A 57,671-nucleotide genomic window follows, 5' to 3' on the forward strand; every position below is an offset into this window, starting at 1 on the left:
CATTCGAACCACCTGATCCCATCCCGACCTCAGTAGTGAAACTATGTATCGCAGCTGGTAGTGGGGGGTTTCCCCATGTGAGAGTAGGTCATCGTCAAGATTGAATTCCGAAACCCCTCATCGCTCTTGCGATGAGGGGTTTTGTCGTTATGGAGCCCGAAAAAAGCCCGCGCAGGCTTTCGCGCTGAGCGGGCTTCAGTGATGGTGCGTGAATCAGCCAAAAAGGCTGCGTACGTTACTCATCGCGCCGTCAGCAAACCCCTGAAGAAACGCCTCAAATGCATCCCCTTCAGGACCTCCCTGAACAGGGTCGGCAACAATCGTCCAACGGGCCACACACGCACCTTCCCCGGTAGCTTCAACAGTCATTGCCGCCCATAGGTTACTCACCGGTAAGCTGGTGTGGATCAGTGACCAGGTCATGTACAGCGCCTGATCATCCCGGGAGTTCAGTTGTTCGATGGCCACGTTACCGTCCTTGAACAATTTCCTTCGAACCGAGCCAGGCCCTTCCCCGGTGACTTCAATGCTGTCCAGCGCGGGTATGAAGGCTTGGAAACCGCCAAAATTCCCCACCACAGCCCATACGCTGGCTGCGTTACCGGGTACTTCCACGGCTGAAGCCACTCGGCACGACACCGGATTCTGGATAAGGGTGTCGGGCTTCAGATTACTGTGAAGTGTACTCATGTCTTTCTCCATTTACGTCAGTGGGGTATCAATTCAGATGAAGCCGATTTCTTTCAGGTAATCGCAGCCCTTGCGCAACAGCACAGGGGTTTTCTGCGGGTATTGCTCGCCCATACGGTGAATGCCGCTGAGGGTGTTGCGGTACTCGATCATCGAGATGTCGCCGATGTCTTCTTCAAACCCGTCGAGATAGAAACCCAGCACACCAAACAAAGCGTTCTGGCTGTCAACACGGCCGAGTTGGGCCTGCCATTGCTCGACGCTGACCAGCTCGAACTGACGGCCTGCCCCGCGGAAGGCGTCCACATAGTTATTCCAGCTCAAGGGCTCGGGGTTATGCAGGTTGAACACGGCGTGTTCCGGTTGATAACGACTGGCATGGAAGCCGATGAAGCGTGCCAGGAAGTCCACCGGCATCAGGTCGAAGTTGATGGCGAACGCCGGAACCTGACCCAGTTGCAGCGAGCCTTTGAGCATCAGCATCAGGCGGTTTTTTTGCGGCTGGCACACGCCGGTGACGCTGTTGAACGCGATGTTGCCGGGCCGATAGATGTTCACCCAGGCACCTTGCTCTCGCGCGCGCTGCAGAACACGCTCAGCTACCCATTTGGACAGGTTGTAACCGTTCTTGATGTAGATCGGCGGGGTAGCGGCAGCGGGCTGTTCAAGCACGTTACCGGCTGCATCGACTGCACTGCAGGCGGAAAGGGTCGAGACGAAGTTGAAGATCTTTTTGCTGCGCCCCTCACACAGCTTCAGGCATTCAAAGACCGGCGCAACATTGTCTTTGACGAGGGTTTCATAGTCCTGCACATGGTTCACATTGGCAGCGTTATGCACCAGCGCACCGAACTCGCTATCCAGTCGTTCATATACCGCTTCAGTGAGACCCAGCCTGGGCCTGGTCACGTCAGCGGCGTAGACCTTCACGCGACTCAGGTCCAGATGATCCAGACGGTTTTCCCGCAGTGAATGCTCGAAACGCTGTTGTGCGCTTTGCCCCGCAGTTTCACGAACCAGGCAGGCGATCTCTGTCGCCCCCCAGTTCAACAGCGCTTCAACGATATGCACACCGAGAAAACCGTTGGCACCGGTAACAATCACTTTATGAACATCACCCAGCTGGCTGATGGGCAAAGTCGTCAGCGGGGTATTCGCGTCGGCATCCAATAGAGCCTGCGCACTGATGGTGTAAGCCGAAGCACCATCGCTGTCGATCAGGCTGGCCAGTGTCAGGACGGTAGGTGCTTCGATAAAACGGTTGATCGGAATGCTGCGCCCAAACCGCTCACGAACCCCCAGCAACAGGCGTGACAGCAGAATCGAATGACCGCCCAGATTGAAAAAGCTTTCGTCCGTAGAGATATCTTCTGACGGCAGTTCCAGCAGCTCGGCCCATAACGCCAGCAGCGCTTGCTCCTGCTCGGTCTGTGGCAGACGCCCCGTACGTTGTCCGCTGAAGCTCAGCGGTATTTCCAGAAGTGCTTTGCGATCGACCTTGCCGTTGCTGGCAAACGGCAGACCGGGCAGCGTCGTGTACACAGCAGGATGCATGTAGTCAGGCAGCAGACGTTGCACATGCGCTCTCAACGCCTGTTCGTCATGCTCCCGATACGGTTGAGCGAGAAACGCCAGAATGCGTCGCTGCCCGTCGATCACCACAGCCACCTGTCGATACAGCCCGCTGTCGCGCAAACAATGCTCGATCTCTTCCGGCTCGACCCGAAAGCCGCGAATCTTTACCTGATTATCGCGGCGTCCGCTCAGTACGATGCCATCAGCCGTCCACTTGGCGATATCGCCGGTGCGATAGGCCCGCAGTTGCTGCCCGTCCAGCTTGGTCAGCCACACATAGCGCTCGGCGGTAAGCGGGGGATTGTTTACGTAGCCCAGGCAAACACCAGGACCGACGATATACAGCTCACCCGGCGTTTGCTCCGCTACGGGTTGCAATTGCTCGTCGAGAATCCAAGCCTGGCTGTTGGCAATCGGTCGTCCCAGATGCCGATTGCTGCTGGACGGCCCGAACTCAACGGCCGTGACCAATACGGTGGCTTCGGTAGGGCCATACAGGTTGTGGAAATGACACTGCCTGGTGAGTTGCGCAATCACATGCGGCTCACAGACGTCGCCCCCGGTCATGACATGCTCCAGCCCCAAAGGCTGATCCAGCGGCAGAATGCTCAACAGTGCCGGTGGCAGAAACGCGTGAGTGATGCCTTGTTGCAGCACGCTGACCAGTTGCAATGGATCGCGCCGCTGGTCTTCATCAGGCACCACCAGTTCGGCGCCACTGAGCCAGGTGGGAAAAATGTCGATGATCGACGAATCAAAGCTCAACGTAGAAAACTGCAGCACCCGGCTCTGCTCGCGCAGGCTCACATACTCGGCGTACCAGGCAGTGAAATGGCTGAGGTTGTGCTGGCTGAGCAATACGCCTTTCGGCTGCCCGGTGGTGCCTGACGTATACAGCGCCATGCAGGGCGCGTTCTGCGCGGCATGAACGCGCATATCGGCTGAAACGGCATCCCCCACAGGCACCGCAGCGATATCCAGTGCCGGAAACTCCGCAGCGGCCAGAGGGTGCGAGCCGTCGTGAAGCAACAGCATCGCTCCCGAGTTTTCCAGAATGTACTGCTGACGCTGCAAAGGCTGGCCAGGATCAAGCGGCAGATAAACCGCACCGCAGCCCAGAATCGCCAGAATGCCCGCATACAACTCGGGTGACTTGGGCAGGCAGATGCCGATCACCGGAGGCGTGTCAGCTTTCGCAGACGCCAGCAAAGGCAGCAACAGGCGCTGAATGGCGATGCTGTGCGCGTGCAGTTCTCGATAGCTGAGCGTCTGATTACGAACCGACAGTGCCGGGCGTTCGGCAAACATCAGCAGCGCCTGTTCTAGCCGCTCGGTGATCGAGGTTTCAGCCCGCTTCAGCAGGTGGGATTGTTCTGTCTGATTCAGACGATGCTCGAAGAGCAAATGATCAATCGCCTGCAAACCATCCTGCCGGTCACTCTGAGCGGGTGTTGCAGTAGGCAGACTGTTGAAATAATCATCGTCCCTGGACAGTCGGCTGACCTGCAATGCCACCATCCCCACCATGCCTGCTACAGCCGCATCACGCAGTACCCGGCCGTTGCCTGACTCCTCGGCCGGCAACCACTCATGAGCTATCAGGCGTCGCGCGTTGGCCGGCCCATGCCAGCAGAGCAGCTCCAGGCGAGGCAGACCGTGCGCGAGCGCCGCGCTGAAGCCGACCCGCAGGCCCAGATGAGTACCGTGGCCTCGTACCCCGCGAAGGTTCAGACTGCCGTCTTCGATCAGGACGCAACCATCAGGCACCGTCAACGCGTCCAGCGCCTGCTGATCAGACAAATGCCGCACCCCATGCCCGTGGTCCAGCAGCTCGGCATTCAGCTCGCTCAGGGTCAGGCTGTGACCGATGAGCACAATCTCCAGGCGCTTCATTGCAGCGTCCCCTGAACCGGCAGATAGTCCGCCAGCGCACGCTGCACACAGGGATCGTCCAGCATCGAGCTGCTCTTGAAGAAGCGCACAATATTGGCGACCAGCGGGTGGTGGCGGTTGACAGGAAAACTCACGGCTCTGGTCTCGTCCTTGAGCGCATGCTTGATGGTATCTGGCACCTGCAAGTGTTCGATAAGGGTGAAATCGAAGCCGTTCTGTATGTCATTGGTCAAATACTGTGCGATAAACACCGGCAGGATGCGCGCGATGGATTCCCGATCCTGCTCGTCTGCGGTGTGCCAGTAGATTCGTACCAGCCGCGCCCAGAATCCTGAATGACGTCCCTCGTCCAGCAGATGATCAGCCATCAGTCCCTTGACCGATTGCTTGACCGAGTCGTCCTTGGCGAACGCCGCCACGTCATTGGTAACGGTGTTTTCCGCGATAGCCACGCAGATCAGTTCAACTGCACTGCGCAGATGCTCCGGAGCCAGAGCCAGCGCGGCGGGTATGGCCCGGCTGAGTTCGATTTCGTCAGGCAGCTGGATCGGCTCGATGCCCGTCAGCGCGATGGTCTGTTGCATGAAGTCCATCGCCACCAGCGCGTGATAGTCCTCGTCGACCACCACCGTCATCGCGTCATAGCGGCAGGCAAACGGGAAGCGAATCGTGAAGTTGTCCTTGGCGATACTGCGTGCGGTCTTGTCGACGATCTCGGTTTCAAAGATCACCACATCGTTGATGAACTTATAGAGGCTCTGCACCAGTGCGTAGTCGCGCAAATGCGCGCACTCGCGGGTAAACGTGTCACTGAGCACCAGCGGCTGACGGCTGAGGGGGTAGATCAGTTTTTCATCGTTCTCGACCATTCTGCGCGGACGAGTACGAATGGTGGCGCGGCCTTCCCACGCATCGATAAACGACGTGTAGTCTTCTGCTTTCATGATGTCTTCCTTGTAAAGGCTTCAGAGTGTTGCGAGCGGGTGTTACGCACTGGCCTGCATCAATGGCGCGCGCATGCTCATGCGCAGCGTGTCCCATAGCCGGACCCTGCTTTCCACCGCTGCGATGGCCGCCTGATACACCTCTCGTTCACGCTGCGCGTCGCCGCCAATCAGACGGGCCAGCAACTGTTCCGCTGCCGGGCCGTGGTCCTCGGAGTCCACTTCGATGTGGCGCTCCAGGTAGTAACGGAAGGTGGGTGCCTGTTCGACGGTGATGCCCCAGTCGTCGAGGATGCTCTGGAACATCTGTGGGATGACGCTTTCGCGCCCGTGCAGAAACGCCGCAGCAACGCTGTGTGCGGGGGCATGAAGGGCGGTGTCGAGGGTGTGCGTCACGAATGCTGATGCGGCCTGGCCTGCGTTGACCCGTTGCAGGGCCGTTGTGTAATGCAGACCCTGCTGCTGCAGCTGTATGAAACGCTCGATCTGTAACGTGCTCGCGCCAATCTCGCGCATGGCGTCCAGGTACAGCTCGAAGTGGCTGTAATGACCTGAATCCAATCGGTCGTCGGACTCTTCCCCCAGCACGATCTCGTTGATCAGGCGGGCGGCGCAGGCATCGGTCGGGGGCAGCCACGGCAGTTGCGTGCAGGTCAGTTCCTGTTGCAGACGTTTGGTCAGAGACATGAAATCCCAGACGGCGAATACATGGGTTTCCATAAAGCGTCGCAATACGCCCAACGTCGTGATTTCGGCAAAGATCGGGTGACGGCTAAGTTCAACTTTCTTTTGGTCGAGCAGCGTTTTCTCACAATGCATGGTGATGTCCCTATGGTCATGGTAGCGGTAGGTGGCAGTACAGTTATTCGAAGTTTTAACGTGTCGTCCGTGCAGGATGAATGTGATGAAAGACCTGAATGCAAGGCGAACAAAGGCCTGAAGGCAGGGGCGATAATTAGCCGCAACTGCACGTCGGTTATAGCCATTCAAGAGCGTCCATAACTTCAACTTGCCGGTCTGTAGCCCTTATGGATTGCGGCTTTGCGTCCGGCTGCCGTCAATTACGCTGACGGCGAAGAAAACTTAAAACAAATTTAATGCAGTGCGCAATTCTTTTTTAATAATATTTAAGTTGTTGTTTTTGCGGCGTGTAAGTTGCCATATAAAACACGTGGAATATGTTTTATAGGGACGCAGGCAACCCTTCCGACTGATTGAGTCAGAATTATCAATAATGAGTGAATGCCTCACTCAGCGTTGCCGTTATGCTGAATAATCAGGTGCCTGGGTTTTTTAATGGGCAATGTTGGAAATGACTTCCAATGTCGGTTTGCCCCGTTCAACAACTCCTTGTTCATTGGGTTCAAATGAACACAGAACTGCTCCGGTGCTGCGTGGACAGTTCAGCCGTAGCCAGAGAACACCCTCAGGTTGAGTCCTCTGGGCCTCACCCGAGTTTGCCTGATTCCTGTGTCGGGCCACCCGGCAGATCAGGAAAATAGCTATAAAAACGCCATGCCAGGCGTCGGGCCTGACCGGTGTTGAAGGCAGGTTGGGAAAGCGCGGGGGAAATGCGAGCGGCTAATCTGCAGGCGTCATGCCATTGCCTGGTGGATTAGCCGTCTCAATGATTCAGGCGGGGGTTTTCTTTGCTGTACGGGCCGGTTTGGCGTTGATGGCCTTGTTGCTGCTCAGGTACTGGGTGACGGCCTGCACGCCGCGGTTGAGGTGGTGCTGCAGCGCTTCGACACATGGCTCGACCGCTTTCTGTTCGGCGAGCCGCAGCAGATGCCAATGGTCATCCTGAGAAAGCTTGCCCAGCCCCATGGCGGAAAGATTGAAACGCAAGAAGCGCTCTTCCTCGTTCAGACCTTCTTCAACCAGGCGCATCAGGCGCTTGTTGTGAGTCTTGGCATACAACGACAAGTGGAACATCCGGTTGAGCCTGCCGATCTGACCGAAGTCCGTCTCGACTTCAAGCTGCTCGATATAGCCTGCAGCCGCTGCCAGATCGTCCGCGTCCAGCAACGGAATGGACAAGCGCAACGCCTCGGACTCCAGAAGGATCCGCAAGGCATAAGCGTCCACTGCGTCTTCGGTAATCAACGGTGCGACTACTGCGCCCTTGTGCGTTTCGACCCGCAACAGCGACTGTGCCTCAAGCTGGCGCAGTGCTTCGCGCACAGGCATGCGGCTGACGCCAAACAGCGTGGCCAGCTCCTGTTGGCGCAGAGCCGTGCCACTGGGAAGACTGCCATCGATAATGGCATTTCGCAGCTTTTCTTCAATCACGGTTCTGGCAAGGTGCGCCGGAGGCTGCTCGTTGCCCAGTACGGAGCTTAGAAAGGCTTCTCTATCTGATTTGCGCATCGGTCTACTTCTTCATCAACCTTGGCTGGATAAAGTCCAATTAATCGCTGGATTGCCGACAGACTAGCCAAGACTTGCCAGTAAGTCGCGAAAATAGAAGCATCATCATGTTTTGCTGCAAGTGCCGGATTGCGGTTCAGCCCTGCGAGCCTGAATGAGTACGCGCCTATCTTAGCGCTCATTCGCTCCGTGTACCGAGTGGGCATTCGTAGGTAACAGGAGTTTCACGTTATGTTTTTATGAAATAACGCTCTGAAACGGGCGTTTCAGAGCGCAGTAGAGTGGCGTTCGCGGCATAAGGCCGCAGGCGGAATCGCTTCAGCGAGTCAGGCGGCCAGACACAAAGTGCTGAACATCATTGAAACCGGGCGTCGATGCATGCCCAGGTGTTACCAGCGAATCGATAAATGCCTCATCCTCGGCGGTAATATCAACCGTTAGTGCCTTGGTGTAACCGTCCCACTGCTGCTCGGTCCTCGGGCCAACGATTGCCGAGGTCACGGCGTGGTTGTTGAGCACCCAGGCAATGGCGAACTCGACAATACCTACACCCTTGTCCTGCACGTACTCTTGAATTCGCTGCGCAATACGCAGCGACTCCACGCGCCATTCGGTTTCCAGAAGCCGCTTGTCCTGACGCCCGGCCCGGCTTTCACTGTCGGGGGCGATGTCCGGGGCGTATTTACCGCTGAGCACCCCGCGTGCGAGCGGGCTGAAGGGCACCACACCCAAGCCGTGATACGCCGCTGCGGTGATCTGCTCGACTTCGGCCTGACGGTTGACGATGTTGTACAGCGGCTGGCTGATGACCGGCTTGTCTACGCCCAGGCGCTGCGCGACGTTGACGATTTCAGCGATTCGCCAGCCGCGAAAGTTCGACACACCCCAGTAGCGGATCTTGCCCTGACGGATCAGATCACCAATGGCCGAGACGGTCACTTCAAGTGGTGTGTCCTGATCTTCCTTGTGCAGGTAGTAGATATCCACATAGTCGGTGTCCAGACGCCGCAGGCTGTTCTCGATGGCATTGAAGAGGTGCTTGCGGTTCAGACCGGCGCGATTGGGTAGGCCGTCGGCTGGCCCGATGGCGACTTTGGTGGCCAGTACCCAGTCGCTGCGCTGGGCAGCGATGGCACGGCCCACGATTTCTTCCGAGCGCCCACCGTTGTAGACATCCGCCGTGTCGATGAAATTGATACCCTGATCCCTGGCCTTGTCGATGATGCGCAGGGACTCTTCGGCACCGGTCTGCTCGCCGAACATCATCGAGCCGAGTGTCAGGGTGGAAACCTTGAGGCCAGACTGGCCGAGGGTTCGATAATTCATGCTCACCTCTCCATGTTATTCAGACGAGTTCAGGCAGCCCCCACGCCTTGAGCGGGAAGTCGGCGAGCGAGGCAAGCAGCAGGTCTGCATGCTCGTATTGCTCGACCGGCATGTGCGAGTCCGGTACGGCAACAGCGTACATGCCCGCAGCCTTGGCGGCCGTCACGCCGAACGGCGAGTCTTCGAAGACCAGGCAATCACTCGGCGAGACGCCAAGGCGGCGGGCGGCGACCAGAAAGATGTCCGGGGCCGGTTTGGCAGCGCCGACTTCCGGGTCGTCTGCGGTCACGACGGTATCGAACAGCTCAAACCACGCGCGGTGCAGAGTTGTCTTGGCCTGGAAGTAATGCACCGACGAGCTGGTACCTACGGCGATGGGAATATTGTGCGCTGCCAGATGCCTGACCAGCGCCTCGGCTCCGGGCATTGCCGGCGCTTTGGGAAAACGCTCTTCGAGCATCGGTTCACGGGTTTCGAGAAACTCGTCGATCGACATCGGCAGTTCAAGCGTCTTGATCACGTAATCCGAGAAATCCCGGGCACCGCGGCCGATAGTGTGCTGTTTGATGGACCAGTCGAAAGTGCGCCCGTGGCGGCTGGCGATCAAGTGGGTGACTTCGGTATAAACCCCCTCGGTGTCCAGCAACAGGCCATCCATGTCGAAAATGACGGCCTTGATCGGGCCTCGTTCGGTGTGTTGCTCGCTCATGTGATCACATCCCGTTCTCAAATTCGTTTCAGCCTAACGTTTCCGTGAATACCGTGGCTACCCTGTGTTTCTGATAATCTTTCGCGGTTTTCAACTGTGCTGCCAGTCCTGGTACGACTTTCCCATCATCAGAACGGATATCTTCACGTCACTATGAATAAATCAGCAGGTATAGCGATTGGCGTCATCGTCGTAGCGGGCGCACTGGTTACGGCGGGTGCCTGGTACACGGGCAATCAACTGGAAGGCGCGCTGACCGACTCCATCAGCAAGGCCAACCAGGAACTCGCGAAGTCGTTCAAGGGCACCGACACCAGCGTCAAACTGGAAATGCTCTCGCTGGAAAAGCACTTCTTCAGCAGCACGGCGCACTATCGCGTGGACATCCAGAACCTGTCCGATAGCACCCAGGGCGGCCAGTTCCTGTTTGTCGACCAGATCGAGCACGGGCCCATTCCGTTGTCGCACCTCAAGACCCTGAACCTGCTGCCCGTCATGGCCCTGAGCAATTTCCAGATGGAGAAAAGCCCCAGCGCCGAAAAGTGGTTCGCCATGAGCAAGGACGTTCCACCGCTCAAGGGGCAGGCCAGCATCGGCTATGACCGCGCCACCAAAGGCACGCTGCAGATGGCCTCGCTGGAAATGACCGACGTAGACGGTACGTTCAGGTTTTCCGGGCTCGACCTGAATGCAGAGTCGTCCGCCGACGCCGAAAAATTCAGTCTGGCCGGTAACATGGAAAACCTGCAGCTCAACGTCGCGTCGCCTGACGGCCCGGTCAGCATCGACGTCAAAGGCATGACCTTTGACACGGGCGGCACCAAAGGCCAGTCCGGTTTCTATCTGGGCCACACCAACATGAAAATCCAGAGTGCGGGTTTTCAGGTGGTGGGCAAGCCGCCGGTGCAGATCAAGGACTTCACCAACACCAACCTGGCGCAGGAAGATGCCGGTAACCTGGCTGCCCAGATCAACTACGATGCCGGCATGATTTCCTACGCAGGCAAGGACGTTGGTTCAGCGCACATGGGCTTCAAAATAGCCAACTTCGATGTGGTGGCCACTCAGGCGCTGTATCAGTTGTATCAGGATAAAATCCTGCCTCAACAGCAGCAGGCCGCGCTGGAGAAACGTCCGTTCCGTCTTGAACTGAACGCGGCTGATCAAGAGCTGATGAACACCCAGATGAAAAAGCTGCTGATCGCCAAGCCGCATATCGAACTGGAAAAACTCTCGCTCAAGACCAGCAACGGCGAAAGCCACATGCGCATCGCGGTGGACCTGGCCGATCCAGGCCCGCTCGATCAGCCTTCCGATTCGCTGCTCTTGAAAAGCCTCGGCGAAGTCAACGCCAGGGTTGTCCTGTCCAAGCCGATGATCCGCGATCTCGCGACCCAGCAAGCCATTCGTGAAGGCCAGACCGACCTCAAGGTCATCGCCGAGCAGGCCAAGGCCGCTGGCGACATGGCCAGCGCCATGGCCGAGATGATGCAACTGGCCAAGGTCGATGGTGACAACATCGTTTCCGACCTGCGTTATGCCGACCAGATGGTCGACTTCAATGGCCAGAAAATGACCGTGCAGCAATTCATGAGCAACGTGATGGGCAAGGTCGGCGTGCTGGGCAACCAGTAAGCCGCCTGCAACACGGCCTGCTGTCAGGACGGGCAATCTACCGTCCTGACAGCAGAGGCTCTGCTACCGAGTCAACCCGCGCAGGGTATCCGCCAGTTGCCGGGTACGTTGCGAGGTGCCCGCGGTCATGTCGCTGGAGCCTTCCAGCTCCGACAGCAGGCTGGTGAGCGTGCCGACTTCCAGGGATTGCTCTTCGATATGCTGCGCAACCTTGCGAATCTCCTCGGCCAGACGCTCGATATCCGTGCCGATGTCATTCGCGTTTTGCGTGGTTTTCTGCGCCAACTGACGCACTTCATCGGCGACCACTGCAAAGCCACGGCCCATTTCGCCTGCCCGAGCTGCCTCGATGGCGGCGTTCAGCGCCAACAGATTGGTCTGCCCGGCGATCTGCTGAATCATCTGCACGACTGACTGGATGCGCAGGCTGGACTTGGCCAGCTCCCGAGAGCCAAGCACTACCTCGTCGGCCTGGCTGACCAGGCTCTTGACGGTATTACCCGCCTTGTCGATGACCGTTTCCTGCTGCGTGATGGTCTGGGACAGTTCATCCATCGAAACATGCAGCTCGCCTGAATAGTGGCGCAACTGATCGGCGATTTCTTCCTGATCCTGATGAGCCTTGACCAGTACATCGCCCAGATCGCTCAGGCCGCCGAACACCGGGCGGATCTGCTCGTCCAGACCACTCGGGTCAATGGTTTGCACAAAGTTACGCTGCTTGAACTGGTCGATCTGCTTGACCACCACATGGCTCAAACCGGCCAGCTTCTTGATCTGCCGACGCAGGAAGAACGCCTTGAATTCGCCGTAATAGGCAATGAAGTTATCGATGTAATCGTCGCGGAACGGCTGACCTTCCGGCACCTTGAAAAAGAACACTGCGGTGAGGGTCTGGTTGAGGTTCAAACCCAGAATCTCGCCGAAGGTCGAGAAGCCCACCACTGGCGTCTCGCCGAACACATCATTCATGCGGCCCAATTCACTGCCGTTGTTCAGACGGCGCAGAATGCAGTCGCTCAACAGACCGAGCAGCGGCTTGCCGGACTTGCCCTGTAGAAAGCGCGTGAAGTCCTTGCGCGTGGTGTCGATCATCGACGTCCGTTTGACCATCACCAGTTCTTCGCCGGGTGCCACGTCGCAGAACAGATGAACCCGCTCGCTTTCATAATCGATGCGCGCAATCGAGCGCACGAACAGCTCTTCGCCTACCCGGATGGCGAACGAGTACTGCGCCAGCTTGCCTTCCAGCTCATGCCGCTCGCACTTCAGCGCATCACACAGCGCTGCAACCATCGTGGCAATCTCGCCTCTGGAATTGACCACCTGGCTGATGTAGCGCTCTTCCAGCGAGGCGGTCAGGACACTCAGGCTCAGTGGCGTTGGCTCGAAGTTCTGGCTCTTGAAGACGCCAAAGCGCACATTCTTTGCGCTCTTGAGGAACACGACCTGAGCATGGTTCTCGTAGCTGCGTTTACCGTCGTGAATCAGCGTCTTTTTGAAGTCGCTTTTGCCGCCTGCAGAGCCACCCACGAACAGGCATGGGAAACGCCCTGACTCGTAGAGCGCTTCCATGAAAAACGACTCCGAGGCCGAAAGGCCGTCAAAGGTGACGTAGGCCAGCGTATCCCTGTGGTCGATAGGCGTGCTGACCTGAGTGCGCTTGATCGAGTCGGTTAGCCGCGCAATGCGCTCACGCATGGACAGTCGCTTGCCCGTGCCGCGAATGTCTTCGCTGTGCAGGGGAATATGCACCACCTCGGCACTCTGGATAACGCTTGAGTCGAACAGCGCCAGCACGATCCGGTCCCACTGATTACCCGCCGCGCAATACAGCGAATCATTGTTGGAGCACAGCTCGCCGGATGTTGTGCACAGGCTGATCTTGGCGTTGGGAAAGCGTGCCGCGACAGACTGGGCAACCTGACCGAAGTCGACGTGAGGTGAAACGAAGCCTGTCAGGTAGACCGGGTCAAAACTTAACGCCGACAGCGTGTCGTTCAATTCCCGCGCGGACGTAATGACACTGAGTACGCCTCCGGTCCGCGAAGTGCCGGCCCGAAAACGAGATAGAAAGCTCATGGTTGAATCCGTAAGAGTAAAAGGCAGGGGCCGTAAAAAAGGCCGAGGTCTTTTAATCGGCTGCTGACGGGTTCAGGTTAGCCGGTGGGCGATGAATTTTGCCTATGCGTGCCGCTCAGGACATGTTCAGCATCAACGCTCTGATCAGGGCAAGCGTCTGGCGATGCACCGAATCATAGTGATTATTGTGGCAATAGGGCCGTACTGACAGCGTGATGGAATCGGCTGTCGTAGAGGACAGATGCACATCGACCGCGGGGCTGCTCAGTACATTGGGGAGGCGGGCGATTTGATCCTTGAGGCGCGGAATGATCGCCTGCTCGTCGGCAGTGCCTGGCAATATTGCGGTCAGTTCGACGCTGCGGAAATCATTGCTGGAAAAATTGATGATCGTGTCAGAGAAGATCTTGTTGTTGCCCACCAGATTCAACACGTTTTCCGAGGTGTTGATCGACGTGACGAACAGTCCGATCTCGACCACTGTCCCGGTCACACCCGCAGCCGAAATCATATCGCCGACCTTGAAGGGCCGCAGCACGATGATGAAACCACCTGCCGCCAGATTGGCCAGCAAACCCGACCACGCCATGCCGATCGCCAGCGCCACGGCCGCCAGCAATGCCGCAAAGCTGGTGGTCTCGATGCCGCAATAGCTCAAGATGGCGATCACCAGAATGATATTCAGCGTCACCGTGATGAACGAGCCGACATAGCGCAGAACCGTCGGATCAAACCGCTGCCGCGTCAGCGAACGCTGCGCCATCCTCACCAGCACGCCGATCAGCCAGCGACCCACTATCCACAACAAGGCTGCGATCACCAGCCTCAAAACGACAGTTGTTCCGTACTGCAGAACGATATTGAACAACGAGTTGATTCCGTCAGTGCCGATATTGATGACATTCAGCGCATCCATCACCGCAACTCCCGACCGCAGGGCTCGCCCGGCAGATGGCCTGCGGGGCGGAGCCGTACATTGAAGGGCAAAGCAGGGCGGTGGCTACTGGTAGTTTTGACTGGAGGCAAAGAGCCTTCAAGTGGCGCTGGTCGCCGACTCGGTGATAGGCAGTAACCAGCGTACGTTGAGTTTATTTTTTGTTTTTTGATACGTAGTCAACGATGTCTTGTACAGTTTTCAGTTCGAGAAAGTCTTTGTCCAGAATCATGAACCCAAACTCGTCTTGTATAGCCATAACGGCTTCTGCGGAATCCAAGTCGTCCGAATTTAAGTCTTCGACTAACCTGTCTGTCGGTTTTATTCTTGATTCTGATAGGCCAAGTTTCTCGGACAAAATTGCTATCACTTTTGCTTCAGTGTCGCTCATGATCACGCGCTCCTTGCATGTAGATTTACAGCCATTTAAAAGAACGTTAGTCCACCTCAAAAACGCTGTCTACTGTCAGAAATAGCAGGTATTCGGGATTAATTCAGCATAGGCTTGAACCTCAATAGCCAAACGCCGAAAGAGGGTGACTCGTGACGTTTAAAGAACTCAAGGGGTATGTGAGCAGCGCTGACGCCGACCTGGTCCGTCTTGAGTCGGTCGACCAGAGCCATTACCAGACGCTGCTCAGGCTTGGATTTGTGGCCGCCGGTGAGCCGGGTATCCATGTGCTGGGTGTCATGGACGAGCAGCACAAGGCAAGAGTATTCGATGCATTGCGCCTGGAAGGTATCGCCTTTTCTGGCGGTCGAGAGTGGTGCCCTGCGCAGGTATTTGAATACATGAGGGACAAGGGACTGCTGAGCGGACCTTTCTTGACAGTCGTCTGGACAGCGCCGGGCCAATATCGGGTTGTCCATGGTTGAAAAGGGCATGACTATTTACGATGTTCTTACTGTTACGCCATTCCAGCTGACGATCAGCCCTTGTACTGCATAGGCATGCAACCCTTCAATCTAAAACGGGAAAAGCGGTAAGGCGGTCAGTATTAAGCCCCTCCCGAAATCGCTACACTCGCCACCTCACAAGGACGAACCAAGGACCTGCAATGCCGCTCCCTTCTACCACGCTGCGCCGCACGCTGGTGACCTGGTTGTATGCCGTCGCAGTCGCGCACGTACTGGGCAGTATCGTGTTCACCTGGGCGGGGTTTTCCGGCTTGCTCGACGGCTACCTGACTACGCTTGAGCAGGCTTTCTGGACCGACGCCGTTCCTGCCGCTGCGCGTGCGCAACAGGTCTGGTGGATGGCGCTGTTTGGCGCCACCTTGCAAACCTATTCCGTATACATGCTGGCGCTTGTGCATTTGGGCAATCGCCTGAAAAGCGCCATGCCTTGGGGCTGGCTGATCGCAGGCCTGCTGCTTTGGGCACCTCAGGACATAGCGATTTCTGTGCGCGGGGGTGTCTGGTCGCATGTGTGGCTCGATCTGGCGGCGCTGCTGGCGTTGCTGCCGCCGTTGTTCTGGCTGTATCGCCATGATCGCCGTACTTCTGCTGCCAACGCATTGAAGGAGCCCCGTGATGTCTGACTTGCCCCTTCTGTACCTGCTGGCGGGCAACGGCAGCAGTGCCGAATGGTGGGATGATGTGCTGCCGCATTTTCAGCAGCATCAGGTCGTGCCGCTGGAACTGCCAGGCTTCGGCAACAATCCTCAGCCTCCGTGCGAAGACCTCGCCGCCTACGCCGATGCGCTATTGGCAGCGACGGTCAGGGGCAGTGCCATCGTCGCCGTGGGCGTCAATGCATTGCTGGTCATGCATGCCTTGCAGCGCCAGCCCGGACACTTCTACAGAAGCGTGCTGCTGGCACCGGTGGGGGCTTTTCTGTGGCAGCGGCGTTTGCCTGCGCTGATGTCGCCGCTGCCCATTCGCAAGACCATTCACTGGCTGCTGGCCAACAAGCCCACGCTGTTTGCGCACAAGTTCTCCAGGCAAACCTGGCCCGCCGCGCACTACCAGCGCATGGGTTCCGGTTACGCCCGCTGCCGCGCCTTTGTGCCGTATTGGGACCTGGTGCGCGCCGACACTGCGCTGCCGTTGCTGGAGTGGGTGCAAGACCCGATAGAGCTGGTCTGGGGCGATCAGGACAACGTGCTGGGTATCGAGCAGGCGGCAGCGTGGTCTGCCATTCTGGCGCGTGCCGACCTGACCATCAGCCTGAAACCGGGTTGGGGTCACTACCCGTGGATTGACTCGCCGGCCGAGTTTGCGCAGTGGCTGGAGTCGGGCGAGCGTGGGTTCGTTGCGCACACCAAAGGCGGCCGTCTGCGTCTGGCGGCCATTGCCGGGCAACCGGTGCCCGCAGCACTGTCGTTGGTGCAGGGCGATGACTCGGCCTTGCCCGCGTTTCTGGCCAGCCAGCCGGAGGCTATCTGGGCGGTGCGCTCGTCCAGCTTCGGCGAGGATCAGGCCGATGCGGCCAACGCTGGCCTGAGCACCACTTTCCTTCGCGAGCCCACCCAAAACGTACCTGCACGTATCGCAGAACTGCACGGCGCTAGCGTCGAAGAAGTCGTGGTGCAGCGGTTCATCACGCCGGTGCTTTCCGGCATCGCGTTTGCGCGTCACCTGTCGGTCGAGCTGGAGTGGGTCGAAGGGCATCTGGAGTCGCTGGCCGACGGTCAGGCAAGCCCGGAGCGAGCGATCATTTCCCGCCTCGGCGCTGCCTGGAGCAGCGGCAGCTTCACACCATCCCACGGTTTGACACAAGAAATGCTCTGGGACTTCCTGCAAGGCGTGCTGCGCGTTTTCCATTACGTGCCGGGCGATGTCGAGTGGGCGTGGGATGGCCGCCAGCTGTGGCTCTTGCAGTACCGCCCGATCAGTGATTACGGCTGGCGCCGACACCTGACCGCGGCCAACATCGCCGAGATCCTGCCGCCGCAGCCCAGCAGGCTGGTCGAGTACGCACAACGCCGCGCCGCAGGCAGCATCCCGGCGATCATGGCGCGTTGGGATTCACGCGTGTTGCAGGACAACGAGCCATTTACCGCACTGTTTGGCGCAGCTTCCTACATCAACAACGACCTGTTTCTCGCACGCCTGGCTGATTGGGGCATCGCCTCCAGCAGTTACGCCGATGAGGTCGGTGGCGCGACCCCGCATCTGCCCTGGCGACCGCTGCGTCTGCTGCGCTCATTACCGGTATTCCTGCGCATGCAGCGTATCGCGCGCGGCCACCTGCTGACCCTGGAAAAGCAACTGCACCGTTTCGACCGAGAGCTGCATGCCTTGACGGCCCAAGGGGCTGACGGCCAGCAATTGGCTGATTGGTTCACGCGTTTCTACGTGTTCGTCGTGCAAGGTAACCTGTGCATCGCCACCTCGCTGGCCAGCAGCGGCGGTGATCTGCTGGGACGTCCGCCAACCGCTTACGACGACCTTGAACACTGCCCGCACCGGCTACCCTGGGAAACCGACCCCGCTACGCCACGCCCAGCACAGACCGACCTGCCGCTACAGGCCTTTCCGACCTGGCCGGGTATCATTCGCGTCGCTCACCGCGCGGGCCTGCCGGGCATGCGCGGCTACTACCTGCAAGTGCGCGAGTGGTATCGCGACAACCTGATGCGCCTGTTCTTCCGCCTGCATCACGCCATGCCCAGCGCCGACAGGGCACACTGGTTTGCGCCTCATCCAGACATTCGCAGCCGCGCAGGCAGCTTCTGGCAGGACGGTCGAGAAGGCACCGAGCAGGCCACCGGTTTCATGATCTATCCGGGGCAGGTTCAAGGCATTCTGGGCGACGACATCCTGCTGGAAGACACCCTCGACCCCGGACGCCACGCGCACTACCAGAACGCACGCGCCGTGATCGCGCGCATGGGCGGGCGTCTTTCCCACGGGTCTACGTTGCTGCGCGAACTGCGCAAGCCTTCGGCGGTGCTGCCGAATGTTGATATGGCGTGGGTGGGGAAGGAGGTGCGGTATAGGGATGGGGAGTTGCTGCTGGTCGAGGGCCAGTGATAAAGCCCGAGGGTGACTTATCCACAGCGAACCCGCGCGCTCATTGAGGGGTGCGGGTGTGCTTCGCCGAGGTATAGCGAAAGGCTTACACGCGGTGGAGGGGTTTGGCCATTTCCGACCTGGTCCGTCCTCCGTAAGATTGGATCCATCAAGTGGTGAACAGGAGTTCACCAGGATCAAGGATGATCGACCATCGCCTCGGAGGCAGCCGACAGGGAGTCGGGATGGTCTTGGAAAAACCCGCTTCGGCGGGTTTTTTGTTGGGCGCGAGAAAGTCCTCGTTGAGCCTGGGCTATTTGCGCAGTGCTTTTCTCTTGCGCAGGCTTTCACGATGCACCTCGAGATCCCTGCGCCGCCGCATCTCCTGACGCGTCTCCTTGCGTTCGGATCGAATAATCCTCCATTGCATGCGCAACTCCCGGCCGCGCTTGCTGTTGAGCGATAAAAGGCCCAGCAACGGGAAAAGCAGCCCCAGCATGTAAAACATCAATTCAAAACGCCGCCAGTGCGCAGGGGCAGTGGGCAGCACCGCGAAAAAGCAGCTCACCAGAATGGCCGACAATATCCACATTCCACAGGCATGCCCGCGACTCATCATGATGCCGCCGAAACTCAAAACCAGTGATACGACCATCATGAGCATCATCGACTGGCCGGTTCTCTCCGGCTCATTTGGAAAGTACGCATCGACCACCGTGCCTGCGGTAATGGCGAGGGAAAATATGCCCATGAAGATCGGAGTCAGAAAGGACAGCAGATAACGAGAGCGGAAAGCGGCAACGTGACTGCGGTAAATCACCATAGGCTCCGGCGAGGCCCGCTTGCTGCGAGATTGTTTACCCATTTTTCTTCCTTGGTACCAATACGCTGGTTGCTACTGTCGTTACAGCTCTAGAGCTCTTTGAGTTTATGGCTCGGCGCTTGTTATGTAGTTTTCGTCACGTGCGGTTCCTGGCCCATGCCGCGCAGAAACTTTCGCTGCTGTCTCAGCAACTCGCGGTAGTCGATGCAGCGGTAGCTCATACCGTATTGGGGGGCCAGCTCTGCGATGATGTTTGCCAGCGCCGGATAGTGGCGATGGCTCCATCCAGGGAAAAGGTGATGAGTCAGATGAAAGTTCAGGCCGCCGACAACATGGTGCAGCCAGCGTGGCTTGGTTTGCCAGTCACAGGTCGTCGCGAAATTATGTCGATACCAGCCGTGGGGCATTAAGGGGTTGTCGGATGGTTGATAGAACTCGGCCTCTGCCCAGTGTGTGCCAAGCAGCAGAAAGACCACCCATACAGAAGCGAGCATCTGGCTCAGCAAATATGCCATTAGCACTACTGTCCAGTTACCCTCGAATACCACCAGCGGCACTATCAGTACCAGCAGAAGGTGGCATGCCTTGCTGGCTAAAAATACGGCCCAGCCTTTGTTGCCCGGCAGGATTTTTTTGGCCTTGAGCGGCGTCTTCTCCAAGCGGTCCGACCAGTCGAATATCCAGGAGATATAGGGCAGGGACAACGCGGCGACCATGGGCCAGTAAATATGTTGGTAGCGCATGTGTTTGCGCCAGCTCTGGAAAGGCGATTGTCGCAGGACGCCATTCTCTTCGGTGTCCAGATCGTAATGCTCGACGTTGGCGTAGGCATGATGAAACTGCACATGCCTGACTCGCCAGTAATCCGGGTCGATGCCTAGCGGTAAAGTCATTAACCGGCCTACCAGTCGGTTTGCCCAGGCCGCCCGGAAAAAAGCATTGTGGGTGGCGTCGTGAAACACCATCACGTTGAGTAGCATGCCTGTCAGGACAAACAGAAAATAGCAGCCCACGAATGCCCACGCATTGTGTTGCATAAGGCTCGAGGCATAAAAACCGCCGCACAGCAGGGTAAGGAGCATTGCCGTCACCTTTTGCCGAATGCTTGCGTAGCGATGGTCGTCTGCCAGGTAGGCGTGGGCCGTCTGCTTGAGGGCGTGATGAAATGCCTGTTCGCCATCGGCAGGAAATGACAGGGGGGCAAGTGACTCAGCCATGATGTTTTTCCACCGGATTCGCGTCTGAAAGGTTGTAGCTGCGAGAAGACACGGCCACCCATGCGCCGTGCAGGGCGAGGGCGACCATCGGCAATTGCCAGTAAACCTGCGACCAGCCGTAATAACCCAGAAACAGCGACGCCAGCCCCAGGCTGACTATCAGCCAGACAGGAACACTCCAGGTCCTCGCTTCGGTCATTCCTCCCAGCGCCACCGAGCCCGCCACGAGAAAAACGAACAGGACGACCTGCGGCCAGCTGATGTCGCTGTAGCCATAACCGTATTGATAGATATAGCCCACCACCAGCGCGAAGAGCAGCAACGCGCCACTGAAAATGCTCAAACCCGAAATGCGCGAGCGAGTCGGTTCGTTCGATTTTATCGACAGTCGCAGGTAATGCAGAAAAGGCACATTACTGGCCCAGAACGGGTTCGCGGAGGAGCTGGGGCCACCGATTCCAAATGTGTAAGGCGTGTCGGGAAGGTGGGAAAATGTGCCGAACAGCCTGTCCCAGAAAATGAAAGTGCCGCCAAAGTTCTTGTCGGAGTAGGCCCTGTCCTTGACGTGATGCACGCGATGGTGGGTCGGTGTAACGAAAATCTTTTCCAGCACGCCCAGCCTGGGTGTCAGCGCATTATGGTTAAAAAACTGCATCGAGTAATGCAGGATCGACACTGCGACAAACACATCCAGTGGCACCCCTAGCACGGCCAGCGGAATAAAGAACGGAATCGACGTCAGCGACGAATACCACGAATTACGCACGCCCAGAGACAGGTTGAAGTGCTCGCCCTGATGATGCACCACATGCACGGCCCAGAGCACGCCAACGTGGTGATGAAGGCGGTGCAGCCAGTAGAAACAGAAATCCCAGGCCAGCAACGCGAACGCCCAGACCAATAGTGTCGGCCAGGTATCCAGCAGGCCAAGGCTCAAGTACTTGGCGACAAGTCCGTAACAGATCACTTCCAGGCCACGGAATAGCCACAGCATGATGTGCCCGGAATTCAGATTGAACACCACATCATGCCAGTCAACCGGCTTGCGCTGTATCCAGTGCAGGATGACCGCTTCGCCTGTGACTGCCAGCAGCATGATGATGATCGGAATGGCCAGATCGCTCATTGCAGATTACCTTTCAGTGCGATTTGTCTGCGTTGGGCAAGTGCATCGATCAGCCATCCCGCCACCAGCGCGAGTACAGCGCCGCTGACAACGTCAACGAACAGATGGCGACGCAATTGCAGGATCGAATAGGCAATGGTGGCTACCCAAAACACGAACACTGCGGTGCGTACTGTACGCCTTGCTGCGCTGATTCCCCAGACTGCCAGCACCATCAGGGCCATGTGCAGGGATGGAAGGCAATTCTGAGCCGAGTCCACATAAGTCAGTGCTGCCAGCAGTGCAGAGCTTAACGTTGTGCCCTCATCAACCGGGTATACCATCGTTGTGGGCCACACCATATAGACCGTCCCTGCACCCACAGCAGTAAGACGCATGGCGCGGGAAAGCCAGCGTACCCGATCAAGCGGGGTCATCAGGTAGCCCAGTGGAACGACAATAAAAAACGACAGGTACAGCCAGATGGCGTGCGGCGTGAACGCGATCATTTGGTCGAACGACGAGGGCGTCATGATCTGACCTGGGCTCTGCAGGTGGTCGGTCAGCGTATAGATCAGACCGACCGAGCCCCAGCCAAGCAGCATCTGCCATAACCTGAATAGTAGGGGGTTGCTCATGCTTCTGCCTGCCGGACAATACGTCGCCGTTTCCGGTCGAAGTTCGGCATCACGGCCTGCACCGTCAGTTGCCATTCAAGTTTGTCAGTGGCAATGCCCTGTTGCGCGAACAACGTGACAAGTTGCCTGCCGCCATGCTCCAGTTCTGCTTGCGTGCAGTCTGCAATCAACTGCAATCGGGTCTTCGAGAGCTGAATCAAGCGGTAGTCACTGGTCAATGGCAGCGCATTGGCAATTGCCCGGCTGCACAGGTCGGCAAAGATAATCTGCATCCCGCCTTGCTGATCAGGCAGCAACAGTTGATCGTCGCGGCGACCTTCGATTCGGGCAATGGCCATCGAATGCTGACCGCAGGCGCAAGGCTCGGATTGCCTGACCAGTACATCATCCAGCCTGTAGCGCACGATTGGCTGGGTGCTACGGGTGAAGTCGGTGATCAGTGGCGTAAAACGATGTTCATCCAGCCATTGGGGCTCGATATGCACAAACTCTTCGTTCAAATGCAGCGTGCCATGGGCGCATGTGGCGGCCAGGAAACCTTCGGTTGCCTGATAGACCTCACCGACTTCGCGGAACACAGTGTTCAATAACTGACGGTCCTGCGCGTCCAGGACTTCGGCAACGGAGATCACCTTCTTAACGTCGAGTTGAATCTGCCCGTCCAGAACGGCCAGCGCCAAGGCGCGTAGCACCTGTGCCGGTGCTACGATGATGGTCGGTGCCTGCGCTTGCAGGCGAGGCAATTGCTCAAGGAATGGTGAAAACAGATCGTAAAAGGCCAAGCTCAACCAGCGATTGTCCACGCTGTGGTACAGGTTGCTATCCGCACGTAGAAAAAGTGCCACTCGCTCACCCGCGAAAATACCGTCTGGCAGCATTTTGGCAAGCATCCCGCCCGCCCAGATCTGCTGCTCCTGCGGGCTGACGACAAAAACGCCACGCTGCCCTGACGTGCCCGAGGACAGCCCGACGCTAAATCGGCCGATGCGTGGCGTGAAGTCGCGCTCGGCTTCGCCGCGCTGGGCGCAGACCAGCAACTGATCGCGTTTCAGACCTGCGGTGTTCATCTGGTCGAACTGCGTCATCATCAGCGCTTTGTCCATCAGCGGCCATTCGTTGAATGGCAGAGCGCTGTAAGCCCGAAAATAAGGACTTTTGGCCAGCACCCTATGTGCAAAGCGTTTCAGTTGCCTGTTCTGAAAATGCTCCAGTGCCTGACGACTGGAAAAGCGCAGGCGACGCGCTCGCCAGTAGTGCCAGAGCGTCATCACCGGGATCATAAATCGCCCTCGTGGCACAAACGAATATCCACATGGCCTGCTGCCCACAACAGGTTCAAACGGTTCAGCGTCTGGTAGTAGGCCTTGCTGTCGTCCATCAGCACGTTGGCAAGCACAGAAGGCCCGCGCAATTCTTGATAGCTCAGCGGCGACCATGCGGAATCACTGGCCAGCAGTGTCCAGCCCTCGTCGGTGAGAATAAATGCACCCAGGTGTCCGGCGGCATGACCTGGTAGCGGCACCAGAACGATCTGCCCGTCACTGCCCGGTAGTTCGTAGCCATGTGTAAAAGGTGCGAGTTGCTCAGTCAGGCTGACCTGCTCAAAGCCCTCGACGAACTGCAACGCTGCCTCGAAACCTTCCGGAATCAGTCCCGGTACGAAGGCGCGCTTGAGCGCGGCGATGCCACGTAAGGAGCGGGTTTTCTGCCAGCCTTCGCCCGAGCAGATAAAGTCGAGATGACTGAAGTCCCGCAGGCCGGCAATGTGATCGGCATGAAAGTGGGAAATGATCACCGCCTGAATGTCGTTGGCCGCGTAACCGGCATTACGCAGCTGATCCAGCAGCGTTTCACCCGCATCCAGGTATACCGGGGTAACCTGGCTGTAGATGCGGAACACCCCCGACCGGGTATGCTCCTGAAAATGGTTGGCATAGCCGGTATCCCATAACCAGCGGTGATCGCCGACCTCCAGCAGATACGCCCTGGATGGAAATTTGCAGACCCGCAGGCCAGCGCCTTGCAACGCCATGCAGCCGATATGCGTGCAGTAACCCACTTCGAAAGTGGTGATGCTAGCCATGGCGCTTCACCGCTTGAGACTTGAGCCATTGCCCCGTGAGCTGAATACTTTCTTCCATCGTATACCGAGGTCGGTAGCCCAGCTCTTCAATGGCTCGCGTCTGGCTCAGGGTCATATCGAAGTTCACAGCTGCCACACTGTAGCGGGTCAGCACAGGCTCTTTGCGCGTTACAGAGGCCAGCAGCTCAAGTGTAATTGCCAGTGTGTGAAGCAACCGATAGGGCATGGGCTGAACACGATAACGAAGGCCGAGTTGATCGTGCAGTAACAAATGCAACGTATCCACTAACCGCATAGGCTGGTGATTGGTGATGTTGTAGGCCGCTCCGGAAGACAAAGAACCGTTGTGGCTCGCCAAGTCCATGGCGTGAATAACGTTGAGTACGAACGTCAGGTCCAGAACCGCCTGACCACCGCCGGGCAAGCGCAGCACGCCACGGTCGCGTTCTATCTGGCCCAGGATCCGGGGCAGAATCACCCGGTCATACGGACCAAACAGACCACGGGGCCGCAGAATGATGAAAGTGGTCTGTGGATAAAGCGGTACCAGCGTCTGTATGGATTGCTCTGCCTGATACTTGCTGCTGGCGTAATGATTGGCGAATCGACGCGCGCGGTATTGCTCGTCAATACACTTATGATTCTGAAAGTCGAAGTAAATGGCGGGCGTGGAAATATGCACGAATCGCGAGACGCCGCAACGTCCGGCTGCCTCGGCCAGCTTCTGTGTTGCTACCACGTTGGCCTCATCAAACTCGACCTTGCTGCCCCAGGGAGAAGACTTCGCGGCGCAGTGCCAGACGACGTCGCAGCCGAGCATCATTCGCTCGCATTCCTTCGCAGTAGCCTCGGTCAGGTCCATTGCCGTGAATTCGGCTCCCTGATTTCGCAGCAAACCTCCCACTGTTGGGTCACGTCCGGTTGCATGCACCTTATGGCCAGCGTTCAACAGCCAATCAGCTGCATTGCGTCCAAGGCCACTGGTGGCGCCGGTCAGCAGAACCTTCATGGCAGCAGCACCATGCCCGCCAGTGTCAAACCTGCAGCGGTACCTATCAGCATTACCGGCTTGCCTGGCGTGAAGCGGCCGGTAGTAAAGGCAGTATGCAGCGCTGTTGGAATCGAGGCCGAGACCTGATTGCCGTGATAACGATAAATATCTACCAGCACTTCAGAAGGTACTCCCAGACGTTTTCGCATGTGCTCAAGCGAAAGATGGCTGGCTTGATGAGGTACTACGGTGGCGATATCGGCCAGGGTCAAACCGCTGCTTTCGAGTAATCGTGCGAGATAGCCCTCGATCAACGCGGCAGCCTGACGAAACAGCTGCTTGCCCTTCATGTGGAACAGAAAGTCTTTGTCAGTCATGCCGGCACGCGGATTACGGCGTGTGCCGCCTGCTTGAATCTCGCACAGGTCGCTACCTTCCGGGTAAGTCTCGGAGAGGCTGCTCAGAATGCCGCTGCTGCCGCTACCGCGTTCGACAATGGCGCAGGCTGCGCCGTCGCCGAGGATCAGCGAGCTTTCTTCGTCATCCCAGTCGATACCGCGCGAAACCAGATCTGCCGACACGATCGCAATGCGCTTGTAGATCCCGGCATTGAGCAAACCTGCGGCCACCTGCAGCGCCGTAATGAAGCCGACGCAACTGCTGTTGATATCAAAGCCGGGAGTACCCGACGGCAGATGGGCGGCCTTCAGAATCAGTGCTGCCGTGCAGGGCAATGCTTGCATGGGTACTGCCGAGGCCGAGATCAATAGATCGATCGAACCCGCCGGGATCTGCTCTCTTCTCAGGGCATCCTGAAGTGCTTGCGCTGCAAGTTCGGCCTGGCTGGCATCGAGTGTTGCGTGAAACCGGCAATGCACGCCCGAGCGCTTTTCGACATACCCCGCAGGCTTGTTCAATAACGTGTCCAGCGCAGAGGAGTCCACTCGATTTGCGGGCACCGCTACGCCAGTGGCAATAATTTTCAGTGGCAGCAAGGCTGCGGGGGAGGAGGGCGCTGTCATTGGAGTCCTGGCTTCGCATCCATGTGGTGATTACCTGAATGACTACTCAGGTACAACGCAGGGCTGAGCGCGTCATTGATCGAGGAGCGGCGAACCTGCACGCACATCAAGCGGTACGGGTATTCGGCCGCTTGTATCTGCACGTTAGAGACGCATGCCCTTGAACGGGTTCCAGCCTTGCTCGCCTTTTACTTCCTTGAGGTAATAGGAGTAGTTGACGGTCAGGGCATACATCAGCGAATACGCCACAGTCAGACCTCCCCCGAGGGCATAAGGGACCTCGGTCTCCAAAAGCGTACATACCATAAGAATCAATGCGTTGGTTGTAAGCATAATCCCAAGCAACGCAAGGCTTTTTTTCCACAGGCCCAGGACGAAGAAATAGATCGGACCAAAGAAATACGCGATGACGTTGAGGTTGATCCGTATCTTCTTTCTGACGCCAGGAAGTGATTTTAGAGCGGCTTTGAACCGTGGATCGTTCGGCGCACCATACGTCTCAAAAAAATTGAAGCGCTCCTGCCACTTGGCGCTGTACGTGCCAGTGCTGCGCGTCTGATCTGCTGTGCTCATGGTGCGGCTCCTGATGTTCCATGGGGTGACGTTTTTCTTCCGGGAAATCCTGAGTTCTGGCGTTTTTACGATCAGGATGCCGAGTGTATGGAGTTTTCGGGTGGTGTACTACGCGACCGCGTAACCTGGGCGTTAAATCGCCATAATTTTCCATCTGGTCAGTCTGACAGGCAGCCATTGACTGGAGTCGCTCGTTTTCTGGTCAGGTTGCAACCAGATTATCGGTTGTCGTGGCTGGTCCGTCCCCATGACCGGACGTGCATCAACCATTTTTACGAAGCGCACCAGATTCAATGCTGTGCTTCCGGGATACTGATCGTTGGATTCTGGTAACGCTCGTCAATGGCGACTCCCATTTCCTTCAATCGGCTTTCCGCGGTCGCACGTTGCGATGCCAGCTTTTTCAGTAGGTCGGGTAACAGCTCTTTCATGCGATCGCGATCAGATGAGTCAAAATACTCTGAAAAAAATCTTTTTGCGGATTTGAAAGTGAGCGTAGAAAGATAGGTTCTGGTTTTAGAGGGTTTTTTTCACTGTCTCCCCGTTGAATACTTACTGTAAGGTATTAATTACCACGGTAAAATGACCAATCGCTAAAGATGGGCAAAGGTTAGGTATAAAAAATCTCATGTTCGCTCGTTCCAGGTGAAAATAGTACTGATTGCCGAGTTTATAAAGGACGCTTAAGGAAAAATTTTCTCGTAATAACTGTTCGCAATTTCAGTAATAAAGACCATTCGGTTAATTTTGTAATTAAGCTCTCCCTTGGTCATGACGTTGTCTAGCGCTTTGGTGTTCGTTTCACATGCTTCGACTTTTTATGCATTAAAAGAACTGCTCTGGGTAGTTTATATAGAACTAACGCCAAACAAGAACATCTTGAAAAAAGCTAAAAAATCCCCATGCCTAAAAATTGTTTTGACAAGTCCAGCGATTAGTCCATTAACGGAACCGCTCTCATCTTAGTGGGAGGCGTGTAGTACAGCGCACACATGACCTACTTACTGGCGAATGCTGCCAACCCGGTCCAGTAGAATCGCATTACGGCGACTTGCTGATCGATAGACCATAACTATCTACACGTTAGTTTCAGATCGTTGATCGAGCAAGCCTGAGTGTTAAATTCAAAGTCATTCTTCATGATTTTCTACTCGGAGAATATTCGTCCGATCCTGGGGGCACGATCAACTCGTCAGGCACAAGCGTAACCTTGCCATTACCAGGCTTGTCACTAAAAATCCGTGGAATGTTACCGTCTTGGTCGGTAAAAAATACTTTCTTGCCTTCGTCAGGAATATCAACCTCGACCGCGACATCCTCAAGCGGTACTCCGTGCGTGGTCATGAGGCGATTTTGCTCGTCATACAGCCCTGCGGGTACTGCGATGGGAAGCTCCTTATTTGCATAGTCCATGCTTGCGGGACCGTTGAGGGTCTTTTTGGCACCTTTGATGTCTATTGTGCCTGGCGCATGCACCTCGATATTGCCGCGTATGATCCTGATATAAGCGCCGCCACTGGTGAGCAAAATTTCCTTCTGTGCAGACATTTCCACTAACTGTGCAAGAGAGGTGATTTTTATACCCTGCTGCGCGGTCAATTCCATCGCATCACTTTGCGCCTGTAGCTCAATCTTGCCCTTGGCAGCAAACAGTTTGGCCCCGGCGTTCTGCGCAAACAGGCTGATGCTTTGCGCAACGCTGGCCAGCAGGGATTTGCCGCTGGCGATGCTGACGTCTTCACCGGTGCTCAGGGTCAGGTGCTTGCCGCTGTGCAGGTGCGTGCTTTTCGGCGTGGCGGTGGCGATGTCGGCAGGGGAGGAGGCGATCAGCAATGGCTGCTGGTAACCCGGTGTTTTGCCGCGTCCGCCGCTGCGGATTGCCCAGGCGGTGTCGCCGCCGTTGCGTTGTTGCTCGCCGGGGCCTTGGCTCGGGGTACCGTCGTCGCTGCCGTAAGTGACGTCGGCATCGCTGTTGAGCTGGGTCAGGCTGTCCAGGCCTTCCTGCATGGGCAGGGCATTGTGCTGTTGCGCGGTGTCGGAAAGGGTCTTGACGCGCTGTTCGCTGTTTTTCAGTTGCTGCTGCGCTTCGCTGGCATCGATCTGTGCGCCCTGGGCTCCGCTGCGTTTCCAGGTGCTGAGGTATAAACCCTGCTGGGCGCGCAATGCGCCGTAGGCATCGGTGCGTAACTCGAAACCCGTACCACGCAGAACGCCGCGGTCGTTGCCGCGCTGGTCGATCAGGTAACCAAGGTTAAGCTGGGTATGCCCGTGACTGCTGTGGATCTGGGTGCGGACCTGGCCGGTCGAGTCGTCCATCACCCACTGGTTGAAACCGCCGCCGCCGACTTCCTTGCTCTTGTAGCCGGCCATCAGACCGCTGGAGTGCCAGGCGGGTTTGTGGCCGCCGTAGACCTGGCCCATCACCAGTGGCCGATCAATGTCGTTATCCAGGAAGGTGATGACGACTTCTTCACCAGCACGCGGCACATGTACGCTGCCCCAGTCCGGTCCGCTGCTCGGTTGCATCATGCGCAGCCAGCAGGAACCCAGTTCGCCTTCTTGGGAAAGCCGGTCCCAGTGGAAGCGTACGCATACCCGGTTCAGCGTGTCGGTAAACACCTCATGACCGTTGGGCGTGACCACCACGGCGGTCTGCGGGCCAGGATTATTCGGCTTGAAATGCTTGGCCGGGCTGCGAAACGGCACGCTGTGCAACTGGCCTTCAAAGCGATTGAGGAAGAAACCGTGGCTGCCCACGCCCAGTGAATCGGCCACACCGGTAAGCGCTGATGGCTCAGGACGAACAGATCTGAACAGCGCCGCCAGGCTCCCCGGCACTTCGCGTCTCTCCTTGGCCAGCGGGAGGTTGCTCTCGGCGAAGATCTCTACTTCGATCAGCAAAAACTGGCGCTCTTCAGCCGCCTTGCGCTCGTACAGCGGATGCTGGGTCAGCTCAAACCAGCGTCCGGCTTCCATCTGCCGCACGCCGCTTTGGCCTTGAATACGACGAGCCTGCGACTCACGCTGCTCAATCTGTACCCGACTCAGCCATTCGCCGCGGTCCTGCTTCTGCCAGCCGTACTGGCCCTGATACTCGTAACGCTCCAGCGCCTGTGGCGCCGAAGCGGCCTGCAAGGCGGGCATCATGGTTTCGCGCGGCTGGCCGTGGGCCAGGTAATCGACACTGCGCCAATGCAGCTTGCCGCTGAGCAACTGCGAACCGCTGCTCCACTGGGTAATGCCGTCCTGTTTTTCAGTGGCGTTCTGGGTGTGAAAGCGAATGCTCTGCGGTGCCAACGCGGGGAGGGTATCGACGGTATCGGTAAAGACGATGCAATGCTTGTCCGCCGTGTGTTCGACGTACCAGAAAAGACCTTCCTGCTCGCACCAACGCTGCACGAAGTTGGCGTCGCTCTCGTTGAACTGAGTGACGTAGGACAGCGGTGCGTATTCACGACGCAGGTCCAGGCGGTAATTGCCTTTGGCCTGTTCGTACATCGAGAAAACGGCTTCAAGAATCGCCGGCAGATTCTTGTCCTGCCAGATGCGGCAGTCGAGGCGGTATTCAAGCAGGCTGAACCACGGCGCGAAGACCAGTTGCCAGTCATGCAGGCCGCCGTCATTGCCCAAGTAGCGCACACTCTCGACAAGCCCGTGGCGCTGCGCGGGAGAGCCGTCATCGCAGAGAATCGCCAGGCTGACGGGTTGGCCGATGAGTTTTTCAGGATCGTATTCGGTGTCCTGCACCACCGCGTCAAGGGTGTAGCGAGGAACGCGCCCGATGCGCTCGACCCCATGCATGCGCAGGGCCTGGAGCTGATGCTCGCCCAGCGGTGTGGTGAGTTGCAGCAGGCGTTCGCTCTGGCTGAGGGCGGTACCGAATGTCAGATCCATGGTGCAGCTCCATTATTAACTTAAATCAATAGCGATTGCTCAGTCCTGCTGTTGAACCACCATCCTGCATATCTTCTGACTAGGAAGAGCAGAATTTATTAATTGTAGGGTCTGTGAGGCAGCGTTCTTCTCCGCCAGTCTATAGAGGTATAATATGCGGACGTTTATATCCGCTTCACGCTCGCAACAAGCTCATCCCAAAATTGCAATGCATCGCTATCGTTTTGGAAACCTAGACCTTTATCAAGTGTGCTCATTTCAATTACCGTATAGGGCTCCATGCTTGATTCTGGGGTGCCCGGGTACTCAAGACGAAAAGAGTAGATCGTCCTGCCGTCGACATTTGTTTTGAGTAACAGCTCCTCAAATGATAACCCTGCCACTGTCTTCTTTGCTTTTCTCAGCACAGAAGATTTTGAGAGAACGCTGCTGAGCAAAGATGTCATGACACCTGATGTTCTTTGTTCGTAGCGCGTCAGGAGACTTGGCTCTGGCTCACCGATCCGCTGAGTATCAAATGTCAAATGAATTCCTGGTACGGATGATACTGGTAATCCGATTGAGACTTGCTCTTTGAACGTATCGACAGGTAACGTCATGTATCCAGCTTCAATAGCGAATGTCCCATCTGGCGGGCGCTCTGCAGGGTTGCGATAATGGATTAGTGTATTGAGCTCTCTTGCACGTGCAATGGCCATATCTATCCCTCGTAAAGAGACAGAGCCTACGGATTGCTTATATAAAGTGTTCTTTTTTGTGAGATAAAATATATCCATTCTGTAATTTGTTGATTTGGAAACTACAATAGCACCACCGCCGTCTAGTGCAACGGTTTTGACATACTCTGCAGCGCCAGATTCTTGAAGTATCTTTATTTTGTTAATGGTGTCAGAAGTTTTAGTGATTAAATCACTTTTACCATTTTTGCTAATCAGCTCTATCTTTTTGTCAATTATTTTATAGGCTGACCAAATATCCGTGCTTTCGGTAGGAACCTCAAATGTATATCTGCCGAAATAAAATGTCTTTTTTGTGGTAGACATATAGTTTGCTCCGTTAGTGGTACTGGCTAACAGAGCAAATATGAAAATGCCTGCAGCGTTGAATAGATTTATGTTTCTTTTAAATTTTGACATGTTTTGAAATCTTCACTAGACTATAAAGTGTTGCATACTGTGTTCTCCCTTTAGGATCATTATAAGCGTTTTGGTGCGCATAACCAGGGGAGTTATTGTATTCTCCTTCTTTACAAACATTTGGATAATTTTTAGAGTTTTTCCCATGAGCAAATGCTGCCTCTACATTAGGGTGACTTCGTGAGCTCGCAGCCGATATTACGGGGACCGTCCCATCTCCTGGAGATGTTTTGGGTCCGAATTTAAACCTGTATCCACGACCAAGTTCTATATTTCCGGTGAAGTCATCCTCTGTGATTTTTAAATTGTTAATGTCGCCCCACCCTATCCAATCTGATGTCCAAACAATATTGCTCCATGTTATCAAGTCTTCTTCGTTAGCATCTGCAGAGTAGTGCACGTATGTGTTTGGGTAATAAGACTTCTCTATAGCTATGTGGAATGTTTTTACTGAGTCGATATTTTCCTCAAATTTCTGCCTTTTAGAGATAGGATATTCCCAGTCGTCGGATTTTTTGATTTTTAATAGGTCATTGGGATCAATAAGATCTTCGTTCTCTTTAGGAATCAAACCCCACCACTTATCTGATTTATAAATATCATCGTAAGGGTTTTTTGCGTGAGGTAAACCAATAAGATTTACTTCTGGGTTGCCACTTTTGCGCGCAAATAACCACTGTTTACCATCGCCATATATAGCACTTGGTAAGAGCTCTAGGCCTCCTTTGGAAAATGCTAATACGGCCACTGTTTCCTTTGCCGTGGGGCCAAGTATTTGACGAGTAATATAACCTTCAATACCTTTGCCTTCAAACCCTGCGCGAATTCTTCTATAGGCCGCTGGCGCACCAGTTGCAGGCATTGCGCCATGTATTACACCATAAACTTTGTTATACTTATTAAATCCAAGCATTGCTCTCGCTACCAGTCCACCCATTGAATGAGTGACAATAATTACTTTATCTGCGCTAGCATAGCTGGGGAGCACGGTTTTATCTATGAAGTTAATGATGTCTTGCGCTGAATCTGCATTGGATTGAAGCCAGTTATACCCTGCTGCCCATACCTCATAACGAATTTCTGCAGCATGCTTGATGCTGTCTTTTTCCAAAGGTGAGTTATCATTCCAATCGCCCCATTCTGAGGGCGAAGAGGTGCTGTTTTCTTTCCACCATCCTTGCAAATCATTGTTATTCATAATGTTGTTCATTTGGTTCTGAATTGAAACCATTATTGGATGATAAGCTGATCTCATAATTCCGCCCCATCCTCTACGCCTAAGGTCTTCCTCAGCCACTGAATCAATTAAACCATCTTTTCCAATTTCGGAGTCGTTATAAACCGTCATGACCCCGTCGCTCCCATCTAAATCGTTTTGCCTGTCCTTTGCGGAGCTAAAAAATGCTGAAATGAAGGAACCAATTGCTGCAACTTTCGATAGGGCAGTATCAGTATTGGGAGCGACCCATGCAATTTTCTTTGTTCTGGTGTTCCAGAGGTTTGTCCCCATGATTCCTGGAATAAATACTATGGGTACAACTTTGTCAGATTTTACCTTTATTTCTTTTTCTTGCTGTTGCTTAGAGTCTGCCATAGTTGTTGTGGCAGAAGTGGTTCCGTCTGGGTTCTGTTCCTGCGCTAGCTTCAGTGACTCACTCATGGCTTTCTCCTAAGCACATTTTGGCGACAAAACGTGGTTATGCCTTTCCTAATACTTTGATTTTTACAAATTCTGCAATCTGACTTTGCTGAAGCGGTATCTTCCCAGCTGCATCAGAAACGTACTGCATGACACTCCCATCCGCGCGGGTCACTTCGACTTTCATACCAGCAGCAGGTTCTCCAGTGCTCTGTTTGCGAACCACATAAGGGTCCGCGAAGTCGGTCTTGGGCATCTCGTTATAGCTGTGCGACAGACTGGTCGGCCCACTAAACGTCTTCTTCGCCCCTTTGACATCAATCGTCCCCGGCGCATGAATTTCGATGTTGCCGTCCTTGATGCGGATGTAGCCGCCACCGCTGGTAAGGAGGATGCCTTCCTGGGCGGCGATTTCTATTCCGGCAGCGGTTGAGGTAATCATCACCTTCTGCTGCGCCGTTAGCTCCATCGCATCACTTTGCGCCTGTAGCTCGATCTTGCCCTTGGCAGCAAACAGCTTCGCTCCCGCATTCTGGGCAAACAGGCTGATGCTTTGCGCGACGCTGGCCAGCAGGGATTTGCCGCTAGCAATGCTGACGTCTTCGCCGGTGCTCAGAGTCAGGTGTTTGCCGCTGTGCAGGTGGGTGCTTTTCGGCGTGGCAGTGGCGATGTCGGCAGGGGAGGAGGCGATCAGCAATGGCTGCTGGTAGCCCGGTGTTTTGCCGCGCCCGCCGCTGCGGATTGCCCAGGCGGTGTCGCCGCCGTTGCGTTGTTGCTCGCCGGGGCCCTGGCTCGGTGCGCCGTCGTCGCTGCCGTAGGTCACGTCGGCATCGCTGTTGAGCTGGCTCAGGCTGTCCAGTCCTTCCTGCATGGGCAGGGCGTTGTGCTGTTGCGCGGTGTTGGATAGGGTCTTGACGCGTTGCTCGCTGTTTTTCAGTTGTTGCTGCGCTTCGCTGGCATCGATCTGTGCGCCCTGGGCACCGCTGCGTTTCCAGGTGCTGAGGTACAAACCCTGCTGGGCGCGCAGTGCGCCGTAGGCATCGGTGCGTAACTCGAAACCCGTACCACGCAGGCCGCCACGGTTGTTGCCTCGCTGGTCGATCAAATAACCGAGGTTGAGCTGGGTGTGGCCATGACTGCTGTGGATCTGGGTGCGGACCTGGCCAGTCGAGTCGTCCATCACCCAGTGGTTGAAACCACCGCCGCCGACTTCCTTGCTCTTGTAGCCGGCCATCAAACCGCTGGAGTGCCAGGCGGGTTTGTGACCGCCGTAGACCTGGCCCATGACCAGTGGCCGATCAATGTCGTTGTCCAGAAAGGTGATGACCACTTCTTCACCGGCACGCGGCACATGTACGCTGCCCCAGTCCGGACCGCTGCTCGGTTGCATCATGCGCAGCCAGCAGGAGCCCAACTCGCCATCCTGAGACAGGCGGTCCCAGTGAAAGCGTACGCAAATCCGGTTCAAGGTGTCGGTAAACACTTCATGGCCGCTGGGCGTGACGACCACTGCGGTCTGTTGGCCGAGGCTTTTGGGTTTGAAATGCTCCGACGGGCTGCGGAACGGCACGCTGTGCAACTGGCCTTCAAAGCGATTGAGGAAGAAACCGTGGCTGCCCACGCCCAGTGAATCTGCCACACCGGTAAGCGCTGATGGCTCAGGACGAACAGATCTGAACAGCGCCGCCAGGCTCCCCGGCACTTCGCGTCTCTCCTTGGCCAGCGGCAGGTTGCTCTCGGCGAACATTTCGACTTCGATCAGCAAAAACTGGCGCTCTTCAGCCGCCTTGCGCTCGTACAGCGGATGCTGGGTCAGCTCAAACCAGCGTCCGGCTTCCATCTGCCGCACGCCGCTTTGGCCTTGAATACGACGAGCCTGCGACTCACGCTGCTCAATCTGTACCCGACTCAGCCATTCGCCGCGGTCCTGCTTCTGCCAGCCGTACTGGCCCTGATACTCGTAACGCTCCAGCGCCTGTGGCGCCGAAGCGGCCTGCAAGGCGGGCATCATGGTTTCGCGCGGCTGGCCGTGGGCCAGGTAATCGACACTGCGCCAATGCAGCTTGCCGCTGAGCAACTGCGAACCGCTGCTCCACTGGGTAATGCCGTCCTGCTTTTCGGTGGCGTTCTGGGTGTGAAAGCGAATGCTCTGGGGCGCCAACGCGGGGAGGGTATCGACGGTATCGGTAAAGACAATGCAGTGCTTGTCCGCTGTGTGCTCGACGTACCAGAAAAGACCCTCCTGCTCGCACCAGCGCTGCACGAAATTGGCGTCACTTTCATTGAACTGGGTAACGTAGGACAGCGGGGCGTATTCACGTCGCAGGTCCAAGCGGTAATTGCCCTTGGCCTGTTCGTACATCGAGAAAACAGCTTCCAGAATTGCCGGCAAATTCTTGTCCTGCCAGATGCGGCAGTCGAGGCGGTATTCAAGCAGGCTGAACCAGGGCGCGAAGACCAGTTGCCAGTCATGCAGACCGCCGTCATTGCCTAAGTAGCGCACGCTCTCGACAAGCCCGTGGCGCTGCGCGGGAGAACCGTCATCGCAGAGGATGGCCAGGCTGACGGGCTGGCCGATGAGTTTTTCAGGATCGTATTCGGTGTCCTGCACCACCACGTCGAGGGTGTAGCGGGGCACGCGGCCGATGCGCTCGACCCCATGCATGCGCAGGGCCTGAAGCTGATGCTCGCCCAGCGGCGTGGTGAGTTGCAGCAGGCGTCCGCTCTGGCTGAGGGCGGTACCGAATGTCAGATCCATGGTGTAACTCCTTTACCGCTTGAATCGGTTTGCGACGTATCTTTGGTTTAACCCGCTTCTACGGGAGGTTTGGCATCTTTATAGTTTTCATCGATCTTTATGCCCATTTTTTTCAGTTGCGCCTCTGTCTTTTGCCGCTCTTTCCCCATTCGGGTTAATTCGGCAGGCAGAAGTTCTCTCCAGCGTGCGCGATCTTCGCCTCTCACGAATTCGGCGTAGAACTCACTTTCTGATTTGAACGTCCATGTAAACAAGTAAGATCCACGGTTCTGCGGGTCGTCTTTGCTGTTCTCGCGCTGTACCATCAGATCAAGATACTCGTGACCGCTGTAGAACATCCACGTGTTGATCATAGGCAATGAGACCCATACCTGCTTCGTAAGCTTGAGATTTGGGTCCATCCAGGGACCTGTACCAACATTTTTACCTAGCACTTCATTTAAGTTGGTAAATTTGCCGGCTTCTATACCGGGTATTCTCGCTTCATTAGGGAAAATGTAACGCTGCCATCCCGCAGCGTCTAGATTCTGTACTTGTTGATAAAAGTACGCCATTGCGTCTTCATGTTTCGCATGGGTTGATACTCCTGCTACATACACGTCTATATCTGTAATAAGCCCTAGGGGATTGGTGACGACAGTGGTTGAACTAACGTTCTCAATCGCTAATATGGTGGATGCTGAGCGTACCTTTACAGTGATCAGTTCAGAGGATTTTGACGGCACTATAAATTGGTAGAGACACATCGTATCATCGCAGTCTTTTCGCAGTTTTACAGTTGTTGAAGCCAAGACAGTATCAATTGATACTCCAAGAGAGAGTTCGATCTCACGATTTTTTGTATTCATATCCGAAGCCTCACAACCAGTCAGCAGTATGAAAGCCGCTATCATATATTTAAGTAGTGCGTTCATTCCACGTCCCTATCGTCATAATTGCCTTTTCCATCTCAACATTTTTTCTTTGCATTCTCCGATGATACGTAGAGGCAATTGTTGTAATAAAGATCATTCTGTCCTCGGCGTCGTACAGCTCGCCATCGGACATGATGACATCCTGCTCCGGGTCGCCTGTATCGCATTCAACACTCAGGGACGCCAGTCGGCGCGGAACATCCCCGTACCCCTCAACCCACGTTTGCATGTACAACAGTGCCCTGAAGCTTTTATCCTCGTATATCAACGGTTGCAATATCATCAGTTGTTCATGTTTGGCAATTGCCAGGAGGGACTGAAATTTGTATTTTTCACGCAGTGTACCTGCCGGCTCCTTCTCTACAGCCGATATCAACTTGAAGCCGCTTACCAGATAATCAGTTACCTTCAGGTTGTTTATTTTGGGCAGTGCATCATCAATCCATGGCAGTTGCGCAAAGCTTTGCTTGAATCGTGGGTCATACGTACTGAAGTCCCGAGTCTTTATGCACTCATTGAACTGCTGTGGATAATTAATATAAAACCAGTGCCAGACGAAGATGTCCTGGAATAACCAGAAGTTTCCCTTGCCCAAAAATATCTTGGTAATCTCCAAGGGCGGTACGGCGGGTGGCAAATAGCGCATCTTTGTGTTACTGGAATAATCCAATGCACACATGACCTGTTTGCTTGCAAACGCCGCTAACCCTGTCCAGTAAAACCGTCCTTTTTGTTCGGGCTGGCCGTTGTGCTCTTGCTCCAGGTAAATACGTGCGTAATTGCCTGCGATACGCGCAGCCCGCGTACTGAAGTCCTTGAGCAGTTCATACCTGGCCGGTTGCTTGTATTCGGCGCGGGTCTTCACGCACAAGCGCCTGATAGCCACTTGCTGGCCAAGTGTCCACATTTCGACACAGCCCGGATTCAGATCATTGATCGAGCAGGATTTTGGATTGAAATCAAAATTTTCCTTCATAAGTCTTTGCTCTGTCCGTCGTGTTCAAGACCGCGGTGTTCGGCTACCTCATCGCCAGCTTGCGCAATCGTCTTGCCGGTACTCAGCAACCAGGCTTGAGTCTGAGTAGAGGCGTGTCTATCAAATATCAGCACCGATCCCTGCCTCGCCCTGCCTGCGTGAAAGGCAAGTGCGAGTGACGTTAGTTGAGTCGCGCTCCTCCCTCGCTCGCCTGCCAGTAATGCCTGCCCAGCGACATGCTCCGATACAACCAGGTTTGGCAGTTGGGTACTTGCGTAATGAGAGAGCTGCTCTAGACGTCTGTCATGAAGATGACCGTCGATGACGAGTGCCTGGATGTCGTTCGGTTGAATACCCCTCTGCTCGCAAAGGGCCTCTGCCAGCTGTTGCAGATCGGCGCTGCTTTGCCTTGGCTGCGATGCACGCGGAGAGTGTTCGCGGGTCATGGCTGGATAGAGTTGCCAGGTATTTTCCTCGTCGGGGTTGGCATGGTCTACGCGCTGCAAGTGCACGATCGAGATGCTTTCACCGACCATGGCGTCGCTGGACAGAACGCCAGCCCGGTCTTTTGTTGCCCAGGTGTCTATGCTGACGCACAGCAGGCAAGACGCTTCCGTATCGTTTTGAAGCGCCCAGGGCAACCATTCATCAAAGTTCAGCGAAGGAGTGTCGAAGCCCTCGCCGGGGAGGTAATCAAACGGCCAGATTGGCAAAGCATGATTCTCCCATGCTGATGGGGCGATGCCCGACGGCGCAAATAGCACGACCTTCGTATTTTCCCAATCGACGCTGGCTGCGAAATCGGTCCAGTGTGCGAGCATGGCCTCAAGCAATTGAAGCGTACGTGGCAACGTATCGATTTCCGGTTTGTGCTGGGGCAGGCGAATGCGACGCAGGTTATAACGGTGGCCCGATGGACTGACCAATCTGGGGTCGTGTTCAAAATCTCCGTTAACGGCTCCAAGCCATGTCCCTGACGCAGCTTGAGCAGGTTCGAGGTTCGGCAGCCACAGCCAGGCGTTGTCAATTTTGACGCGTGTGAGGTCATAGTCTGCTGGCGGACGTGCCGGAGTAGCCTGACGTTGTTCCTGTTCGCGTCGCTCACCAATGACATCCCATAAAGAGCGATGACCTTGGCCATAGGGCTTCAACATGCTGTTGTCCTTAAAATATGCCACAGTCACTGTTGGTGGCGATCAGACTGGAGCCACACGCAGTCTTGTCGCCATGGCGGGCAACCGGCCGGCCATCTACCAACGTTGACGTGTCACCTGTCGCAATTGCACAGACCCCATGCGGGCACATGACTTTATCGCCGACTCTGGCCACCAGTCGACCATTGACCAGGGTGGTCGGAGATCCTTCGACAACAACCCCGGCCTTGTCGGTCGGATCGTTCAGCAAAATGATCGGGCGCATGTTGATACTCCTTGTGGTTGGCTGTCAGAGCTTTTAATCGCGCTGCGGCAGAGTGCCCAGCAGATCGCGAATGCCATCGACGACGCTACCGTCCTTGATCACGTCGCTCAGCCAGCTTTCCAGCGGCATATTGCCCCATTTGATGGCGCGCTCTACCAAATAGGGCACCGGACTATGGGGTTCGGTCTGCTTAAAGAATTGTGCTACGCCTTGCAGCAGTGCAAACGCTTCGTCCCGGGTCAGTGGCACGGTGCGCATGGGCGCGTTGGCTGCCGGGTTGTCGACTCGAGTTACAGGCCGCTCGCTGACTGGTTCGACTTCAGCTTCATCTTTTGGTTGGTTAGCGGGTGCTGCTACCTCGACACCCCGGTCCTTGAGCAATCGCTCAACCAACTGCCGGGCGTGGGTAAGTACGTCATTGAGTGCGAGGAAGCTGGGTACGTCGCGCTCAAAGACGCTGTCGATGGTCGACTGCAATTGTTTGCAGGCAACCAGGCACTCACTCATCTCCGCGTATTTACGGTTCAGGTGATCGGTATCGGTAAGCACGACCGAGCGCTGGAACAATTCAGCGTTGATCTTGCCTTCTTCGAGAGCCTGGTTCATTGCCGACGAGTTCTGTCGAGCCAGGTTTTCAACTTGTCGAGATTCATCATATTTGAACAGGCTGTAGCCCTGTCCCTGGGTAATCGGTAGCGTACGGACCACTTCGGCCAAGGTTGTATTCAACCACCCCAAGCGAGCAGAACGCTCTTCGGTGCCGTCTTCCAGAGAAGGGAACAGGGTGTCCCAGAAATCTTCCAGCATGGCTTGAGCCACTGCCAGCGCGAAACGGATACCGCGGAAATGATATTTGTGCGCCAGACCTTCACCTAGCCATGCGACCAGCATCAAGTCTTTACTCTGTTCTGCAATCCCGGCGCTGGCCAGTTGCACAACCTGCTCCCAGTCGGCCTGTTTCAGATCGGTTTGCCAGTCGCCCTGAGTCAGATAGTCGACATCGGCGCGGCGTGCCTCCTTGATCTGATCGAACAGGCTGGAAAAACTCAGGTCTTCGCCCGCGCCACCCTGAATGGGGGTACGCAATGTGGCCAGCGAAAGGTCTTCGAGGATGTCAGACATGGACGGCTCTGCATTCAAAGGTGAAAAGAGAAGGCCACCGCGCCCATACAGGCGCGGGACCCTCGGTTGAGCGGCCGAACAACTTCAGTCGCCCGAGGCCTTACTCAGGAGTAGACCTTGTTCAACGAGCGGTCCCAGCCGCCTGCAACTTTACCGCCGCCTGCGCCATCGGAACGCTTCTGCTGGGTGTAGGCGATCTTGATGCGGGAGAAGTTGAACTTGATCTCTTCCAATGGCAGATCGCTCTCCGCCTTGGTTTCGCCAGCCACAGGCATGTTGCCCAGGAAGGTGACAGAAGAGATGACCACTTCTTCCAATGTGATGGTCATGTAGGTCAGCTTGTCGCCGCCGGCACGGTTAAGGTTGAGGACAACTTCCTTGATGTGCTGGCCTTTGCAGCATGACTCGAAGGCTTTGGGAGAAGCCTTGTCGACATACTTGATAACCGTGAAGTCGCTCAGGTTAACGCGCTCGGAAGAAGCGCCTCCAGACGAACTGGCAGTCGCCGAAGTCGCCTGTGTAGCGCCGTGCGTGTAGCTCAGGATTTCGATCCAGTCCTTGAACTTGTCGTCCAGACTTTCACCCGGGATGCCGTCAATTTTGAGGAATGCGTCAAATGCCATTTTTCATTTCTCCTTAAAAGGGCTTTCATTGATCCACAAGTTGGATCGCCCTGTGTTTGACCCTGCCACGTAATGGCTGGGCCGTTCTAAAGCCATGCATGCCGAAGCAGGCCACACATGGCGATCGTTTTTACCTCGGGCGCGACTCAGTTAAGCGCGCGCACCTCGATTTCCACTCGTCTGTTGGGCTCAAGGCAGTGAATCAGCTCGGCGCGCGGCATCTGCATGTCGCAATGCACCAGTGGCTTATTGCTGCCCTCGCCGACCGCGTCGACCAATTCGCTTGGTAGGCCTTTACCCACGAGGTAGGTTTTGATGGTCTGAGCACGCTGTTTGGAAACCTGCAGGTTGCTCTGCGCATCGCCAATCTGGTCGGCGTGGCCAGTGATCACGATCTTGCCCACGTTTGGTGTGTTCAGCAGTTTTCCGGCGATAGCGCTCAACTGACGTTGTCCGGCAAGCTCAAGACTTTGAAAGTCAGCGCGGCCAAACGCGAACAAGGTGTCGGACTCCAAAGTGATGGTTTCGATAGCGCGCAGGGACTGCGAAAGCAGGCTGTTTATGTAATTGCGTGAACTGGAGATCAGAAACGCGTTGTTGAGGATGCGGGGTACGTCAAGCTCGCGAATCTGATCGCTGTAGAACGCTATCTGACGCCCGGCAAACTGATAGTCATCAACCTCGCCAGCGGCTTGAGCGGACATGCCTGTGTCGTGTGGAACCTGCTTGTAGATCGCTGGATACCAGTAATCTGGTATTCGTGCCTTGAGCACCGCAGGGTCGGCTTGCTCACGTTGCGCCTTGGACAGCATCAAGTAAGTGTCCAGGGTAGTCTTGCCAAAGGTCGCAACTGACTGGGCGCGGTTATCCACAGGCAACGCGCGCGGTTCTACGCTATCTATTCCTGTGACGGTTGTCAGTGTCGGCGCGTTGCGCTGGTATATCTTGATGCTGCTCAGCAGGTAGAGCGAGCGAGTCAGGTTATCTGCAGTCGGCTTGAGCATTACGCTTTCAAGGCGTGCGAAATAACGTTGACGCACATAGGGCTCCACGTCATAGCCTTTGTACAGACCCAAACGCATGCTCAGCGGTACGCCGCCGCCGTGGTGGCGAGCATAAAGGTCTGCTGAAGTCTGCCGCAGTTGGTCCAGAGTCTGCCATTGCGTGTATTGGCCACTGGTTTGTTGGTCTTTTTGCTGCGCAGCAGCTAAGCCGCTGGAAATTGCCTGGATAGCTGCCTTGTTATTGCCGTAGGAAACTACCCATCCTACACAGAGCAACAAGCCTGCCAATGCGGCAGCGCCAATCCATATCCCTTTGCGTCGGGTTTCGCTGCGATTACTGGTATACAGCGCCACAAGATGTTGGTCAGGGATAATGACTTTCTGGAACAGGCTGTTGATAAACATCGGCTGAGCCTGCTCTACAACTGGCAACCCGGTTGACGAATCAGCCAGCGCGAAGCGCTCGGTGACATGTCGGGCGTACAATCCCTGCGTGGCTTTGTCAGCGTCGAGCGCGCTGGTGAAATAGAATCCGCGGAGTAATTCTGCGCTCTGGTAGGGATTGGCTCGAAGCAAGTCGGTGACGAAATTCTCCAGCAATGGTTTGAGTGCTATCAGTTCGAGTGGAAAATGATAAACAGCCGGATCCTGCCTCGTTAGCTGGATATCCTGCTGCACCAATTGCTGATCGGCAATTTGCTGCCAGTGGTCTACCAGTTCGCCCATCGCTACAGTGAAGCGCTTGCCCCAATCGGACTGCCTGAAACCTTCGTGCGCAAACGTCTTGCCCATCACTTCGCCACGAGTCTGGTTATCGAGCTGGCGATAGAAGTGAGTGAAACCCGGTATAAGGTCGCACTTGGTGAACACCAGATAGATAGGCAGGCGTAGCTCAAGCAGATCATGCGCTTCCTGAATGCGTTCGCGCAGGCGCTTGGCAAGGCGCTCAAGACTATCGGGCGTTGACTTCAGAACGTCCTCTACGCTTACTGCCACGATCAGGCCGTTAAGCGGGCGCCGCTGCCTGTGTTGTCGAAGCAGACTTAAAAACGCACGCCATTTGCCAGCCTCTTCCTGGTTATCCATATAACGGCCAGCGGTGTCCAGTAACACTGCTTCGGAACTGAAAAACCAGTCACAGTTACGTGTACCGCCCAATCCTGCGACTCTTGCGCCTTCACGCTCTGCATACGGAAAATTCAGTCCGGACTGATACAGCATGGTGCTCTTGCCGGACGCAGGCTGGCCGATCACCAAGTACCAGGGGAGGGCATAGAGTGCGTCTTTATTGGATGCGTTTTTCCCTGCATTGCCCTGCAGACGCTCGATGCTTTGCAGCAAGCGCTCACGTAGCAAGCTGACTTCCTCACGGTCCTGTGGACTGGAGTTCAACACCGCCTGATCGGCATCATCACGTAGCAGGGCTTCCAGATCGTGGCGCGGAGCATTGCTTCGCCCCATGAAAAGGACATAGCCAGCCGACAGCAAGAGGAAAAGCCCTATTCCCATCAGCAGGCTATGAAGGGATGAAAAGCCTATCGCCACACCTATCGACCAGACCAGAAAAATGGCCAGGAAGAACGCAACCCCCAGAACATATGGCTGGTACTTGAGAAAGTAATATTTGAGCCTGTTCATCACTACTGTTCATCCCGAGCGCTTACAAAACGCTCAATAAAGTCGTTCAATGCGAGGTGGTCGGCAGGCAGCACGAGCGAGGCGGCAGACGTGGGTTCCAATAACGGATCCAGCAGGTTGTAGCGGTCCTCGGGTGCAGCGATACCTGTCAGCATCCGGTACATTTCACTATTTCCTCGCGACGGAAAGCACAGCAGTCCCGGTCGCATAAAGCTGTCTACCAGCACGCTGACATCCGGCATGCCCGTTTTGCCGCGAAGACGTGAAAGCAATGTGCACCACAAATCAGCCATCGGGCGTTTCAGGCCGCTCTCTGCCGGCAGAGGAAGGCTTATTGCGGCCGGCTCATTGTCGCTCATGGCCTTGCGCAGCTTGTAAAGACTCGCCAGCCCAGACTGAGTGCCGAACTCCGGGTAGCTGTGGCGCAACGGGCGCGACACGTCGCGCAGGTTGAAGTCCATCAAAAACTTTTCATGCACACGCCGATAAAGGTCCAGATCCTTGGAGGTCCACAGGCGCATGGTTCTGAGTCGAGCAAAAATCTGTTCTATGTCAGCTCCTTGTGCGCCTTGCATGAGAAGTGGCTTGATCTGTCCGGCGAACAACTCGCACAGCGTGTGCGGATTGATGAACGGATCGCTGGAACCCACTTTTATGCTTTGGAACACCATAAATGGATAACGTCTGCCACTGGCATCCCGCGAGCTTATGAATCCCCCCAGCAGCCATTGTCCATTGCGGCTGCGGTACGAGAAAAAACACACGGGCAACTCATCAAACAGTTCGCGCCAGTCTTCACGCATCTGCATGCGCCCAAGGCTGGTTTGTAACCACAGGTCGAACTCACATACCTCCGGCATGGCTCCGTTCAAACTGATGAAGTCGGCACTCGCGGGCACTTTGCCAAAACATCCAATCATCAGCCTGTGCCCCCTCTGTGATGGCTTCCCATAATCAGTTTTTCTGCCCGGAGTCGTTAAGCACGCTTAATGATTTGACCTGAGCGAGATCTGTCATCTTGACGCCGCCATAGTTACGAACGACCAGACTTACCGGCCCGGCAGCCGACTGCCAGGCGAAACGTTGCTGAACCGTGTCCAGGTCGGTGACGCGAGCACTGTCGTTCATCTTCAGCAGGCCCCAACGGCCTGGGTAGTCGAAAACAGTGATGCGTTGGCCTTCCAGAGTCACTACGTCCAGGCGTGCCCCCGGTGCGTTGGAGGTACCCGGCCAGGAGAACCGATTCCAACTGGTACGACCGTTTCGATAATGCTGTTCCTGTCCATCGAGCGTGAAAATGATGTCGGTGTAGCGAGCCGATGGCTCCAACATGATTTCGAAGCCGTTTTCACGATCCGACAAACTGGCGATGACTTGTCCTACCGAGCTAGCCTTGTCGATGCTGTCAATCATTCGTGTATTGACCAGAGGCGCAGCGTTACCGCCTGTACCCATGCCCAATCCTTCGCCGCCAGCCAGGTTGCCGATTTCGTTGCGTTTGAACGCGGGCAGCAAACCTGTTTCAGGATCGACGAAACGCTGCAAATCCTTGACCGATGCCTCGTTTTCACTGCCTGCCACAATGGGATAACGGTAAGCCATGACCTGTTTCCAGGGTCTGGCAACATCCTGTGACCAGGCTTTTGCGATTTGTTGGCCAGCCGGGTCGCGAAGTGTTTCCCAGGCATACTGCAGTGGCGAGTTGAACAGGCGTTGCAAGGAGTTCGAGAGCCCTCCTTCGCTGGTATCGACGCTGGTCTCGATGTAGTTGCGTACCTGTGTAACTTCAGAAGGCTGTCCTTCCAGTGTTTCGCTGATCAACAGCTTGCTGTTCTTGCCGACATCCTGCGATCGCTGAATATTGGTCAAACGCACTTTGAGCTTGCGTAACGCTGCCAGATATCGATCCATCACCGTGCTGTCCGCGCCCTCTGCATTTTGCGTGGCGAACAGGCGTGCGACGGGTTCGAAGCGTTTTGCCAGACTCCCATCGTCAACACGTGGCAATGTCACTACCAGGCTTTCGGCTTGCTCGCTCTGGGTACTGAAAGTGCCTTTGATGCCGCTCCAGAACCCGTCGTCCGCTTTATTCGGAGACGCCGCAGAATTGACTTTGGGCAAGTCCCACGACGTGTTCTGGTTCACGGCGTGCAACAGACTCTTGACGGGGGAGTTCTGCACGTCGCTAAGCACTGATAGGCGCTCGGTAGCATTGGCCATGTCGGTGAAATGACGTACACCTACGCCTCTGAGCATCCTGAACCAGGCATCTGCGTAGTCGGCTTTGTAGCGAGCCATCAGCTCACGCACGAAGTTGGCTTTCTGAACCATGGCATTGCTGCCTTCGCTATCGAGTACCCAGTCACTGTCGTTGCGCAGATTGCCTGACAGCAACTTGATCAGTTCGGGCTGCAGGAACTCTTCCCAACCTTGTCGGGTGTAAATGGCAGGTACTGCTTCCGCCGAAAATAACTGATCACGTCCGGCTGCGGGCACCATGTCCGATAGCGTAAGCGACGGGAACTGACGGCTCGACTCCAGCTGAAGGCGCAGATACTCACGATCAACCAGAGAGCTGGCAATCATGAAGGAACGCAGACTTTGCCGTGTTTCGTTGACCAGTTGTTCATTGCGTCGCAGCGCTGGCGCGGTGCCTTGTTGCAGGTAGCGCACATACATCGCGGTATTGGCTTCAATCAGTGCCGGACTGATTTCCCGGCCCTCGGCCTGCGCCGCCAGTGCCCAGGCTTGAGGAAGTTCGTCAGCGACGAATTCGGCATCGCGGTGCTCATCCGGACGCGACAGAATCAGATAAAGCTTAAGGGCACTGTAAGCCTTGATCACGGACGACACTTGTTGCTCCGTCAACCGGCTGAGACTGTCTTCCGACAGTGACAACCCGGCAGTCAGTGCGGTGTCTTCGGCTAGATCCGTAGTTGACTCGGATTTGGCGTTATCGCGAAGAGCATCCAGCGTTCTGCGGCGTCCAGCCTCGCTTGCTTCGTTGACAACCGAGCGTAGCTGGCCGGTCAGGTCTGTACCATTACGCGGCAAACTGGCCGTTGCTTTCAGTGCACCGATGTTCTGTGTTTTTGCAGATGTCCTCGCCGGAGACTTGGTCGAGCGACGTTTATCAGTCGGTGCCAGCGGGCTTCGATCCACCGTCTGAGCAAACTGGTTCAGCTCGCGAAGTTGCACTTGCAAGTACTTGCCAATGGGCTCAAGCGCTTGGGTGCGTAGCTGCTGCAGGTAAGCCTCACGCAGCGGGATAAGTAGGTCATCGCCGCTGTATAGTCCGGCTCCCAAAGCAAAGGGCACACCGTGGCTGCCGTAGCCCTCGAACTCGGTAAGGTAAACACGCAATGTTTCCATCGCCTGTCCTGACCGCAAGCGTTCTGCCTGATCGGGTGCAGTTTCAAGCTGCGTTAATTCGTTTGCGATGCCCGCAAGCATTTCACGGTTTTTGTTATAAGAAACCGCCTCCCAGGCTATCAGGGATATTCCCGCTAATGCAGCCACTGCAATCAACGTAGGGGTCAACGACCGGGTGCGACCCAAGCGTGAATAGTAAAGGCTCAGGTTGCGATCCGGGAACACTACCTGGCGAAATGTCTCAGTAATGAAATAGCTCTTGTCGCCTATCTTTTTGCTTGTAGCGCTTTGTGCGGGATGCTCTTTAGGTTCAAGCGCGTAATAGCTCCCAAGAGCGTCCTCATAAACAGGTGGCAACTGCTCATCTGTCTGCAGGGCGCTGGTGAAGTAGACACCTCGCACCATGGGGGGCGTATGCCCTTGCGCCGAGCGTTCAAACTGATCCAGAAAATCAGAGATAACGGTCGACAGCTCGGCAAAGTAATTTGGAAATTGCAGCAGTTCGGCGCTGTCGGTTTTGCCCCCGATAATGAGCTGAGTGTCTACATGGTGTCTTACGCTCTCCAGCAAATGGGCAAACTTGTTTTCCACAACGGCGCGCAGGCCTTTAGTCCGCACATCCGACAAGGCAAACGTCATGCCCAGAGGCTGCTGGCGTTGTGCAGTGTCCATACCTTCAAAGGCTTGGTTGAAGCCTGGCAACAGATCGGTTTTGCTGAGCATCAGGTAAAGAGGGGGGTTGACGCCTAGGCACTCACTGTATTCGTCGATCCGAGATACTAGGCGTGCAGCCAGAGCTTCGCGCTCGGCCAGTGTGGCGGAGACGATCTCTGGCAGGCTTACCACCAGAATCAATCCATTCACGGCAGGCTTGGCTCGTTGCTTGCGCAGTAGCTTGAGGAAGGAGGCGAACTCGCTGGCTGATTGGTCATCCCGCAAATAACGGCCCGCAGTATCAATCAATACTGCATCGGGGCTGAAATACCAGTCGCAGTGCTGGGTCCCGCTGTCCATGCCACTGGCCTGAGCTCCCGCGATGGTCGCTGACAGGCCTGAACGTGTCAGCAGTGAGGTTTTTCCCGACGCTGACATGCCTATGACCAGATACCATGGCAGATCAGAAAGCGCAGACGCGCCACCCCCGCCTGCTGAGCGAGAGGAGCGCAGCATCGAGATCGCGTGCTTGAGGCGCTCGCGCAATACGTGTTGGTCGCGGAACTCGCTCTCGGCCCCTAGCGATCGGTCTACCTCCAGTTGCACCAGGCTTTCGATATTTTGTTCGGCGCGAATTCTGCGGTACTGACGCAGGACAATAAGCAGCAGGCAGAAAGCACTGATCAGCGCCATTGCCACATAGATGTTCTCCCGCGTGAAATTCCAGCGCGGGAGTGCCAGCCAGCAGGCCAGCAAACCGACGGTCCACAGCAGGGCCAGTGCAAACCAGAAATTTTTCAAACAACGCAATAATGCTTTCATGTCTTCCTGACCGGATCCGTAACTGAATTAAACGCCGAACAGCTGACGGACCTGTTCGGCCAGTGCTGCTACCTCTTTGCCCAGAAGCCAGTCCAGGGTCAGATAAACGGCACCGCATATCAGTGCAATGAGTACCAGATAAAGCCATAGGGGGACTTCATAACGGAACATCTGAGACACTTGATCAGGCAGCGCCCAGTCAGGGGAAAGCGCCTTGCGCGGAGTTCGATAACGAGCGATGTCCTGGCCAAGGGTATTGGCGATGTAACGAAGTTGATCTTTTTTCTCAAGGCTGTACTTGCCTTCAAAGCCCAACGCCAGGCACAGGTGGTAAACCTCGAGTACATCAAGGTTGCGCTTCACGTCGGTACGCAATGCTTCAAGTTTCTCGAAGAAACCCTGGCCAGCCAGGTGCACACCAAAGTACTGAAATTGCAACGGATTGACTTCAATCTGATTGCGGATTTCACTCTGCCCGGCGTTCAGGACACTTTCATCCAGAAACGCGCACAGAGCGTATTGCGCATCCCGGACTTGTTCGACGCTGTAGTTGGCGCGACGCGCATCCCGCTCAAGCGCGGGAAAGAACTGGTCCACGCTAGCACGCAGACGACTGACGTCACGTACTTTGTTTCCGCGGCGAATCATCAACGCCATGGTCATAAAATCCTTGACCATATCCTTAAGTGTCAGTGTTTGCACCGGGGCACTAACGCCGCCTTGCATCACGGCATCATTCATTTGAGCACCGCCATCAGTTCAAGCTTGAGATTTTTAAATGCGCTGGGTACATAGAACGCGATGGCGTTAGCTTTCATCATGCGCTCGTAGACCCGGCCATGGGGTTCGATCGAGAAGTATTGGTTGTCCAGGCGTACGGGAATAGCATTTGGTGTTCGCACGCAGTGGCTGAGTGCCGCCCCCGGCATTGCCGTATTGACCACTACTTCAATGTCTTCCGGCGAGCCAACCTTGAAGGCTCGTGGTACCAGTTCAAGAACCTGAGCACCTGGCATGTCTGCATGAACCGCAATGTAAAAGTCAGCCTCACTCAAGCGTGGATCGTTCAGGCGGCCAACAAAATAGGACGTGCGAGTCTGTTCCAGGCTGATCGGAATATATTGGTTGGGCACAACACTGTTGAGCAGTTCGCGAACCAGCCTGTCGAGCTTGATCATGGCAGTGGCCGGGTCATGATGATCATAGGCAGGAATGTCATTGAGCTGTGCGCTCAGGGAAAAAGTCAGCAGGCTGCCCGCCAGCTCAGCCAGAAAACGATACAGTTGTTCTGGATGCAGCCTAGGGTGCTGAAGCAGGTGAGCAAGTCCCGGATACGCGCGATTGACGGTATATAACAACCAGAACAGGCTGACATCGCTCGACCCGAATTCAGCGATCTGATCTGCTCTTTCCCTGCGGCGGCCAGACAGTGTTTCGCTCTTGCTCTGCAGAAGCGCGAGCAGGCGCTGGGCAATTTTCAGCAAGGTTTCATGCGACCCTATGTGCAGGGCGGGATGAATGAACTGATTGTCCAGGCTAAATCCATTAATGTTATTGCGCTGTAGCAGGGTCAGAGGGCAGTAGCTGTAGCCATCAAGTGAATCACCATCGATAAGCAGCACCACATTCAGACGCAAACTGGTAATTTCGTTTTCCAGCTCGCCCTCATTGATATCAGGCAACATATCGAAGGCTTTGCGATACCGACGCGCGCCTTTGCGCTCTTCACCTTCGTCGAGGTAATTGGCGCTGTACGGTTCAGCCAATTTCAACGCCGCATATACTTTCAGCTCCGAACCGTGCTGCACATCTTTCAAATCGCGCGCAGCAGGCAGAGGGTCGTGTTGCGGTGCGTCAAAAAGCGAGCCGTCAGGAAAAACCATCTGTAGCCGCTTGAGCTGCAGCACTCCATTTATCAAGGCTTGCTCATCCACTTCCAGAAGCTGCACGCCCCAATGAAATGGTGACGAGCGCAGCGTTGCCTGAGCCAGCTGGTTCTGGTGGAACTCATCCTGATACTGGAAGTGCTGTGGCAGAAGGAACATGCCCTCTGACCACATCACACGGCTCTTTTTACTCATTTAGCACCTTCCAGAGCTGAATCAAATGTATTGCTCAGCGACTTCTTAATAGAATTGTTGGCAGCGTCTTCGGCAGATTCGGCGGCCTTTGACTGCATGCGCTCCATAAGCCCAGGCTCTGTATGCTCTGGCTGGGCTGGCTGTAATGGCGCGATGATTTGTTCTTCGGGCATCTGCAGCACATCTTGCCCTCGCTCGGCACTGATGCGGTTCACGTCCAGAAGCACGCGGCCGCCCTCGGATGAAAACAGAATTCCGTCCTTGCGAAACGCGTCGGCATTGAATGCCATTTTCCAGCGGCCGCCTCTGTCATCACGAAAGAAGGCCGCTACTGCGATGTACCGTGCTTCCTTGGCCAGTGGCCAGGTCTGGACCTGACCCATCCCGGGTAAAACCACGAGTTCGCGGGTATCGAGCACGGTGTTGCCGAGCACCTGTTCGGGGTGGTCCAGCAGCGTGTTTGAGTCCGCGCTGTTGAACTTGTCCAGTGAGGTCAACTGATAAACCCTGGTCACGACGGACAAAGGCATGCCGGAGGTATTGGGGTTCAACTGGTTGCCGCCGTCCACGGTCAGAACGATCTTTTCATCGCTGCTGAACAGCATGTCGCCTGCCCATGTGTCATCGACTCGCTTGCCTACACGGTCAGTGATGCCGCAGGCGGTCAGCCCTAGCAACATAATCAAAACACCCAAATACCTGCCCATTCTGCTGCTCCTGAAACACTTCCTATCGACACCCGGCAATTCGGGCGACGCTGAATCTCATCCGGCTTCCGGTAGTCGTTTACGCCACGGTGTACGAAAAGCCTCCGGCCTCATCAAGGCCGATGCTCATGCTATTGACGGGTTTTTCTTCTGCCATACGTGCCAACACGTGCTCTGCCAATTCAGGCATCAATGTGCCGGACAGTATGTTGTCTATGTTCCGGGCTCCGCTGTCGACTTCCGTGCAGCGCGCGGCAATCGTGGGCACCAGCTCCGGACTGAACTCTAAAGAGGCCTGATGATTTCGTTCGAAACGCTCACGGATACGCGCTAGCTTCAGACCGACAATGCGCTCGAGCACGGCGTCCTGTACCGGGTAATACGGAACAATACTCAAGCGCCCGAGAAATGCAGGTTTAAAAACGTTGTTGAGCTGGTCGCGCAGGTCTTCGACGATCTGGGCGGGGGCGGGTAGCTCGCTGACTCCGAGACACGTCTGCATGATGTGCTCGGTGCCGACATTGGACGTGAGGATAATCACCGTGTTACGGAAGTTGATTTCGCGTCCTTCGCCGTCATCCAATACGCCTTTGTCGAATACCTGGAAAAACAGTTCGAGCACGTCCGGATGGGCCTTTTCGACTTCATCCAGTAATACGACGCTGTAGGGCTTGCGACGCACAGCTTCAGTCAATACGCCGCCTTCGCCGTATCCGACGTAGCCCGGCGGTGAGCCCTTGAGGCTGGAGACAGTATGGGCTTCCTGATACTCGGACATATTGATCGTGATGACATTGCGTTCACCGCCGTACAGCGTATCGGCCAATGCCAGCGCGGTTTCCGTTTTGCCAACACCGCTGGGGCCAAGCAATAAAAATACGCCGATTGGCTTATTGGGGTCTTCCATGCGCGCACGGGAAATCTTGATGCGTTTGCCTATTTCATGCAGAGCATGGTCCTGACCAAGAACGCGTTCGGCCAGCAGTGCAGGTAAGCGCTGGACGGTATCAATCTCGTCGCGCAGCATTTTGCCCAGTGGGATACCTGTCCAGCCGGAGATCACTTCACCAATGGTGGCCCCGTCTACCAGCGCATGCACCAATGGCTGCTCACCCTGAACTTTTGCAAGCTCGGCCCGGAGGTCGGCAAGCTCGGTGCGGTGGTCCTGCCCTGTGGTCTGTTCGCTAAGTTCGTGCAACTGTTTGACCAGTTCCAATTCGCGTTGCCACTGTGTGACCAGTTCCTGTTCGCGTTTCTCGGCGTCGGTCAGTTCTGCACTGAGTTGAGCAAGTCGGCGCTGATGGTCGCTGCCTTTGATCTGTTCCTTTTCCAGCAGAGATATTTCAGTGCGCAGGTTGTCAATCATGCGCCGGCAATCTTCGAGCAGGCCGGGCTGTGATGTCTGGCCCAGTGCGACACGCGCGCAGGCGGTATCCAGTACGCTGACGGCCTTGTCCGGCAATTGCCTGCCTGTGATGTAGCGATTGGACAGGCGGACGGCCGTTACGAGCGCTTCGTCCATGACCGCTACTCGATGGTGCTCTTGCATTTTTTCCAAGAGGCCACGCAACATGTAAATTGCCTGATCTTCTTCCGGCTCCTCTACTTTTACGACCTGAAAGCGGCGGGCGAGGGCGGCATCCTTCTCGAAGTATTTTTTGTACTCGGCCCACGTAGTGGCGGCAATAGTCCGCAGTTCGCCGCGCGCCAAGGCTGGTTTGAGGAGGTTGGCCGCATCGTTCTGTCCTGCCTGGCCACCTGAGCCAATCAGCGTATGGGCTTCATCGATAAAAAGAATGATTGGATGCACGCTGCGCTTAGTTTCTTCAATCACTGATTTGAGACGGTTCTCGAATTCGCCCTTAATCCCGGCTCCTGCCTGTAGCAGGCCCAGATCGAGTGTATGAATAGCGACATCCTTGAGTGGCGTTGGCACATCGCCCAGAGCAATACGTAATGCCAGGCCCTCAACTACCGCGGTTTTACCGACACCGGCTTCCCCCGTCAGAATCGGATTGTTCTGCCGCCGACGGGTGAGGATATCAACCATCTGGCGCACTTCGAATTCGCGTCCCAGTACCGGATCGATACGTCCTTCCCGCGCGCTGAGTGTCAGGTCCACGGTGTATTGATCCAAGGCAGGAGTCTTGCCGTTGCCCTTGGTTGCCGGTCGTTGAGTATCGTTTCCGGCTGGCAAAGACGCGCTTTGCTGTGACTCGCTGCTGGCTGAAATGAAGTCCTCGAGATTGGCTTTCAAATCGTCAACATTGATCTTTTCCAATTCGGGCGCTGAAGCCGCTATGACCCGACGCAGCTCCTTGTCGTCGAGCAAAGCCTGTAACAGAAAGCCACTGCGGATAAGGCTTTGGCCGTATTCGATCGAAGCCAATACCCAAGCTCGTTCGATCAGTTGGGTTATGTGCGGGGATAGGGCGGGGGTGCGAGTATTCCCGGTTTTGAAGTCACTCATGGCACTGGCCAACTGAGACTGCAAGCGCTCTATCACTACATCGTAGTGACGTAATATCGGTAGCAGGTCGTTGTCGTCGCCTTCAAGAAGCTGCAGTAATACATGCTCGATATCGACTTCGTAGTGACGTTCCGCGAGGCACAACGCAGCAGCGCTTTCAGTCGCGTTGCGGCAGGTGTCATTGAGCTTGGCAAAGAGTGACTTAAGGTTCACAGGGCGACCCCATCAAAAGGAATACGGAAAACAGCGCAACGTGACGGATTTACTTTTTCGCCAGGCCGCTTCAGCCAGCCAAGCCAGCCCAGCGCTGTGTTTGTGTTACGACCCAGACGCGCCAAAGGGATCGCCTCAGGCATGAGTTGCGGAGCAAGTTCAAAGTCCACAGAGGGGCCCAGGTAGAAGCGCACCACATCAACCAGTTTTCGGTAGTCGTCAGCACCTGGTTGAAAGCGCTGATAGTCAGCAAGTTCCAAGGGACCGATGTCGATGCGCACGCAGGACTGGTAGTCCCATACGCGATTGCCGGCCACCGCGCTTTCACCGAGAGTTGCATTGGCACGTCCCAGTTGCGAGCACTGCTCCGGCTCAAGTTTCAACCAGCGTCCGGCAAAGGGGCGCAGTGAAAAGGGTTGTCCGAAGTAGAAGCTCAACATCACTTCCAGGTTGTGCGGATTACGAGGCCGCTGGGTGAACAATCCCGAGAAGTAGGTGAATAACTCCTGGCGAACAGGTGAGCCGCTCGCGCCAAATTTTCGCTTCTGACTTTGCTTGCCGAAACCCACCAGATTGAGCATATAGCGCTCGAAATCCGATGACCCCTTGCGCTCATGTTCGATGTGAAACTTGTATTTCTGCCATGACTGATAGAAGAGAGCGATCATGCGGTGAGAGAACACATCCAGAAACGCATGGGCACCATCGTCCCTCTGCTGAATATGCCGGTTCATGAGCATTTCAGTGTAAGGACGGGGCAGTACTCCTGAGGGCCCTATCAACCCCATGAACGTTACCTGCACTTCGGTCAATGCCTGCTCAGCAGCAGTCGAATCCTCGAAACGCTCGAATTTGAGATCGCTGACTTCGCTCACGGGAAAGTTCAGCGACAGCTGCGTACGAAAACGCAGCGGGTCCTCATGCGGGCGCGCTTCGGGATCAATACGTCCTGCTCTGCTGTAATGCAGACGCAGCAACCTGACCAGTTGGAAAAACTCAAACCGGTAAGGCTCTGCGCGTGCCTGATCGATCAGACCAGAGGTTGATCGCCCGTTCTGGGTGGCCATTGCACAATTCTCTTTTCCCGCTGGCGGGTACGAAGGGTAAGTTGGGTAAAACTGTTGACGGTGCAGTACTGTCCGAAAAAGTGATCAAGGACTTTGCCGAACAGGAATACGCCGCTGCCGATGTATTGGCTTTCGTCTAGTTCCAGGGTGATGCCTACCCCACGCACGAAGTTGGGACGGGGGTGGCCGATACGCACGACAACAGCCTCACTCTTGATCGACAGGATTCCGCTGATCTGCTTTCTAACTGCCAGTCCGCGTCGATAGTTGTAGAGGCTCAACATTTCCTGAAGCACTTCCTTGCCCTGCGACACCAGCGACATGTGATTCAGGGACAAGTGAGAAATAAGGCGCCAGATCAAGCCGTCGCCCAGAGGCACGCGTGCTGTCACTGTAGGTTTGCGCAGTAGCCGGATACCGTCGACCACCCCATCATTCTCAAATATGAAGTCACTCTGGCTGCCTCCGTAACTGAGCAGTTGCGGTAAGTCCCGGTTACTGCAAGTCAGGGATATGCTCAACGAATCACTGCCAGCATCGACGAGGTCGAGCTCGCGATCCACGACTCGTATAACCATTTCTGTGCCGCCCTGCTTGCCGTGTCTGGAGGGGCGCCGCCGGCCGATCCAATAGCAGGCGTCTGGACCCAGGTCACCTCTAGGCTCGAAAAACGGGTTGCACTCGCTGACGGTGTCAGTACCGGCTATTTTTTTGACCCGCTGTACGCGGTCGATGGAGACTACTTCTGCATGTCCCTGCAGCCTGACATCGGGGGTAACGGCGTATTCGTGCCGTGTATGAGTGAGCTTGACCGGCTCGGCCTGTTGTTTGAACAGGTTGATGATCGGAGTGCATCCAAGTTTGAAATTATTACGCCCCAGATTTTGTGCAAGCCGCGCAAGCCGATCGCCCATTTCGTAATGAGCAAAATAGAAGTTGATCTCGATATCCTTGAGGTCTCGATCAGCCAGGCTTCTCTTGAGTCCTCCAATATCGACGAACATGAATTTGTCCGGAAACGTAAAGTAGTCGTGCAGCAGTCTGTACCCGAGGAACGAGCGTTCCGAGTAATCCACCAGACCTTCATCGCGCTCAAAACCAACCGCTTTCAACGCACCCTGTGGCAGACCGATTTCCCGACGTTTTCCCTGCTCTGTAAAACTGACAGTGGCCTTAGCCAAATTGTTGAATAGCAGCTCGTACAATTGCAGCATCAGCGTGCTTTCGCCGTCGAGGAAAAAGCGCAGGGTCTCGATGTCCAGTTGACCGAAGTGGAGATGGGTGGTGGCGGTCAGGCCAATTTTCAGGCAGGCCACCAGATCCGCACTGTGCCCATTGAAAGCAGAGCGCTCCAGTTCGACAAACGATGCATCTCGCACCGCGATAGGCCACAGGTCGACGGGGTAGCAGGTTCTGAACTTGCACGCCACGCCCTCTACGGTCTTGGAACTTATCTCCGTATGCCGCTCGATGGTGTAGCAGGCAGTCAGCGTAGAGGTTGTCCCGCTACTGAATTCCGCGATGGATAATGCGGGCGTCGGGCGTAGGTAGTGTGGGTAAAGTACTTCAAGAAAGGCTTCGACAATTTCGGGAAACTCGTCGTCAAGCTTCTTGTGTATACGCGCAGCCAGAAAAGAGAACCCTTCAATCAGGCGCTCGGCATGGGGGTCCTCGCAGTTATCACCTTCGATCAGTAACCGCGACGCAATTTTGGGGTACTCACGCGCAAACTCCTGCCCGAGAAAGCGTAGGTGCGAGAGTTCCTTTTCGTAATAGGGCAGCAGATCGTCGAGAATCAATTGAGGTTCTGCACTTTGTATTCCTGGGTATTGACTTGCAACACCGCGTCAAAGGAAACCTGACGAGTCGCATCTTGAAGATGCAGCACTGCGTCAACCCGAAAGGTAAGCATGCGGTGGCCAATCTGCTGATTGAGCAGTTGTACTTTAACCGCTCGAAAACGTGGATCGCCGACGGTGATTGCCCGCTCCAACTGGGCCTGTATAAGGCGTCGGTCTTCAGGGTTGAGCACGCCCTTGCTGGTAAAGTCGGGCATGCCGTATTCGAGAATTGTTCCCGCCAACTCTGGATAGCCATCAAGTCTTGATGCGACGAGGCACTGACGTGTATTGACCAGTGTCTCGAGATCTCTGATCAGGCTGGCCTTGTATTCACCCAGCGAGCAAAGCCGTTTGGAGACCGCCTCGCTTGCCTGATGAGGTGCATCATCAAGCAAGCGATCAAGTAACGTCGGTACTAACTGAGGGGAACGACTCATTCAGCTATGCCTCCCTGGCTAATGGATAGGATTAACTACGCGTCGACTGTGGCAGTTCTGCCACTAGGCGTAGCGATGCTGTCAGCTCATCCAACTGATAATGAGGGCGCAAAAATGCGACCGCCTTATAAGCGCCTGGTTTGCCTGGCACCTCAACGACTTCTACGCTTGCTTCACGCAGTGGAAACTTGGCTTTGGCTTCCTGGCTCGCGGTGTCATCAAGCAGGACATAGTCGGACAGCCATTCATTAAGGAACAACTCGACATCTTTGCGCGATGCAAAACTGCCGATCTTGTCGCGCATGATCGCTTTCATG

At 55.7% G+C, this 57,671-nt stretch carries 43 protein-coding genes, 1 rRNA gene and 3 pseudogenes (1 of these 47 running past the window's edge); 5 read left to right on the forward strand and 42 right to left on the reverse strand.

Translation table 11 applies throughout. From position 1 onward, the window contains the following. Positions 1-100: ribosomal RNA gene (gene rrf, locus RYB09_RS16240) — 5S ribosomal RNA — on the forward strand; the annotation flags it as partial. A 113-nt stretch (positions 101-213) separates the two neighbouring features. On the opposite strand, the gene RYB09_RS16245 is transcribed toward rrf, so the two are convergent. The 7 genes from RYB09_RS16245 to RYB09_RS16275 all read right to left on the reverse strand — a co-directional run bounded on the left by RYB09_RS16245 (position 214) and on the right by RYB09_RS16275 (position 9,507). Continuing rightward, a complete protein-coding gene (locus RYB09_RS16245) occupies positions 214-690 on the reverse strand; it encodes an SRPBCC family protein (RefSeq protein WP_058400000.1) in 477 nt (158 codons plus the stop codon). A gap of 33 nt (positions 691-723) precedes the next feature. After that, positions 724-4,158 carry a non-ribosomal peptide synthetase gene (locus tag RYB09_RS16250; RefSeq protein WP_316889331.1) on the reverse strand — a complete coding sequence of 1,145 codons (3,435 nt, stop codon included), beginning with the start codon at positions 4,156-4,158 and terminating at the stop codon, positions 724-726. Continuing rightward, positions 4,155-5,102: a diiron oxygenase gene (locus RYB09_RS16255; protein WP_122260071.1), complete on the reverse strand. Its 948-nt coding sequence runs from the start codon at positions 5,100-5,102 to the stop codon at positions 4,155-4,157. The genes RYB09_RS16250 and RYB09_RS16255 overlap by 4 nt, the downstream gene beginning before the upstream one ends. 42 nt (positions 5,103-5,144) lie before the next feature. Beyond that, complete coding sequence (locus RYB09_RS16260; protein WP_005734794.1) at positions 5,145-5,921, reverse strand: DUF3050 domain-containing protein; 777 nt, start codon at positions 5,919-5,921, stop codon at positions 5,145-5,147. Between the two features lie 813 nt (positions 5,922-6,734). Further along, entirely contained in the window at positions 6,735-7,472 is a 738-nt protein-coding gene (locus RYB09_RS16265; protein WP_005734793.1) for a GntR family transcriptional regulator, read from the reverse strand. Between the two features lie 318 nt (positions 7,473-7,790). Further along, positions 7,791-8,798: an aldo/keto reductase gene (locus RYB09_RS16270; RefSeq protein WP_316889334.1), complete on the reverse strand. Its 1,008-nt coding sequence runs from the start codon at positions 8,796-8,798 to the stop codon at positions 7,791-7,793. A gap of 19 nt (positions 8,799-8,817) precedes the next feature. After that, entirely contained in the window at positions 8,818-9,507 is a 690-nt protein-coding gene (locus tag RYB09_RS16275; RefSeq protein ID WP_316889335.1) for an HAD-IA family hydrolase, read from the reverse strand. 153 nt (positions 9,508-9,660) lie between these two features. Between RYB09_RS16275 and RYB09_RS16280 the strand changes: the two genes are divergently transcribed. After that, a complete protein-coding gene (locus RYB09_RS16280) occupies positions 9,661-11,142 on the forward strand; it encodes a YdgA family protein (RefSeq protein WP_316889337.1) in 1,482 nt (493 codons plus the stop codon). A gap of 63 nt (positions 11,143-11,205) precedes the next feature. On the opposite strand, the pseudogene RYB09_RS27270 reads toward RYB09_RS16280, so the two are convergent. The 4 genes and pseudogenes from RYB09_RS27270 to RYB09_RS16295 form a co-directional block, all read right to left on the reverse strand. Then, positions 11,206-11,562: pseudogene (locus RYB09_RS27270) on the reverse strand (methyl-accepting chemotaxis protein); the annotation flags it as partial. 555 nt (positions 11,563-12,117) lie between these two features. Continuing rightward, positions 12,118-13,224, reverse strand: a pseudogene (locus tag RYB09_RS27275) (FIST signal transduction protein); the annotation flags it as partial. A gap of 115 nt (positions 13,225-13,339) precedes the next feature. Beyond that, complete coding sequence (locus RYB09_RS16290; RefSeq protein WP_044322137.1) at positions 13,340-14,140, reverse strand: mechanosensitive ion channel family protein; 801 nt, start codon at positions 14,138-14,140, stop codon at positions 13,340-13,342. A gap of 172 nt (positions 14,141-14,312) precedes the next feature. Next, positions 14,313-14,549, reverse strand: a complete 237-nt coding sequence (locus RYB09_RS16295; RefSeq protein WP_058400006.1) for an acyl carrier protein — start codon at positions 14,547-14,549, stop codon at positions 14,313-14,315. A 152-nt stretch (positions 14,550-14,701) separates the two neighbouring features. On the opposite strand from RYB09_RS16295, the gene RYB09_RS16300 reads away from it, so the two are divergent. The 3 genes from RYB09_RS16300 to RYB09_RS16310 all read left to right on the forward strand — a co-directional run bounded on the left by RYB09_RS16300 (position 14,702) and on the right by RYB09_RS16310 (position 18,136). After that, positions 14,702-15,034 (forward strand): hypothetical protein, encoded by a 333-nt coding sequence (locus RYB09_RS16300; RefSeq protein ID WP_058400007.1) that lies wholly within the window; start codon positions 14,702-14,704, stop codon positions 15,032-15,034. Between the two features lie 182 nt (positions 15,035-15,216). Continuing rightward, positions 15,217-15,699, forward strand: coding sequence for a cell division protein (locus tag RYB09_RS16305; protein ID WP_316889341.1), 483 nt, complete (start codon positions 15,217-15,219; stop codon positions 15,697-15,699). Beyond that, positions 15,692-18,136 carry a PEP-utilizing enzyme gene (locus RYB09_RS16310; RefSeq protein ID WP_316889343.1) on the forward strand — a complete coding sequence of 815 codons (2,445 nt, stop codon included), beginning with the start codon at positions 15,692-15,694 and terminating at the stop codon, positions 18,134-18,136. The genes RYB09_RS16305 and RYB09_RS16310 overlap by 8 nt, the downstream gene beginning before the upstream one ends. 292 nt (positions 18,137-18,428) lie before the next feature. Here the strand turns inward: RYB09_RS16310 and RYB09_RS16315 are convergent, their stop codons facing one another. From RYB09_RS16315 to tssC, 31 genes and pseudogenes are all read right to left on the reverse strand, one after another. Beyond that, on the reverse strand, positions 18,429-18,980 hold the full coding sequence (locus tag RYB09_RS16315) for a hypothetical protein (protein WP_316889345.1): 552 nt from the start codon (positions 18,978-18,980) through the stop codon (positions 18,429-18,431). Between the two features lie 80 nt (positions 18,981-19,060). Next, complete coding sequence (locus RYB09_RS16320) at positions 19,061-20,155, reverse strand: acyl-CoA desaturase (RefSeq protein WP_316889346.1); 1,095 nt, start codon at positions 20,153-20,155, stop codon at positions 19,061-19,063. Further along, the gene (locus tag RYB09_RS16325) at positions 20,148-21,281 is read right to left on the reverse strand and encodes a sterol desaturase family protein (protein WP_316889348.1); all 1,134 of its coding nucleotides are present in this window, start codon (positions 21,279-21,281) and stop codon (positions 20,148-20,150) included. Before RYB09_RS16325 ends, RYB09_RS16320 begins: the two co-directional genes overlap by 8 nt. Continuing rightward, complete coding sequence (locus RYB09_RS16330) at positions 21,278-21,898, reverse strand: phosphatase PAP2 family protein (RefSeq protein ID WP_057401976.1); 621 nt, start codon at positions 21,896-21,898, stop codon at positions 21,278-21,280. Before RYB09_RS16330 ends, RYB09_RS16325 begins: the two co-directional genes overlap by 4 nt. After that, entirely contained in the window at positions 21,895-23,178 is a 1,284-nt protein-coding gene (locus RYB09_RS16335; RefSeq protein WP_316889351.1) for a F390 synthetase-related protein, read from the reverse strand. The genes RYB09_RS16330 and RYB09_RS16335 overlap by 4 nt, the downstream gene beginning before the upstream one ends. Then, complete coding sequence (locus tag RYB09_RS16340) at positions 23,175-23,981, reverse strand: MBL fold metallo-hydrolase (RefSeq protein ID WP_316889353.1); 807 nt, start codon at positions 23,979-23,981, stop codon at positions 23,175-23,177. The genes RYB09_RS16335 and RYB09_RS16340 overlap by 4 nt, the downstream gene beginning before the upstream one ends. Continuing rightward, positions 23,974-24,990, reverse strand: a complete 1,017-nt coding sequence (locus RYB09_RS16345) for an NAD-dependent epimerase/dehydratase family protein (RefSeq protein WP_316889355.1) — start codon at positions 24,988-24,990, stop codon at positions 23,974-23,976. Before RYB09_RS16345 ends, RYB09_RS16340 begins: the two co-directional genes overlap by 8 nt. Further along, positions 24,987-25,994, reverse strand: coding sequence for a 3-oxoacyl-[acyl-carrier-protein] synthase III C-terminal domain-containing protein (locus RYB09_RS16350; RefSeq protein ID WP_122260061.1), 1,008 nt, complete (start codon positions 25,992-25,994; stop codon positions 24,987-24,989). Before RYB09_RS16350 ends, RYB09_RS16345 begins: the two co-directional genes overlap by 4 nt. A gap of 144 nt (positions 25,995-26,138) precedes the next feature. Next, a complete protein-coding gene (locus RYB09_RS16355; protein ID WP_010213340.1) occupies positions 26,139-26,567 on the reverse strand; it encodes a DUF2628 domain-containing protein in 429 nt (142 codons plus the stop codon). A gap of 290 nt (positions 26,568-26,857) precedes the next feature. Further along, positions 26,858-27,174 (reverse strand): annotated as a pseudogene (locus RYB09_RS16360) (hypothetical protein); the annotation flags it as partial. 530 nt (positions 27,175-27,704) lie between these two features. After that, positions 27,705-30,461 carry a type VI secretion system Vgr family protein gene (locus RYB09_RS16365; protein WP_316889357.1) on the reverse strand — a complete coding sequence of 919 codons (2,757 nt, stop codon included), beginning with the start codon at positions 30,459-30,461 and terminating at the stop codon, positions 27,705-27,707. Positions 30,462-30,625: 164 nt separating this feature from the next. Beyond that, on the reverse strand, positions 30,626-31,504 hold the full coding sequence (locus tag RYB09_RS16370; RefSeq protein WP_122259113.1) for a T6SS immunity protein Tli4 family protein: 879 nt from the start codon (positions 31,502-31,504) through the stop codon (positions 30,626-30,628). Between the two features lie 79 nt (positions 31,505-31,583). Further along, positions 31,584-33,257: a lipase/acyltransferase domain-containing protein gene (locus tag RYB09_RS16375; protein WP_316889360.1), complete on the reverse strand. Its 1,674-nt coding sequence runs from the start codon at positions 33,255-33,257 to the stop codon at positions 31,584-31,586. Between the two features lie 37 nt (positions 33,258-33,294). Beyond that, the gene (locus RYB09_RS16380; RefSeq protein ID WP_316889362.1) at positions 33,295-35,994 is read right to left on the reverse strand and encodes a type VI secretion system Vgr family protein; all 2,700 of its coding nucleotides are present in this window, start codon (positions 35,992-35,994) and stop codon (positions 33,295-33,297) included. 47 nt (positions 35,995-36,041) lie between these two features. Then, a complete protein-coding gene (locus RYB09_RS16385; RefSeq protein WP_122259179.1) occupies positions 36,042-36,908 on the reverse strand; it encodes a hypothetical protein in 867 nt (288 codons plus the stop codon). Continuing rightward, a complete protein-coding gene (locus RYB09_RS16390) occupies positions 36,892-37,884 on the reverse strand; it encodes a DUF2515 family protein (protein WP_003372350.1) in 993 nt (330 codons plus the stop codon). The genes RYB09_RS16385 and RYB09_RS16390 overlap by 17 nt, the downstream gene beginning before the upstream one ends. Continuing rightward, entirely contained in the window at positions 37,881-39,038 is a 1,158-nt protein-coding gene (locus RYB09_RS16395; protein ID WP_122259181.1) for a hypothetical protein, read from the reverse strand. The genes RYB09_RS16390 and RYB09_RS16395 overlap by 4 nt, the downstream gene beginning before the upstream one ends. A gap of 10 nt (positions 39,039-39,048) precedes the next feature. Then, positions 39,049-39,303: a PAAR domain-containing protein gene (locus RYB09_RS16400; RefSeq protein WP_024959075.1), complete on the reverse strand. Its 255-nt coding sequence runs from the start codon at positions 39,301-39,303 to the stop codon at positions 39,049-39,051. A 33-nt stretch (positions 39,304-39,336) separates the two neighbouring features. Further along, a complete protein-coding gene (gene tssA / locus RYB09_RS16405) occupies positions 39,337-40,425 on the reverse strand; it encodes a type VI secretion system protein TssA (RefSeq protein WP_005746629.1) in 1,089 nt (362 codons plus the stop codon). Between the two features lie 104 nt (positions 40,426-40,529). Continuing rightward, positions 40,530-41,048 (reverse strand): Hcp family type VI secretion system effector, encoded by a 519-nt coding sequence (locus RYB09_RS16410; protein ID WP_005730234.1) that lies wholly within the window; start codon positions 41,046-41,048, stop codon positions 40,530-40,532. Positions 41,049-41,194: 146 nt separating this feature from the next. Continuing rightward, complete coding sequence (gene tssM, locus RYB09_RS16415; protein WP_057413494.1) at positions 41,195-43,690, reverse strand: type VI secretion system membrane subunit TssM; 2,496 nt, start codon at positions 43,688-43,690, stop codon at positions 41,195-41,197. 2 nt (positions 43,691-43,692) lie between these two features. After that, complete coding sequence (tagF, locus tag RYB09_RS16420; RefSeq protein WP_005746631.1) at positions 43,693-44,610, reverse strand: type VI secretion system-associated protein TagF; 918 nt, start codon at positions 44,608-44,610, stop codon at positions 43,693-43,695. Between the two features lie 34 nt (positions 44,611-44,644). Next, on the reverse strand, positions 44,645-48,538 hold the full coding sequence (locus tag RYB09_RS16425; protein WP_122259182.1) for a type VI secretion protein IcmF/TssM N-terminal domain-containing protein: 3,894 nt from the start codon (positions 48,536-48,538) through the stop codon (positions 44,645-44,647). 27 nt (positions 48,539-48,565) lie between these two features. Next, positions 48,566-49,279 carry a type IVB secretion system protein IcmH/DotU gene (icmH, locus tag RYB09_RS16430; RefSeq protein WP_005746633.1) on the reverse strand — a complete coding sequence of 238 codons (714 nt, stop codon included), beginning with the start codon at positions 49,277-49,279 and terminating at the stop codon, positions 48,566-48,568. Beyond that, the gene (tssK, locus tag RYB09_RS16435) at positions 49,276-50,619 is read right to left on the reverse strand and encodes a type VI secretion system baseplate subunit TssK (RefSeq protein WP_005734091.1); all 1,344 of its coding nucleotides are present in this window, start codon (positions 50,617-50,619) and stop codon (positions 49,276-49,278) included. The genes icmH and tssK overlap by 4 nt, the downstream gene beginning before the upstream one ends. Next, positions 50,616-51,326, reverse strand: coding sequence for a type VI secretion system lipoprotein TssJ (tssJ, locus tag RYB09_RS16440; protein WP_316889367.1), 711 nt, complete (start codon positions 51,324-51,326; stop codon positions 50,616-50,618). The genes tssK and tssJ overlap by 4 nt, the downstream gene beginning before the upstream one ends. Before the next feature lie 79 nt (positions 51,327-51,405). After that, entirely contained in the window at positions 51,406-54,009 is a 2,604-nt protein-coding gene (gene tssH, locus RYB09_RS16445) for a type VI secretion system ATPase TssH (RefSeq protein ID WP_122259183.1), read from the reverse strand. Next, a complete protein-coding gene (gene tssG / locus RYB09_RS16450) occupies positions 54,006-55,076 on the reverse strand; it encodes a type VI secretion system baseplate subunit TssG (protein ID WP_122259184.1) in 1,071 nt (356 codons plus the stop codon). The genes tssH and tssG overlap by 4 nt, the downstream gene beginning before the upstream one ends. After that, positions 55,040-56,872, reverse strand: a complete 1,833-nt coding sequence (tssF, locus tag RYB09_RS16455) for a type VI secretion system baseplate subunit TssF (protein ID WP_193601012.1) — start codon at positions 56,870-56,872, stop codon at positions 55,040-55,042. The genes tssG and tssF overlap by 37 nt, the downstream gene beginning before the upstream one ends. Beyond that, positions 56,872-57,354 (reverse strand): type VI secretion system baseplate subunit TssE, encoded by a 483-nt coding sequence (tssE, locus tag RYB09_RS16460; protein WP_005734095.1) that lies wholly within the window; start codon positions 57,352-57,354, stop codon positions 56,872-56,874. Before tssE ends, tssF begins: the two co-directional genes overlap by 1 nt. A 31-nt stretch (positions 57,355-57,385) precedes the next feature. After that, positions 57,386-57,671, reverse strand: partial view of a type VI secretion system contractile sheath large subunit gene (tssC, locus tag RYB09_RS16465; RefSeq protein ID WP_122259186.1) — the end only. 1,217 nt of this gene lie beyond the right edge of the window; 286 of the gene's 1,503 nt are visible here — the last part of the coding sequence; its start codon lies beyond the right edge, outside the window; it ends in the stop codon at positions 57,386-57,388.

Source organism: Pseudomonas syringae group sp. J254-4 (genome assembly GCF_032586855.1).
Lineage (GTDB): Bacteria > Pseudomonadota > Gammaproteobacteria > Pseudomonadales > Pseudomonadaceae > Aquipseudomonas > Aquipseudomonas amygdali.

Excerpts from the sequence above, each read along its gene's own strand:
- RYB09_RS16245 (WP_058400000.1), bottom strand. The coding sequence starts at position 690 with ATGAGTACACTTCACAGTAATCTGAAGCCCGACACCCTTATCCAGAAT.
- RYB09_RS16250 (WP_316889331.1), bottom strand. The coding sequence starts at position 4,158 with ATGAAGCGCCTGGAGATTGTGCTCATCGGTCACAGCCTGACCCTGAGC.
- RYB09_RS16255 (WP_122260071.1), bottom strand. The coding sequence starts at position 5,102 with ATGAAAGCAGAAGACTACACGTCGTTTATCGATGCGTGGGAAGGCCGC.
- RYB09_RS16260 (WP_005734794.1), bottom strand. The coding sequence starts at position 5,921 with ATGCATTGTGAGAAAACGCTGCTCGACCAAAAGAAAGTTGAACTTAGC.
- RYB09_RS16265 (WP_005734793.1), bottom strand. The coding sequence starts at position 7,472 with ATGCGCAAATCAGATAGAGAAGCCTTTCTAAGCTCCGTACTGGGCAAC.
- RYB09_RS16270 (WP_316889334.1), bottom strand. The coding sequence starts at position 8,798 with ATGAATTATCGAACCCTCGGCCAGTCTGGCCTCAAGGTTTCCACCCTG.
- RYB09_RS16275 (WP_316889335.1), bottom strand. The coding sequence starts at position 9,507 with ATGAGCGAGCAACACACCGAACGAGGCCCGATCAAGGCCGTCATTTTC.
- RYB09_RS16280 (WP_316889337.1), top strand. The coding sequence starts at position 9,661 with ATGAATAAATCAGCAGGTATAGCGATTGGCGTCATCGTCGTAGCGGGC.
- RYB09_RS16290 (WP_044322137.1), bottom strand. The coding sequence starts at position 14,140 with ATGGATGCGCTGAATGTCATCAATATCGGCACTGACGGAATCAACTCG.
- RYB09_RS16295 (WP_058400006.1), bottom strand. The coding sequence starts at position 14,549 with ATGAGCGACACTGAAGCAAAAGTGATAGCAATTTTGTCCGAGAAACTT.
- RYB09_RS16305 (WP_316889341.1), top strand. The coding sequence starts at position 15,217 with ATGCCGCTCCCTTCTACCACGCTGCGCCGCACGCTGGTGACCTGGTTG.
- RYB09_RS16310 (WP_316889343.1), top strand. The coding sequence starts at position 15,692 with ATGTCTGACTTGCCCCTTCTGTACCTGCTGGCGGGCAACGGCAGCAGT.
- RYB09_RS16315 (WP_316889345.1), bottom strand. The coding sequence starts at position 18,980 with ATGGGTAAACAATCTCGCAGCAAGCGGGCCTCGCCGGAGCCTATGGTG.
- RYB09_RS16320 (WP_316889346.1), bottom strand. The coding sequence starts at position 20,155 with ATGGCTGAGTCACTTGCCCCCCTGTCATTTCCTGCCGATGGCGAACAG.
- RYB09_RS16325 (WP_316889348.1), bottom strand. The coding sequence starts at position 21,281 with ATGAGCGATCTGGCCATTCCGATCATCATCATGCTGCTGGCAGTCACA.
- RYB09_RS16330 (WP_057401976.1), bottom strand. The coding sequence starts at position 21,898 with ATGAGCAACCCCCTACTATTCAGGTTATGGCAGATGCTGCTTGGCTGG.
- RYB09_RS16335 (WP_316889351.1), bottom strand. The coding sequence starts at position 23,178 with ATGATCCCGGTGATGACGCTCTGGCACTACTGGCGAGCGCGTCGCCTG.
- RYB09_RS16340 (WP_316889353.1), bottom strand. The coding sequence starts at position 23,981 with ATGGCTAGCATCACCACTTTCGAAGTGGGTTACTGCACGCATATCGGC.
- RYB09_RS16345 (WP_316889355.1), bottom strand. The coding sequence starts at position 24,990 with ATGAAGGTTCTGCTGACCGGCGCCACCAGTGGCCTTGGACGCAATGCA.
- RYB09_RS16350 (WP_122260061.1), bottom strand. The coding sequence starts at position 25,994 with ATGACAGCGCCCTCCTCCCCCGCAGCCTTGCTGCCACTGAAAATTATT.
- RYB09_RS16355 (WP_010213340.1), bottom strand. The coding sequence starts at position 26,567 with ATGAGCACAGCAGATCAGACGCGCAGCACTGGCACGTACAGCGCCAAG.
- RYB09_RS16365 (WP_316889357.1), bottom strand. The coding sequence starts at position 30,461 with ATGGATCTGACATTCGGTACCGCCCTCAGCCAGAGCGAACGCCTGCTG.
- RYB09_RS16370 (WP_122259113.1), bottom strand. The coding sequence starts at position 31,504 with ATGTCTACCACAAAAAAGACATTTTATTTCGGCAGATATACATTTGAG.
- RYB09_RS16375 (WP_316889360.1), bottom strand. The coding sequence starts at position 33,257 with ATGAGTGAGTCACTGAAGCTAGCGCAGGAACAGAACCCAGACGGAACC.
- RYB09_RS16380 (WP_316889362.1), bottom strand. The coding sequence starts at position 35,994 with ATGGATCTGACATTCGGTACCGCCCTCAGCCAGAGCGGACGCCTGCTG.
- RYB09_RS16385 (WP_122259179.1), bottom strand. The coding sequence starts at position 36,908 with ATGAACGCACTACTTAAATATATGATAGCGGCTTTCATACTGCTGACT.
- RYB09_RS16390 (WP_003372350.1), bottom strand. The coding sequence starts at position 37,884 with ATGAAGGAAAATTTTGATTTCAATCCAAAATCCTGCTCGATCAATGAT.
- RYB09_RS16395 (WP_122259181.1), bottom strand. The coding sequence starts at position 39,038 with ATGTTGAAGCCCTATGGCCAAGGTCATCGCTCTTTATGGGATGTCATT.
- RYB09_RS16400 (WP_024959075.1), bottom strand. The coding sequence starts at position 39,303 with ATGCGCCCGATCATTTTGCTGAACGATCCGACCGACAAGGCCGGGGTT.
- tssA (WP_005746629.1), bottom strand. The coding sequence starts at position 40,425 with ATGTCTGACATCCTCGAAGACCTTTCGCTGGCCACATTGCGTACCCCC.
- RYB09_RS16410 (WP_005730234.1), bottom strand. The coding sequence starts at position 41,048 with ATGGCATTTGACGCATTCCTCAAAATTGACGGCATCCCGGGTGAAAGT.
- tssM (WP_057413494.1), bottom strand. The coding sequence starts at position 43,690 with ATGAACAGGCTCAAATATTACTTTCTCAAGTACCAGCCATATGTTCTG.
- tagF (WP_005746631.1), bottom strand. The coding sequence starts at position 44,610 with ATGATTGGATGTTTTGGCAAAGTGCCCGCGAGTGCCGACTTCATCAGT.
- RYB09_RS16425 (WP_122259182.1), bottom strand. The coding sequence starts at position 48,538 with ATGAAAGCATTATTGCGTTGTTTGAAAAATTTCTGGTTTGCACTGGCC.
- icmH (WP_005746633.1), bottom strand. The coding sequence starts at position 49,279 with ATGAATGATGCCGTGATGCAAGGCGGCGTTAGTGCCCCGGTGCAAACA.
- tssK (WP_005734091.1), bottom strand. The coding sequence starts at position 50,619 with ATGAGTAAAAAGAGCCGTGTGATGTGGTCAGAGGGCATGTTCCTTCTG.
- tssJ (WP_316889367.1), bottom strand. The coding sequence starts at position 51,326 with ATGGGCAGGTATTTGGGTGTTTTGATTATGTTGCTAGGGCTGACCGCC.
- tssG (WP_122259184.1), bottom strand. The coding sequence starts at position 55,076 with ATGGCCACCCAGAACGGGCGATCAACCTCTGGTCTGATCGATCAGGCA.
- tssE (WP_005734095.1), bottom strand. The coding sequence starts at position 57,354 with ATGAGTCGTTCCCCTCAGTTAGTACCGACGTTACTTGATCGCTTGCTT.